This window comes from Frankia gtarii, from assembly GCF_025403375.1.
Taxonomy (GTDB): Bacteria; Actinomycetota; Actinomycetes; order Frankiales; family Frankiaceae; genus Frankia; species Frankia gtarii.
Map to the genome: position 1 here is coordinate 1 of NZ_JAMPTM010000018.1, position 49,090 is coordinate 49,090.

Genomic DNA, 49,090 nt, shown 5'->3' on the forward strand with positions numbered 1-49,090 from the left:
GCCGGGGGGCCGGACAGCGCTCGGGCACCGCGGCGATGGGGCGGCCGAGCTGGCATGGACTGGGGTGTGAGTCGGCGGCGTCGGGCGTCTTCGCCGGTGGCGTGGAGGCGAAGACGCCCGACGCCGCGACGACGGGGTGCACCATGATCGACTGTGATCTGGTGATGGCGGCGGCAGGCCGGGGGCGGGCGTCACTGGGCCGGCGACCGGAGCCGGGCTGCGGCCCGGCCGGTCCGCAGCAGGCGCGGACGCGGGTGGTGCGGCTGGTAGCCGCCCGTCAGGTAGCCGGACAGGCAGCCGAGGCGACGCGGAGCAGATCGATATGGCTCCGGGTGACCAGCACCAGCCGCTTCAACACAAGAGCAACGGAAGCACACTGTTCCGGCTGCCGCCAAGAGAATGAAACTGTGACTTGCTTCACAAAGTGATATGAGGGTGTCGAATGAGTGGCGACGGAGGTGCGGGACCCCAGGTCCGCGCGGGTCGGGCTGCGGGCGAGCGCAGGGTTTCCGGGCCGGCGGGTTCCATGTCCGCATTCATCAGATTCAATACGTTTCGTCGGCTTCTTCGAAGCCTCGCAGGTCATCGCGCGATCTCGATTTTTCCGGTGGGGAAGTCGGAATATACTGACGGACCGTTCGGTACCCGCTGGCCGGGGACGCCGAAGAGGCCGGAACAGGAGATCTCATGGCCCTGCCTGATTTCTTCGTGATCGGTGCGCCGGATGCGGGTATGGAGATCCTTCTCGCCGGCCTGCGTCGCTGCCCGGCCGTCTTTCTCCCCGCCACCGTTCTCACGCCGCCTACCGTTCTCCCCCCGCCTACCGTTCTCGGCTCGCCTGTCGTTCTCGGCCCGCCCGGCGGTTGCGGCTCCGGCGTGGCGCCGGACGGCGGTGAACCGGCGGAAGGCTCCGCGGGGCCGTGGGGCCTCGATGCGCCGCGTCGCCGGGCGTGGTTCGAGGCCCTCGTGGACCCGGCGCCCGCGGGCGTCCTGCGCGGCGTGAGCGCCCCCTACCACCTGGCGGACTTCACGGCGCTGAGACAGCTGCACGAGTTACTGCCCTACGCGCGGCTCATCGCCCTGCTGCGGGACCCGGCGGCGCGGGCCCACACGCACTGGCTGCGGATGCGTGCGTCCGGCCTGGAGCCCATCGCCGACTTCGAAGGCGCCCTGGCCGTGGAGGGAGAGCGGGCCCGCACCGCCTCGTCCTGGCCATGGCGGTACGCGGCCCTGGGCCGGTACGGGGCCCAGGTGCAGCGTCTGTACACCCTCTTCGCGGGGCATCAGGTGCTCCTGATGCCCTACTCCGAACTGGACGCGGATCCGGCGGCGGCGCTGGGTCGGGTACATCGTTTCCTCGGCCTCGGCCGCGGCCGCGGCCGTCACCGCGGCGCCGCCGGTACCGGCCGCGCGGACCTCGCCGGTGAGGTCCCGGTTCGGCGTTGCGGCGACCCCGCCGGCCTGCGATGTGTCGATCCGGGGGCAGCGGTTGCGGCACGGCGGCTCGATCCGGCCACGGCCGCCCGACTGCACGCCGACTTCCACGCCGATCTCGCCCTGCTCGATCGGGTGACGAGGCGGCGCTGGGCGCTCGGTCCCGTCCCGGAGTGATCCTCGGCGGGGTGCCGACACCCAGCGCCGCCAGATCAGCGGGAACCCTGGGTGAGAGCGACCGAGTCGGGCACCCGGACGGGCTCGGGCACGGTGCGTGGGATGACGCCCTGGATCTGCCCGATCACGTAGTGGGCCGACATCATCGCCCCCTCCTGCCAGCCGGGCAGCGGTGAGCTCTGATCGCCCAGGACGTAGAAGCGCCCGTCCCCCTCAGGCTGGAGGAGCTGCTTGTAGGCCCGCATGTGGTCGGGGTTCGCCGGGTTCCAGTCAGCCCAGCCGCCGAGCTGGTACGGCACCTTCTGCCAGGCGACCGTGATGCCCTTGGCGGTGGGGACGACGCCTTCGTCGGCGAACCGCGGGTGGAGTTCGGCCGCCCCGGCCCGAGCCTGCGCCAGCCGCTCCAACGGTGCCAGGTCGCCGAACTTCGCGGCCACGTCGTCGAAGTTGTAGGCGCCGGTCACGGTGCCCGTCTCCGAGAAGTAGTCGTTGCTCGGATACCAGATCTGAGTAATCGGATGGTTCGTCCAACTGATACCGCCGTAGATCTGGTCGGCGTCGCTCTCCCAGAAACGCTCACCGGCCTGCCAGCCGACCTTGCAGGTGTTCGCGAACCCGACGGTACTGATGGCCGCATCGAACTCGGGGGAGAAGTTCGTCGGTATTCCTCGCAGTACCGGCAGCGGGATACTGCTCACGCAGTAGTCCGCGGTCAGCGTTCGCGGCCGGCCGTCGCGCCGGTATTCGACGGCCACTCCCCCCTCGTCGAGCAATCTGATCGCGGTGACCGCGGAGTTCAGCTCGACGACGTCGCCGAACCTGCCGACGATCTCCCGTTCGAAGGCGGCCACGATGCGATCCATGCCGCCGACCGGCTGGAACATCGTCGCCTGCCACAGATAGTCCACCGGCTGGTAGAAGCTGTGTCGCCAGAATCCCGACTCCAGTAGATCCGAGAGGGGGATCGGCGGCGCCGGGCGGGGAAAGTCGTGTACATCGGGATCCTCGGCGTACCCGGAGCGGGTGGAGCCGTCGTAGCTGTGGTCGTCCGCCAGCGAACCGAAAACCCGCAGCAGGTCCAGCAGCTTCCCGGTCGGGGCGTCCCGCCGCAGGAGGGTCTCGGCGAGCATCGCCGCGAGATGCCCGCGGATGTCGTTGGCGACCTGCCGGTTGCGCCACCGGACCACCGCGCCGTCGGCGAGGTGGATGACGTTCGCCGTGGTCTCCATGATGTACGGCTCGAGGTCGACGCCGAACGACCGGCAGTAGTCGAGCATCCGGCGGTGATGGTGGGGGATGCGGCCGGGGCCCAGGTTGAGGTAGAGCCCCTCGTCGAAGGAGCACCGGTGGGTGACGACCGGATCCCCGCCCGGGCCGAGTTCGCGTAGCACGTCGCCGCCGCGGGCCGTGCGGTTGCGGCCGCCCGCGCGATCCGACGCCTCCAGCACGGTGCACCGGTAGCCCAACCGGCCGAGTTCGTAGGCCGCGGTGAGCCCGGCGATCCCGGCTCCGAGGACGGCCACCGTGGCGCCCGCACGAGGTGGCGGGGAAAGCTCGAACGAGCCCGTCCAGCCCGTCGCCTCCGGTCCACCCCGGCCGATCATCGCCTCGCGCAGTGCGTCGGCGGCACTTTGCGCGGTCAAGACAGTCGTCCGCGGTCGGCGTTGTGCATGATTACCCACCTGCCTTCGTCCGGTGTCCGGTGTCTGGTGCTGGATCTGGTCCGCGGTCGTGACCGGGAACGCCCCGTCCGCCGGCCGGATCCGGCCGGCGGACGGGGCGCCGGCGTCAGCCGGTGAAATCGAGGTCGATGATCTGGTAGAAGCCCTTGGCGGTGTCGGCGACCTCCCAGACACTGAGCAGGACGTGATATCCCTGCCGCTGCGGCAACACGATCGTGTGCCGGGTCGGGTTGCCCGGCACGAGGTCGTCGGCCGACCAGTAGGGCTGCCCGTTGTTCTGAACCTGATGGATGGGCTGCGGCTCGAACTGGGCCCGGCTCAGCGGGGAGTTCGGGTCCCAGCCCTGCCGGGTCAGGAAGTAGTTCCACCGCCGCGTCTTGTGCGGGGCATGGAAACTCCAGGTGACGGTGAGCCGCTGGCCGGCGGCGACGGAGTGCTTCTGCCAGTCCGATCCCGGCTTGTCCAGTTCGGCGGCATAATCCTGGCCCGCGCTGGCAATCTTTCCGTCAGTGGGCGGAGCGTCGTTCCGGACGTCGTCCGGCGCGAATGGATCGGCCAGCCCCGCCTGCGTCTCCGGGAAGAACTTCCCCGATTCGAGGCCGGCTGACTGCCATTCTGCAAGATATATGTGCGCGCGGGAGGCCGGTTCGGAGACCGTACCATGCCGCGGCTCGACTTTGCTCTGGGTCATAGCGAAAGAGTAGCGCCAGCATTCTTGGTTTGCATGCCCGGAAGATGGGAATCCGGCGGCTTCCAGAATGATTTTTTTAAATCGCCGGCGTCATTTCTGGAGTTTGCTACGGAAAGCCCCGGACCGGGACCGTGCGGCGTGTTTCGGGCAAGCGTGGGCGTCCCGGCGGCCCCGGCCATCGAGCGGCGGGTACCGTCGGGCGGGATGAGTACGTCAGCGAACAGCGACCCCGCCGCGGGCGTCGCCGACGGGCCGGCTCCGACCGGTCCGCCGCCGCCCGAGCCACTTCCCTACGACGGCGTCGTCTCCGTCGCCGTCGGCACGGTGCTGTGGGCCGTCGCCGCGCTGGTCGGGTTGGTGTTCCTGGATGACCTGCGCGACGACGGTCACCTGTGGTGGCTGGCCACCGCGATCTGCGGCTTCGGGCTCGGGCTCGCCGGGCTGTGGGTCGTGATCCGCCGCCGCAACCGGCTGCGGGCCGGGCAAGGGTAGCCGGCTTCCGTCGGCTCAGGTCTCGTCGAGGTCGTCCTCCGCCGCGCGGAAGGCCGCCCCCGTCGGGTCGCGCAGCTCCGCGGCGAGCGCGTGCCGCCGGTCCCACTGCCCGCCCCGCCAGGCCAGCGCCCGGGCCAGCGCGTCGGGGCCGGCGTCGGCATCGACGTGCACCTCGCCGCCGATCCCGCCGAGTACCCGCCATGGCACCCGCGTCGGCCGACCGGCCAGGTCCTCAACCAGCAGCGGGCGGTGCACGCGGTACGGCGTGCCGTCCGGTGCGCGCCGCGTCGCGCCATTCGTGCCGTTCGCGCCGGCAGGGCCCGACTCGGTGGCGGCCTCCCCGGCCGAGTACCCATCGGATGCGATCTCGCAGGACGCGATCTCGGCGGCCAGCGGAACCCCGAGCACGTGGGCGACCTCGGCCGCACGATCCAGCGGCAGCCGCAGCGCGCCACGCTCGGTGCCCAGCAGACCCAGCAGGTCGGGTGCGTCGACGACGACGGCCTGCCCGCTCGGCACAACCCCGTCGGGCGTCCGCACGGTCAGCGGCGGGTCGAACCGCTCGTCGCGCGCGGACCGGTCCGGTGCCGCGAGCACCCGGGCCACGGCGTCGACCGCGGCGATGTAGAGCGTGCGCGCCGCCGGCCAGGGGACGTCCCGATCTGCGTCGCCCAGCCGGTCAAGCAGGTCCATGACCGCGCCGAGGTCGCCGAGGACGTCGCCGAGGGTGAGCCGTGCGCCGAGGTGGCGCAGGAACTCGTCATCGACGCCGGCCAGCGGGGCGCCGCGGGCGAACAGGCCGGCGAGCAGCGGATCGGCCGCGGGTAGGAGCAGCTCGCGCGGCGGCAGCATCCGATCGGTGCCCGCCACCGGCAGCACCGCGTGCCGTGCCAGCCACCACCGGGTGTACGACGGCTCCGGGGCGAACACGGCCTCGCGCAGCGGCGGGTGGGCCAGCTCCGCGAGCGCCTCGGGCCACGCCGCCGAGTCGACGAGTTCGAGGTCGCGAACCGCGGCGAACACGCCGATCATGGCTGGCGCGGGCGGGCCTCCCGCCGGCGGGCGGCGCAGATTCGCCGAGCCCCCCGGCGCGCCGCCGTGATCATCGGCCGCGACGTCGTCGACCCAGGTGTCGCTGTCGTCGAGATCGAGCAGGATCTGCTCGTCGGCATCAAGCGGCAGGTCGTAGGCGCGCAGCACGCTGAACGAGTGCAGCACGCCGACCCGTTCCAGCACCTGCGCGGGCCACGCCCGGGCGACCTCGGGCGCCAGCGTCGAAAACGGTGCGTCCTCGGCCAGTACCCGGTCCAGCGGACCCCCCTCGACGAGCAGCTCCCCGGCGGGGGTGAACTCGCCGTCGGCGGACGGCAGCAGCAGGTCCTCAAGCCAGCCGAGCTCCGCCGGGCGCTCCTCGCCCGCGTCCCGGAGCAGGGCGAGCACGGCGGCGGCCAGCGCCAGCAGGTCGTCGGGGTGGTCGTCCGGCTCGGCGTCGAGCACCGCCTCGCGTACGGCCGGGTCGCGCAGCACCCCGGCCGGCGTGCCCTCCAGGGCCCCCAGGGTCCGCAGCGCGTCGCGGGCGCCGCCCGTACTGCAGGCATCGGGATGGACCACCCGCAGCGGCAGCCCCGAGCGCACCAGGGCGACGATGTCCAGCTCGGCGGTCGGTAGCAGGGTGCCGCGCGGCCCGGTGACCATGCGGGTCCGCAGGCTGCCGCCGCCGGTCGAGCCCGCGGGCGTGGGGGCGGCGAGGGGGTCGGCCGCGTCGGGCCCGTCCGCGCCGATCTCGGCGAGCGGCACCGGTAGTGCTCCCAGCGCGTCCCGGTCCGGCGCGCTGACCAGCAGCGGGTAGAGCCGTCCCCACCAGTCCGGCGGCCGGGAGACCCCGGCCAGCAGCTCGACCAGCGCGGCGCTGTCCACTCGCCGGACGCCGAGCAGGTCCAACGCCGTGCGCCACCGTCGGGCGGCGTAGGCCGCCGGGAGCAGGCCCGCGACCAGCTTCGCCCCATCCGCCTCCGTCGCCGGATCGACACCATCCGCAACGATTGGATCGGCCAGATTGGCGGTGTCGGCCGGCGGGCCGGGGATGTGCAGCAGCTCGGTCACCGCGTCGGTGGCCGGACCGAGGTCGGCCACCGAACAGTCCCGGCCGCGCAGGGCACCGGGAAACAGCACCGACTCCGGGAGCAGCCGCAGCAGGGACTCTCGCAGCCGGCCGTCGACCTCGCCGAGGGCGAGTCCCGTCGGGATCAGGGTCAGGGCGGCCAGCGGATCGGGGGGCGGCCCACCCGGTCCGGCCTGGTCGCCGGGCAGGACACCGGCCTGCGCTAGGCCGCCGGGCTCCAGCCCCGTGCCGAGGTACTCGGCCAGGGCGACGGCGGCCGTCGCGAGCTCGTCGGTCAGCCGATCGCGTAGCGGGCCGCCGACGGTGTGCCGCCGAGACGGGTCCAGCGGCAGCTCGACGCTGGCCAGGATCGGCAGCGACAGCGGCTCGTCGGTGGGCTGCGGCGCCCGCAGCACTCGGGCCACGCCGTCCGGCCAGCCGCCGTCGGGGACCATCACCCGGGCTGTGAAGCCGGTTCGTCCGCGTTCCTCCACCGGGCGGTCGGCGAGCAGAGCGGCGGGGATCGTGCCGCTGCGGGAGATCCCGCGCCACCACTCGCCGTTCAGGTCGGCTATCTCGACGCGTTCGGAGAGCTGGCTACCGGCCGGCCCCGTGCCGCTCGCCCGCGCCGCACCTCGGCCGCTGTCCGGGCCGCCCCGCAGCCAGCGGCAGGTGATGGCCCGCACAGCACCGTCCACGTCGACGACAATCTCGCCGGGGCCGCCGAGCACCAGCGGCAGGGTGGGATCGAGCCCGGCCAGCAACTCGCGCGCGAGCGCCGTCGCGGCGCCGTCGCGCAGCGGGAGTCGGACCACGGTGTCGTAGCCCTCGGGGGGCGGCCCGGCGGTGATCGTGAACGGTAGCCGGAGGATCGGCACCGCGCCCTCGCGCCGAGCGAGCTCCTCGCCCAGGCGCGCCGCTTGGCCGACGCCGACGCCGACGCCGACGACGCCGAGGCCGCCGAGGCCGTCGAGGCCGTCGGCGGTTCCGAGGGCGGCGAGGGACGACCCGGGATTCGTTGCGTCGCGATTCGTTACGTCGTCACTGGTTACGTCACCGCCGTCCAGTGGGGCCGCGGGCATGGTGAGGGCCGTCACTGCGTCTATCACGCGGCTCCTCGACCAGGCCACGCCGGTCAGTATCGGGTCGGAGCCGACGCGGGAGACGATCGACGGCTCGTCCGTCACCGCGAGGACGGCGGCGAAACCGGCGCCGAAGCGGCCGACGGAGGCGCTGTCGCGTTTGGTGGAGGCACGCAGGGTCGACAGCGCCTCGACGCCGGCCGGCGAGAGCGCCGCCCCGGTGTTGGCGATCTCCAGCAGGCCGGCGGGCCCGGCACCCGGGGTGGTGGCGTCGGTGCTCAGCCGTAGGAGCACCCGGGCCGGCACGCCGGCCTCGCCCGCGGCGTCGACGGCGTTCTGCAACAGTTCCACGACGAGGCGGTCGTGGTAGGCGCCGAGGGCGGCGTCCTCCTCCGCGTTGGCGTCCTCCCGGAAGCGGGCCGGCGAGGCGACCCAGGCGTCCAGCACCCGCCGCCGGATCGCCGCGGTCCCGTACACGTCTGCCGCAGCATGTGCGGCGGTCACTGACACCCGTCCATACTCGTCTTCCCGTCCCGCCCTCGGCGGGAGCGGGTTGGCGTGGATCGTGGGTGGCGCCGTGACCGGGTCGGGCCCCCAACCAAATCAACCCCGATCGGGCCGGTGCCGACCGGGCAGGATGGGGCGATGCCCTCCCGCATCCGCCGCCGGGACGCCGCGGCAGCGCTTCCGGAGCTTGTCGCCGCGGTTGTGCCCCAGTGGAGGCGGGTCGCCGACTCCGTGGGCGAGCTGCCGGCCGACAGGCTCGCCGCGCCGAGCCCCCTGCCCGGCTGGACGGTTGGCGATCTCGCCATGCACGTCGGGTGGTCCGCGACCGCGCTGACGCGGGCGCTGGCTCCCGCCGAATCGCTTCCCGCCACCGACCCGCCCCGACCCGCTGTGCCGCGGCCGGTCTCGGCGGTCGACTACCTCACGGGCACCGGGGCCCGGGCGGAGTCGATCGCGGACACCGCCCGGGTCCTGGCGGCGGCCACCGGGCCGGCGGGCCTGCGCGAACGGCTGGCCGCCGAGGTGTCGGCGGCGGCGGCCGCGCTGGCGCGGGTGACCGACGACGGCGACCCGGTGGTCGCGACCCCGAATGGTCCGATGCTGCTGACCGAGTTCCTGCGCACCCGGGCGGTGGAGGCGGTGGTGCACGGCCTCGACCTCGGCGTCGAGCCGCTGCGTCCGGCGTTGAAGGTGGCGACGAAGCTGTTCGCCGAGCTGTTCGCCCACCGTGTGCCCGGGCACACGGTGGAACTGCGGGTGCCGCCCTTCGTCGCCGTCCAGGTCGTCGAGGGGCCCCGGCATACGCGCGGCACCCCGCCGAACGTGGTCGAGGCTGGACCGGTCGCGTTCGTCCTGCTCTGCGCGGGACGGCTGGCCTGGGGCGACGCCGTGGCCGACGGGCGGATCTCCGCCAGCGGTGAGCGAGCCGATCTCAGCGGTTACCTGCCGCTGTTGTGACGGTGGGACCGGCGACGGGGCATTGGGTCGGCACACGAGGCAAGGGCCGATGTGGCCCGTCGCTGCTAGCGTGGAGCGAGGTAGCTGCCGGGCGAGGCGGTGGCCGAAGCCGGTCCGGTACGTCACGTGACGAGTGCGGACGGGCCGGCGCGGACGCGGTCCCGCGCGTAACTCTCCGCATTTCTCCGGTGTCCCTGACCAGCCAAGGAGTCCTGGTGCCAGACGTCGCCCGCTTTGGCGCCAACCCCGCAGCGGGGTCCGAGCTGTTCGACGAACCCGGTCCCCGGGATGCCTGCGGCGTCTTCGGCGTCTGGGCGCCCGGTGAGGACGTGGCGAATCTCGCGTATTACGGGTTGTACGCCCTGCAGCACCGCGGTCAGGAGGCGGCCGGGATCGCGGTCGGCGACGGCCGGACGGTCGTGGTGTTCAAGGAGCTTGGGCTCGTCGCCCAGGTCTTCGACGAGATCACCCTGTCCAGCCTGAGCGGCCACGTGGCGGTGGGGCACACCCGGTACTCGACGACCGGCTCCTCCACCTGGGAGAACGCCCAGCCGTCCTACCGCACGGCCCGTTTCGGCGGCCCGATCGCGCTCGGCCACAACGGCAACCTCACCAACATCGTCGAGCTTGCGCAGGGGCTCGATGCCGGGCGTGACCGGCTGCGCGCGACCACCGACTCCGACCTCATCACCGCGATGCTCGCCGACCACTCCGGGCCCACTCTCGCCGACGCGGCGATGGCCGTGCTGCCCCGGCTCGCCGGCGCCTTCTCGCTGGTCTTCGCGGACGCCTCGACCCTCTACGCGGCCCGCGATCCGCACGGCATCCATCCCCTCGTCCTCGGCCGCCTGGACGAACATCCGGACGGGGCGTGGATCGTCGCCAGCGAGACGGCCGCTCTCGACATCGTCGGCGCGACCTTCGTCCGCGAGGTCCAGCCCGGCGAGATGATCGTCATCGATGCCGCCGGGGTGCGGTCGCACACCTTCGCCGAGGCCAGTCCGCACGGCTGTCTGTTCGAATACGTCTACCTCGCCCGTCCGGACACGGCGATCGCCGGCCGTTCGGTGCACGCCACCCGGGTCGACGTGGGCCGCCAGCTCGCCCGCGAGGCGCCCGTGGAGGCGGACCTCGTCATCCCGGTGCCGCAGTCCGGGGTGCCCGCCGCGGTCGGCTACGCGGAGCAGGCCGGCATCCCGTTCGGGGAGGGCCTGGTCAAGAACTCCTACGTGGGACGCACCTTCATCCAGCCGTCGCAGACGATCCGCCAGCGCGGGATCCGGCTCAAGCTGAACCCGCTGCGTGACGTCATCGAGGGCCGTCGCCTGGTCGTCGTGGACGATTCGATCGTGCGTGGGAACACCCAGCGGGCGCTGGTCCGGATGCTGCGCGAGGCCGGCGCCGCCGAGGTCCACATCCGGATCTCCTCGCCTCCGGTGCGCTGGCCCTGCTTCTACGGCATCGACTTCGCCACCCGCGACGAGCTCATCGCCAGCGACGCCGGCGTCGAGGAGATCCGTGCCTCGCTCGGCGCGGACTCGCTGGCCTACGTCTCGTTGGAGGGCCTGGTCGCCGCATCCCATCAGCCGGCGCAGGCGCTGTGTCGAGCCTGCTTCGACGGCGTCTACCCGGTGCCGCTGACCGAGTCCGCCAAGCTCGGCAAGCACCGGCTGGAGCCGGTGGCCGGTGCCCAGACGACCGCGGACATGATCGCCGAGGCGATGCGCCGGAAGGTGACACTCGGCATGAACGGCGCCGACCCGTCCCCGGACAACCACGACGACGTCGACCTGGCCGACGATGCCGACCCCGCGCCGCGTGCGGGCGGCAACCCGGTGACCCGGGGAGAGAACGGGCTGGCGCCCGGGCCTGGCCTGGACCCGCCGCCGGCAGCGGACCGCCATGACGCGCAGCGCCCTGAGCCGGCCGGGGCGAGGCAGGCATGAGCGGCGTCGAACGGATCACGGCCGGGGCCGGCACCCCGACGCCGGCGGGCGCCTCGTACCATGCCGCGGGAGTGGACGTGGCCGCGGGGGACCGGGCCGTCGAGCTGATGCGCGGGCACGTCGCGCGGGCCACGCGGCCCGAGGTGGTCGGCTCGCTGGGCGGGTTTGCCGGCCTGTTCGCCCTGGACACGGCGCGCTACCGGCGGCCGCTGCTCGCCTCGTCCACGGACGGCGTGGGCACCAAGATCGCACTTGCCCGCGCCCTCGACACGCATGACACGGTCGGCATCGACCTGGTCGCCATGGTGGTCGATGACCTCGTCGTGTGCGGCGCCGAGCCGCTGTTCCTGCTCGACTACATCGCCTGCGGGGCCCTGGTGCCCGCGCGAATCGCGGAGATCGTCTCCGGGATCGCGGCCGGGTGTGAGCAGGCCGGCGCGGCGCTGGTCGGCGGCGAGACCGCCGAGCATCCCGGACTCATGGGCAGCGACGACTACGACCTGGCCGCGACGGGGGTCGGGGTCGTGGAGGCCGACGACGTGCTCGGGCCGGAGCGGATCCAGCCCGGGGACGTGGTGGTAGCGATGGCATCATCCGGCATCCACTCCAACGGCTTCTCGCTCGTACGGCACATCCTGTTCGGTCCCGTTGATTCCGGCCAGCCAGGTGGGGTCTCCGAAACCGCCGCGGCCGGTCTGAGGGCATACGTCCCCTCGCTGGGGGACACACTCGGCCGGTCCCTGCTGACCCCGACCCGCATCTACGCCAGGGACTGTCTGGCCCTGGCGGCGGCGGTCGAGGTGCATGCCTTCGCCCACATCACCGGGGGCGGCCTCGCCGCGAACATCGCCCGCGTCATCCCCGCCGGTCTGGTCGCCACCCTCGACCGGGCATCCTGGGCGGTGCCTGCGATCTTCGGGCTGCTCGCCGAGCGCGGCGCGGTGGCTCAGGTGGACATGGAGAGCACCTTCAACCAGGGCATCGGCATGGTGGCGGTGCTGCCGGCCGGCGTCGTCCCCGAGGCGCTCGCGCTGCTCGCGGAGCGTGAGGTTCCTTCGTGGGTCGTCGGCAAGATCGCTGCTGCGCCCGGCGGGACCTCGGCAGGCCGTGAGCCCGGCGTGGGCGAGCCGGCGGCGGACGCGGCGCCCCGGGCCCGGCTGGTCGGGCAGCACCCAGGCTGAGCTGATCGCGGGCGGGCGGGCGGCATCCGGCAACTCGGCTGGAGCCGCTCGAGCGCCATCTGTCGATGCCAGCTGCGTACGCCCGCGCGAAGCTGGGCCGCGTGACGACGAGTGCGTGTCACGAGGTCGTAGTGGTACGTGCGAAAGCGACACCGTACCCGCGACGCCTCGCGGCCGCACACCAACCAAGGAGCGGCACGGTCACCAACGTGATCGCGCATGCACCTAGGCAGCACGGCATGGCGGTGGATGCCCGGACCGAAGCCCGGGCCGCCACCATCGGCGACGACCGCCGGGGTGAGCCTGCCGCGGCGGGACGGCTACCGACGTGACGCTGTATCAGCGGGAGGAACGGCGGTCGTCCTCGTCGTCTGCGTAAGCGTCGTATCCGTAATCGTCATCTACGTGCGCATCGTCGCTGTTGTTCTCGCGCGTCGAGCCCGCGCCCAGATCCGCCTTCAATCGGTCGAGATCCATATTGGGCGAGTTGTACTTGAGCTCGCGGGCGACTTTCGTCTGCTTGGCCTTAGCTCGGCCGCGCCCCATGGCTCGACCCCCTCGAACATGACGACGGGGACCCGCCCCGGTGCTCTCACTGTCTCGTGCTTCCCGAGACTACAGGGATCGGAGGCTTCTCGGCACGCCAACCCGACAGTTGCCTGTCCTCGGACAAGATGACCACGATCGGAAGCGCTCCGTGAAGCCTGCTGTCCGACGGGTTCGAGCGGGGGATCTGGGCCGCTCACCGGCTCGCCGACGGCCCGACCCGCCGTGTCGCGATGTGTCCACCGTCACGTCCCTTCGATCGTCCGGACCCGCGCGGACGTGCCGTGCACCGGCGTGGGGCCGGCCGCCACTCACCGCAGCAGGATCCCGCGCAGCCGGCCCACCTCGACGATCCGCCGTTCGGCGAGCCGTTCGGCGGCGGTCGCCGGAGTCACGTCCTCGTCGTGGGCGAGGCGGAGGACCTCCGCGGTGGTGTCGAAGATGCGTGCCGCCCGGGCTCGGGCCCGCTGCGGCGAGTACCCCTCGATCTCGTCGGCGACCTGGATGAGCCCGCCGGCGTTGACGACGAAGTCGGGCGCGTAGAGAACCCCGGCGTCGGCGAGCCGGCGGCCGATGTCGGGCGTGGCGAGCTGGTTGTTGGCTCCGCCGCAGACGATCTCCGCGCGAAGCCGGGTGACCGTCTCGGCGTTGAGCCCGCCGCCGAGTGCGCACGGTGAGTAGACGTCGAGGTCGAGGTCGAACAGCTGGTCGGGGTCGGCGACGGTCTGCACGCTCGGGAACTCGGCGCGCACCCGGGCCAGGGCCGCCGGGTCGACGTCCGCGACGATCACCGAGGCCCCGTCCGCCACCAGGTGCCCGACGAGGCGGCGGCCGACCTTGCCGACGCCGCTGACCCCCACCCGGCGTCCGGCGAGGTCCGACGCCCCCCACCGGTGTCGCGCGGCCGCGCGCAGGCCCTCGAAGACCCCGTAGGCGGTCAGCACGCCGGAGTCACCCGATCCGCCGTGTGCCGGCGAGCGTCCGCTCACCCAGCGCGTCTCGCGGGCGATGACGTCCATGTCGTCGACGTAGGTACCGACGTCGCAGGCGGTTATGTAGCGTCCGCCCAGTGAGGCGATGTGGCGGCCGAAGGCGCGTAGCAGCGGCTCGGACTTGTCACGGGCGGGGTCGCCGATGATGACGGCCTTGCCGCCGCCGAAGTCCAGGCCCGCGCAGGCGGCCTTGTAGGCCATCGCCCGGGACAGCGCCAGGGCGTCGGCGAGCGCGACGTCGTCGTCGGCATAGGGGTGGAAGCGGGTGCCCCCGAGCGAGGGGCCCAAGGCGGTCGAGTAGACCGCGATGATCGCGCGTAGCCCGGTGCGCTGGTCCGAGCACAGCAGCACCTGTTCGTGGTCGCGAACGGGACCGAACAGCGATGTCATGGTGCACCTCCTGGGGGACGGACCCGGCTCGGACCCGGCACGGCGTGGCGCCATCCGCCCGGCGGACCTGCAGGTCGGCGGCCAGCTGGGCACAGGTGGTGGCGCTGGCCGGGTCCTGGCGAACCCTATGGCCCCGGTAGGGCGCACGGCTTGCGGGTGGACGTGCCAGGATCAAGGCATGCCAGGTTCCAGGGCATCCGCGTGGGTGTCGTCCGCGGCGCTCCGGCGCGTGACCGGACTCGCCCCGCGGGGTGAGCGCCGCGCCGCCCGCGCACGGTCGGCGCTCGGGTTGGACGCGGTCAGTGGGAGCTGAGATGGCTGCCGTCTCGCCTGCGGCGTATCTGCGGGTGTACGAGCCGCTCGCGGCCTTTCCGGCCGCCGAGCGGGGGCGCTGGCAGCGTTACGCCGCCGCGGGACCGCCGTCGCGCCGCGCCGGTTCGCGCCAGGAGCGGGTCGTCGCGCTGGTCGCGAGCGTCCGGCCGACCCTCGATGTGGCCGACGAGTCGGCGTTCGTGCAGTGGATCGACGGGTTGATGTTCGTCTGCCCGTGGTCGACCCAGCTGCGGGTGTGGCAGGCGGCGCTGGAGTTCCGTGGCCTGCTGCCCGAGCGGGTCGCCGAGGCGTTCCTGCCACGGCGGATCACCGAGCCGGCCGAGATCGAGCTGGACCGGTGGAAGGCCCGCCGGCCGAGCCTGAAGGTCCACGTCCAGACCTGCACCTGGATGGTCCCGCCGCCGTGGTTCCTGCTGTTCGACCCGGCCGAGCGGTCGCTGGTGACCGGCGACACCGCCGAGCGGTCGATGATCTACCGGACGACGATGAGCCTGGCCCGGCGCCGGGCGAGCCGGGCGGTGGAGGCGGTCGAGACGCTGCGGGGGGGCACGGGTGAGGCCCCTGCGGTCGAGGGCATCGGCGATCTGGCCCGTTGGCTGGGGTCCTTCCATCCGCAGAGCAGGGTCGAACTGGACTACGACGGGCTAGTTGACCTACTCGACGACGACATGCTTCGGCGCGACAGCTCGGTAGAGGACATCGTCGAGGCTGTCAGTGCGTTACGCCGTGGGCGAACAGACCTAGCGGTCGAAGCTTACGAACGGGTCCTGATGAGGTGGAGACCCCTGCAGGCGCGGGAATCCGCAAGCTGATCGACGCATTCCGTTAACCGAGAGTCGCCGTCTGCTTCGGACGAGCTGTGACTAGTCAGCAGATGGTCCTGACGTGCCATGTCCGAAATGCCCCCGAAGGATGCACGATCTGTATGGGACGGAGCGACGCTCTGTGACGGGAGGCCAACACAATGACGACACGAACGCCGGACGCCGAGCCGCTGCTGACGCCCGCCGAGGTAGCCACGATGTTTCGGGTTGACCCGAAGACCGTGACCCGGTGGGCGAAGGCCGGCAAGCTGACGTCGATTCGGACCCTTGGTGGGCACCGCCGGTACCGAGAGGCCGAGGTGCGTGCCCTGCTGAAGGGGGTCCCGAGCATCGGAGGCGACATTTAGATCGCGCCGACCTGGCGCGTAGCCGGAGACACCTCCTTTCCCTCGTCCGGGCGGCATCCACCGCCAGTGCGAGGGTGTCGGTGGTCGGACTTGGTGAAACAGGGTCGAAGGTCCGAAAGGCTGTCCGTTCGCTGAGAACCGGACAAGCCGGCCGGTCCGGGGCCCCACCCAGGGGCCACCCGATGTAAAGGAAGTGTGAAGATCCGAACGCCGGGCTGCCCGGCCGGCTGGGAGGCCGCCGGGCGAGGTCCGGTTCGCGTCGACGTCTGCGTCAAGGACCACCTGAGCACCGGGAGGGCGCAGGGTGGACCTGTTGGGGAACCGGCGGACGGCCCTGGTGGGCCGTCCGCCGGCCTCGCCGTACGCGGCGAAGGCGACGGGCGGGGCCGCCGCAGTTCGGCGGCCGTTCACCGACCGAAACGATGACCGGCGCCCGCCGTCTGGCCAGCCCAGGCGGTGTGGAGCGGGGCGGAGGGGCCGCACCATGGACTGTGACCGCCCTCCGGGCTGGGTGGTGCGCTCCGCCGTGTCCGGGTTCCTGCCCGGCAGCAGCGCCTTCCGGTTCACGAACAGCTTCGACGCCCAGCCGCTGCTGGCTCTGCGACTGCCCGGCATGCCCATGGGCATCGGGATCGGGATCGGGGACGCCAGCCGCGGCCTGTGCGGCGGCATGATCTTCGCGGTGCGCGACCTGTTCGAGGCGGGCATCGCCGTGCCGCCCGACACCGAGCCGCCCCGGCGGGGCACCTCGCTGTACGGCTACCTCGTGCGCCGCCTGCTGGCGAGCTTCGACCTGCCCCGCGGCGTCGCCCGGTACTACGGGCTCATGCGGGGCGCCGACACCTACCCGCGACCGCGCCCTGCCGGCGCGTCGCGGCCCGGGTCGAGCCGGCCGGTCCGTCCTGGCAGCGCCCTGGGCCGCCTCGGCGTGGGATGGCGCAGCCTCGCCGACGAATGGCCGCGGATCCGGCTCGATCTTGACTCCGGACGGCTCGCCCCGATCGGCGTCATCACCGTCCACTCGGCGGATCCCCTGCAACTCGGCCTGAACCACCAGGTCCTCGCCTACGCCTACACCCAGGTCGACACGGCGGTGACCCTGCGCGTCTACGACCCGAACACCCCGCTGGAGCGGGCCGACGACGTCACGATGTCCTTCGACCTCGCCGCCGCAGGCGGTGACTCCGGCAGGGTGCGCATCACCCACTCGATCGCGATCGGCGGCCGGCCGGTGCGCGCGTTCTTCCACTCCCGCTACCGCTGGGCCGACCCGCGCCCGGCCCTGCGCGTCCCCTCCGCCGGCATCGGCTGACCGGACCCAGCGCTGACGGGTTTGTCGGCTGCCCTGGCCATCCCCTATGCTTGCAGTGCTTCAGGCGATCGACGATGTGGCTGAGCGACTGCTCCGCCTCGGCTGTGGTCGTCACCGCGCCCCCATCGTCTAGCGGCCCAGGACGTCGCCCTTTCAAGGCGGTAGCACGGGTTCGAATCCCGTTGGGGGCACACCTCGATCACCAGCCAAAATCCCTGCCCCACCAGGGCTTTTGGCCTCACGAAACCTCCTTGGACTGTCCGGCCGTGTCCGGCTGGTACCGGCGAACTCCGGCAGGCTGTGCCGAAGTGGTGCCGAAGTTCGCCGGTGGCCTACGCGCGGTCGGATTCGCCATCCCGGTCCGGCTTGTCGGGCGTCCAGCCGAGAGCGTCCTCGATCCGGCTCCGCATGCGGACCTCCTCGCCGTCGAGGCACTTCGCGTAGATCTTGAGGAGGACCTCGACGCTGTGCCCGGCCCAGCCAGCGACCAGCGTCGCCGGGACCACCGTCGTTGAGCCAGGTCGACACCGCGGCGTGACGGAGGTCGTAAGGCGTCTTCGCGAGCATGGACGCGGCGACTTCGTCGGTGAAGGTCGCCGCTCGCGCCCGACTCCAGATGTAAGCGATCGTGAGGCTGGAGATCGGATCGTCGGTCTCCGCGTCGAACAGCCGGCCGCCGGGCCCGGTCCCGAACATCTGGATATGGCGGCGCAGCATCGCGGTGAGCTCAGGCGGGCATGGCACGAGTCGGATCTCGCCGGCTCACGCTGCTTGAGCTGCCGGTCGTCACGGCCGTCACCCGAGCAGGAGAAGCAGCTCACCGTCGGCCAAGTCGAGGTCGATGCAGAAGCAACCAGATTACCGTGTTCCGCCGGTTCCGAGCCTGTCTCAACCTGGCCGGGATCGTCATCATCGTGGATGCGATGCACACCATCGGGCGCACCTGGACTGGCTCGTGACAGGGAAGGAAGCCGACTGTCCTGCGGTGATCAAGACTCATCAGTCGGCTGTCCACGCCCGGATGAAGGCTAGGCCTTGGGCCGACACCACCCGCGCCACCGACCATGGCCGTGACGCCACCCGCGTACTCAAGGTCGCCACCGTCGGTCACCTCGGTTCCCCACATCGCCCAGGCACTGCGGATCACCCGCTGGCGCCGGAGAAGGACAGACGGCCCAGCCGCGAAACCATCTAAGCGATCACTGCCCCGACCGGCTGCCAGGCCAGCCCCACTCAGCTCATCGACCTCGCCCGGGCGCACTGGCACATTGAGAACAAGGTTCAGTACGTCCGCGACGTGTCGTTCGGCGAGGACAGCAGCACGGTCCGGACCGGCAACGCACCGGCGAACCTCGCCACGATCCGCTCGGCCGTCACCGACGCCCTACGCCGCGCCGTCCACACGCTCATCTCAGCCGGCCGGCGCGCCCACGCCACCCCAGCCCGACGCGCTCACCCCCACGGCCTCCTATGACGCCAAACCCGGTCAGATCGCGAACATGCCGAAGCCCCGCGCCCTGTGGCACATCGGTCCCCACCCAGGGCCCCGGCATTTTTACTGAGGAGCGGTTCGCGGGCCGTGTCGGGGTTTCTGGTGGGGCCGGGTCGTGAGGGCTTCCGGGGGGCTCTGCTACAGAACGGGTATGGCACCCGCACCACTCTGGACACCCAGGTACGGGCGTTGTTCGCCGCCTCGCGCCAGACCTACGGCGCGCGGCGGATCGCCGCCGCCCTGACCGCGTCGGGCCAGCCCACCTCCGGTCCGCCTCGCCCGGCGGATCGTGCGCCGAGCAGGGCTGAAGGCCTGCCAGCCCAGGGCCTACCGCCGCGTCACGATCCCCGGCCAGACCCCCGCCCCCGCCGACCACGTCCGCCGCGACTTCACCGCCAACCGGCCCGGGGCTAAGCTCGTCGGTGACATCACCTACATCCGTATCGGCGAAGGATGGCCGTACCTCGCCACCGTCATCGACTGCTCCTCACGGAAAGTTCTCGGCTGGTCGATGGCCTGCGCCACATGGGCACCGACCTCATCGTCGACGCGTTCACCATGGCCGCTTCCCGCACCGCCCTCGCACCGGACGAGGTGATGCACTCGGATCGCGGCACCCAGTACATCTCCGATGCCTAAACCAACGGCGATCGCGGATGTGTGCCGATTTGGATAATCCCGCTCGCGATGCCAACGTCATCAATGGATGATCGAGTCCGGTGAACGGGCCGTATCAAAATCAACTTCTCTAGCCTCGGGCCTTCATCAGTGATCGTTTGAGGGTATGTCGGAAATGAGAAAGGTGCTCCTGATCTGGGAAGATTGAGGTCATCGAGGCCTTGTCCGTTCCGGATCGAGGAGCACCCTCAGGGTGATGATTACCGGTGTCTACCCGTCTGTCCGTGTCGACGCGGCCGGCCTCGGGGTCGTGTCGCACGCGGGCGGACTGTTGTTGACGGAGACGGTCCGGGTGTCCGGGCTGGGCCGGGCGTTGTCGGTGGCGTTGGTGCCGTGGCGGCCGGCGCGGGCGGTGCATGATCCGGGCAAGCTGATGTGCGACCTGGCGGTCTCATTGGCGCTCGGCGGGGACTGGCTGGCTGACGTCGGGCTGCTGCGCGCCGCGCCGGCTGTGTTCGGACTCGTGGCCTCGGACCCGACGGTGCCGCGCACGGTCGACCGGCTGGCTGGTGACGTCGAGAAGGCGCTGAAGGCCGTGGGCGCGGCGCGGGCGGGTGCGTGTCTGCGGGTGTGGGAGCTGGCCGGCGCGGCCGCACCGCACGCCTGGGTGTAAAGAACCCGACCATTCAAGATTTTGTAGCCTCGCCCTCATGGACGAAGCGGATCTTCTGCCGGACCTCGTCGGGACAGAGCACGGTCTCGTCGTGATGATGTGCGGCCTGCCTGGCTCGGGCAAGAGTACGTACGCGCGGGCCCTTGAGCGTCGCGGCTACAGCCGACTCTCGATCGACGAGATTGTGTGGATATGGGCCGGCCGCGACGGGGCTGAACTCGACCCGGCGGAGTACGAGCATCTCAAGTCGACGGCCGAACAACAACTGTGGGACGACCTGATCCGCCTGCTGGAGGCGAAGGTGCCCACGGTCATCGACTACAGCTTTTGGAACCGGGCCACCCGAGACCGATACAAGGCCGTGATCGAGAGCCACGGATGCCGATGGGAACTGGTCCGCCTGAAGGCGGACCTCGAAACACTCCGGCGTCGACTGGCGATCCGCAATCAGCGCAACGACGCGAACAGCGTCACCGTTTCCGATGAGCTGCTGGAACGCTACTTCGCCAACTTCCAGGAGCCCGCGGGCGAGGGGGAGCGCGTCATCCTCCAGGAGTGAACCGGAAGGGCAAGTGACCTGGCGCGTCCGGTCGGTGGCCTTCGAGGCAATGATCGGCGGGGTGGCCGCCTCGGCAAGTAGGGATGTGAAGCGCCGCACTCACCGGAACACGGTCACGTGATCGATCTCGAGGCCCCGTTCGGCGAGCAGCTCCTCGACGTCGCGGTACGACAGCGCGAACCGCAGGTACCAGCGCACCGCCAGCACGATCACCTTCGGTGGGAACCGGAACCCCGCGAACTCCGACGTTGGAGCCGGTGGACGGACATGACGTCGCCGCACGATTCGATCATGGCTGATCGGTAGCCGCGACGGTGGACTTCGCCGACGCAACAGTGCCGGTTAATCGGCCAGCTCAGCGTCGACGACGCTCGGCAGCTTACTAATAAGTTCGTCCTTCCGAAGCTGACACTTCATCCGTAGCTTGAGGAAATGCCCGCGACACCTCCGCCTGTCATGCGTCGATACATAGATCCGGGTCGGATACGGTTCTCCGCCTGTTGTCGATCGAGTCCTCTTCAGTCGCGAAACCCCGACCTCCACGACCAAAAAGGCGACCAATCACGATGACTGTGGCGTACCAGACCGCAGATGACGAGCCAGCGCCGGACCAGGCGGAGTTCCATGCGTGCTGGCGCGCGTGGCGCGACGCCCGCGAGGCCGAACTGCGCCAGCCTTACGGAACGCTGTCCGCGACCGGCCTGCACTGGCTCAGCGACGAGTGGCAGAGCTTTGACCGAGTCCCGGGACGGTGGCGTGTCGCCGATTCGGACGTGCAGGTCGACGCCCGGGCGGAGGAAGGGTTGCGGCTGGAGGCCGTGCTCGTCGACGGGCCCGTCGGGTTGGGCCTCGGCCGATCCGCGTCCATCCCTGTCCTCACCGCAGGTGCTCTGCACCTCTCGGTCAGTGCCTTTCCGGCCAGCAACGGCCGGGGCGCCCAGTACGCCGTACGTCCGCACGATCCGCACTCCGAGACACTGACGGGCTTCACCGGGGTGCCGACCTACGATCCTGATTTCCGGTGGGTGGTCCGGGCCCGCTACGAGCCGTACAGCTCTCCCCGCCCGATCACCCTGGACACCGTGGTGGATTCGCTGCACAAGGACCTGGCCCTGATCGGGGCCGTTCGCTTCCACCTGTTCGATGCCGAGCACACACTCGAGGTGTACTCGGCTCCATTCGGCGAGCTGCACATCCCCTTCCGCGACCGGACGAACGGGATAACGACGTACCCGGTACGGGTCGTACGTGCCCAGTTGCCGCAGGACCAGGCCCGGGAGTTCGTCCTTGATTTCAACCGTGCCGCGAATGGCCCGTGCGGGCTGACTCCGTTCGCGACGTGTGCCCTTCCGCCTGCCGGAAACACTCTTCCGTTTGCCGTCGAAGCGGGCGAGAAGCTACCACCCTGGCGTGACGACCTCCCATACAGGGCGTAGTGTTCGCGGCTTTCCGCGCGCTTGTTCAAAACTCCTTCTCTGCTGTAGCTCCCCCCTGCGCGAAGCGATACCGCTGGCGCGCTCATCGATCGGAGAGTCGTGTTCCAACGACGTGCCCAATTCCGCCGGCGACGACTCGTAGCACTCGCAGCGCCCCTCCTCAGCTGCGTCCTCGCCGCGGCGTGCACGTCGAATTCGGACCCAGTCGCACCAGGAGGCACCGCACAAGGAAGCACCGCCGCGGGCCGGCCGACGGCCGGCGGGACACTGCGATACGGCCTGGACTACGCACCATCCTGCCTGGACCCGCAACAAGCAGGCGTGGGGCCGAATCTCGGGGTCCTGGAGACGTTGACCGCTCAGGATCCCGCTACCGGCAAAGTCGGGCCCGGGTTGGCCTCGTCATGGACGATCAGTCCGGACGCGACGAGCTTCACGTTCCATCTGTACGATGGAGTGACGTTCAGCGACGGCTCTCCATTCACGGCGGACATCGTGAAGGCGAACTTCGAGAATATCCAGAAGCTCGGTCCGACCGCGAGCAACTCTGGCGCCTATCTTGCCGGCTTGACCTCGATAACGGCTCCGGATCAGCGCACGGTCACCGTCGCCTTCGCCAAGCCCAATATCCAGTTCCTGCAGGCCACCTCGGCGCCAGCTCTGTCCATCCTGTCCACGGGATCGCTCGCGGGCACCGCCGCCGACCGCTGCACGGGCAAGATCGTGGGCACCGGGCCGTTCATACTCAGCTCCTACATCCCCCACCAGAACATCGTGCTCAGCAAGCGCCCCGATTACAAACTGGCGCCGTCGACCGCCCAGCACACCGGGGCCGCCTATCTCGACAAGATTGACATCAGGATCGTCTCCGACGTCACTACCCGGACGGGCAGCCTGCTGTCCGGCCAACTCGACGCGACCAATGCCGTCGCACCCCAGGACGAGGCGCGCTTCGACGGCAACGGCTTCTCCGTGATCAGCCGCACCCTGCCCGGCGTCGTGCTCAGCCTCTACGTGAACGAGAAGAAGACGATCCTGCAGGATCAGAACGTGCGCCTGGCGATACAGAAGGCCATCAACCGCGCCGACATCGTCTCGACTCTTTACAGCCCGCACTACAAGCCGGCGACCAGCGTGCTCTCCTCAACCACGCCGGGATACACGGATTTCAGCTCCCAGCTCACCTACGACCCGATCACGGCCAAGAGGCTGCTCGATTCCGCCGGATGGACGGTCGGACCGGACGGCATCCGCGTCAGGGGTGGCCAGAAACTCGCCCTGGACGTCATCTTTGGACAACCGCAGAGCCTGGAGCTGGTCCAGCAACAGCTCAAGCAGGTCGGCATCCAGCTCAACCTGCGCCAGTTGCAGATCTCCCAGATCCAGCCTCAACTGGTCGCCGGGAACTACGACCTCTTTCTCGGCAACTCCAGCCGCGCCGACCCTGACGTGCTGCGCACCCTGTTCAAGCAGTTCGCGATCGTCGGCTCGGACTCCCCGGCCCTGACCGCCGCCCTCAGCAAGCAGGCCGAGTCCCTCGATCCGGCCGCGCGCCAGCAGGCTGTGACCGACGCGCAGAAAATCGTGGTCAGCAACGCGCACGTCGTCCCGATCACCGAGTTTGCCCAGGTTGTCGGGCAATCGAGCAAGGTCAACGGTCTGTCCTTCGCGGCGAACTCCAGCGTCCGCTTCTACGACGCCTGGTTGTCCTGATGCTCGGGGATCGGTGATGACCGTCCTCGACGCCGGGCCGCTGGCCCGGCGACTGGCCCAGGCTCTGTTCGTGCTCTGGGGCGCCTTCACCGGAGCGTTCATCGCCCTGTATCTACTGCCGAGCGATCCGGTGACGTTGATGCTCGCGCAGCGGGCGGACGGGCCGAGTGCGGTCATCGACCCGCGGCAGGCCGCGGCCATACGAGTGGAGTACGGCTTCGACCAACCGGTGTGGCGCCAGTACCTCACACTGCTCGGCCGGGCTGTGCACGGTGACTTCGGAACGTCCGTCCAGACCAGGGAATCGGTCAGTCATCTCGTCACCGGCGCTCTGCCGCAGACCGTCGGTCTGGCCGGCGCGGCATTGTTGATCGCGGTTCCGCTCGGGGTCGCGCTACCGGTGCTGTCTGCCTGCAGCAGACACCGCGCGGTAAGCCGACTCGTGGACTCACTACCCGCGGTCGGGGTGTCGATCCCGTCCTTCTGGCTGGGAATACTGCTCCTACAACTACTTTCGTTCCACTGGGTAGTGTTCCCCGCGACCGGCAACACCGGTATCCGCAGCATCGTGCTGCCCGCCCTGACATTGTCGCTTCCCACGGCGGCGGTGATCGCGCAGGTCCTCGGCCGCAGCCTTCGCTCAAGTCTCGGCTCTGCCTACGTCGAGCTGGCGAAGGCGAAGGGGGCCAGCCGATCGTGGATCGTGTTCCGGCACGCGCTGCGCAACGCGAGCCTTCCCGCCGTCACCGTCGCTGGACTGGTCGGGGGAAACCTGCTGGGCGGCGCGGTCGTGATCGAAACCGTCTTCGCCCGCAACGGACTCGGGCAGATCACCGTCAACGCGGTCACCAACGAGGACCTGCCCGTACTACTCGGACTGGTGGTACTCGCCGCGGCAATCTTCGTGGTGACGAGCCTCGTCATCGAGTCGGTCTATCCACTGCTAGATCCAAGGATTCGCCGCTCATGAACGAGTACGCGTCGGCTGCTGTGCCCGTCCGACGCCGGGCCCTTCGCGTCGGGGGCGGCCTGGTCCGCGCCCCGGGTCTGACCCTGTCGGGCCTGCTGCTGGCCCTCGTGCTGGCCTGGGCCCTTGTGCCCGGCCGGTTCACCAGCCAGGACCCGCTCCTCGGCGTCACCGCCGACCGGCTGCGGCCACCCAGCGGGCGGCATCCGTTCGGCACCGACTACCTGGGACGCGACCTGTACTCCCGCGTCGTGCACGGCGCCGCACCCTCGCTGAAGGCGACGGCGGTCGCGGTGGCGGTCGCGCTGGTCGCCGGGGCCGTGATCGGGACGATCGCCGGGTATCTCGGCGGCTGGATCGACACCGCGCTGATGCGCGTCATGGACGTCCTGCTGGCCATCCCCGGATTGCTGTTGGCCCTCGCCCTGGTATCCGCCATCGGCTTCGGCGTGATCCACGTGGCGATCGCGGTCGCAATCGTGAGCGTCGCCGGCTTCGCCCGAGTCATGCGGGCCGAGGTCCTCGTTGTACGCAACGCGATGTTCATCGACGCCGCCCGTGGTGGCGGCGCCCGGCGGGGCCGAATACTGCTCACGCACGTCGTCCCCAACGCCGTCGGACCGCTGTTGGCTCTCGCCGCGCTGGACATCGGATCGGTCCTGCTCACCGTCTCCGCCCTGAGCTTTCTCGGCTTCGGAGCCGCCCCCCCGGCGGCGGAATGGGGCCAACTCATCGCCTCCGGCCAGACCTACCTCTACGCCGCGTGGTGGCTGACCACCTTTCCCGGCCTGACCATCGCACTCGTGGTGCTGGCCACGAACCGCGTCGCGCGGGCACTGGAAGCTACGGCCGGACCGTCGTGGTGAATCAGATGTTGCTGCGGGTCGCTGGACTCGACGTGACCTATACCGATCGACGGGCCACCGTAGCGGCTGTACGGGGCGCCGAGCTGAGCATCACCCGCGGCGAGGTCGTGGCGTTGGTCGGAGAATCCGGGTCGGGAAAGAGCAGCCTGGCCCACGCGATCCTGCGACTCCTGCCCGCCAGCGGCCGGGTGACCGCCGGCGCCATCCACTTCGACGGGGAAGACCTGCTGGCCGCGTCGCCCAAGCGACTGCGGCAACTACGCGGAGCACGGATCGCGCTCATCCCCCAGGACGCGGCCGCGTTCCTCAACCCCACCAAGCGCGTCGGAGCGCAGGTCGCAGAGGTCCGGCGCATCCACCGCCGGAGCGACCGGCGCGCCAGCGCTCGCGAGGCGATCACGCTGTTGGCGACCGCCGGGCTGCCCGAACCACAGGTGCGGGCACGGCAGTACCCGCACGAGCTGTCCGGCGGGATGCGTCAACGCGTCCTGATCGCCATCGCGCTCGCGGGTGAACCGGACCTGATCGTGGCTGACGAACCCACCAGCGCCCTCGATGTCACGGTGCAGCGCGAAGTCCTCGACCACCTCGGCCAGCTGGTCGCCACGCTCGGTGTCTCCATGCTCCTGATCACTCATGACCTCGCCGTCGCTGCCGACCGCGCCGATCGGGTACTGGTGATGCGCGATGGCGCCGTCGTCGAGTCCGGGTCGACGACGTCAGTGCTGCTCCAGCCACAACACCTCTATACCCGCAGCCTGGTTGCCGCCGCCCCCCGCCTGAGCGGACCGCGGGTGCTTGTCGATCACCGAGTCCGGGCGGCAACCCGACTCGACGACCGTGGAGATCTCGGGCCGCCGGTGCTCACGCTGCGGAACGTGACCCGGATCTATACCCGGCCACTGGGCGGCCGGCGAAGGCAGGAGTTCCGGGCGGTTGACGACGTGACAATCACGGTCAATCGCGCGGAATCAGTCGGGCTCGTCGGCGAGTCGGGGAGCGGAAAATCCACCCTCGCCAGAATCGCCGCCGCTCTGGACGCGCCGACCACGGGCACGGCGGCCATCGACGGAATCGACGCGACCCGGCGGCCGGAACGGGAACTGCGGCAAATGCGCCGGCGCGTCCAGCTCATACACCAGAGCCCGTTCGCCTCCCTCGACCCGCGATTCACCGTCGCCCGCAGCATCACCGAGCCGCTGCGCGCCTTCGGGATCGGCGACCGCGACAGTCGCCGCGCCACCGCGCGACAACTGCTCGACCACGTGGGCCTACCCGCCGCCGCGCTGCGCCACCGACCAACCGAGCTCTCCGGGGGACAACGCCAACGCGTCGCCATCGCCCGAGCACTCGCGCTCGAACCCGCGCTCCTGATCTGCGACGAACCGGTCTCCGCCCTCGACGTGTCCACCCAGAGTCAGATCCTCGAGCTGCTGGCGCGGCTGCAAGCCGACCTCGGGATCAGCTATCTGTTCATCTCCCATGACCTCGCCGTCGTTCGACAGATCTGCGACCGGATCGCGGTGATGCGCGACGGACACATCATCGAGGACACCGACATCGACACACTGTTCACCGCCCCGAACCACCCCTATACCCGACAACTGCTGAACGCGATCCCAGGAGCCAGGCTGCGATGACCGGGGTCAAAGGGCACTGCGACGAGAAGTTCTCGCTGCTGCGCGACGCGTTCGCCAACCAGCTCGAGAGAGGAGCGGAGTTGGGCGCCTCGGTATCGGCTACGGACTCGCCCCGACCCCCGCCCTGCCGTACCTGCCTGATCGGCGGATCTGCTTCTGGTACGGCGCCGGTGGCTCCATGGCCGTCATGGACGTCGACCGCGGTGCCGTCTTCTCGTACGTGATGAACAAGATGGCACCGGATCTCATCGCCTCAGACCGGGGCGCCCGATACTGCACCGCCTTCCTCACCTCCCTGGGATGAGGTTCTTCATATAGTCGGTGGGTGAAGTTGAGTATGGCTCCCCGATCCGGCAAGGGCACTCTGGGTGCGGCTGCGGAGATCTTTCAGCGGATCTGCCCCGGCCGATTGGTCCTCGATCATGTTTCGGGGCGTTGGGGGGTGCCCGTGATGGTGCTGTTGCGGCAGGGGCCAGCGCGGTACTTCGAGTTGCGCGAGGCCATCGACGGGGTGAGCGAGAAAATGTTGAGCCAGACGTTGCGGGCGCTGGTGCGCGATGGGATCGTCGCCCGTCGGGCCACCTCGTCGATCCCGCCGCGGGTGACCTACGAGTTGACCGAGCTCGGCCGCGGGGTGGCTGGTCCGCTCGGCGATCTGCTGGCCTGGCTGTCAGAGCACCAGGACGAGTTGGTGGCGGCGCAGCGTGCCCACGACGAGCTCGAGTCCAGCGCATCGTCGGTGGCGTAGCGGTCGTATCAGCCGGGCGCCGGTGGCGAGGCCCGCTGGGGCCGCACCGGGGTGTAGTCGCGCCCGGCCAACTCCGGGATGTCCCGCAGCGCCGAGTTGCAGACGTCGGTCATCCGCCGGCTCACCAACCGGAACGGGAACCTTCTTCGCGGCCCTCAAGAACGAACGCGTCAGGTGCAGGCGGCGAGGTCATCCAGGGGCGGATCGGGGAGCCCGCCGTCCGGTGCACGACGTCCTGCGCCTGTCGGTGATGCGCGCGCCGCCGCCCGAGTCAATGCCGAGCTGGGTTGACCTGCGTCACCGGTGGGCCCAGGTGAGCGAGCCGGTCCCGGACGGGCTGCTCGGCGTGGCCGAGATCTACCAGGCTCGGCTGGCCGACAGGCTCGGCTGGCCGATCCGGCACCGGCGCGCGTCGAGCCGACGCCGCTTCTCGGGGCGACCTGCCGACGCCTCGGCATGGATCCGGGCGCCGCTGGGTTCAGGAGCGGCGGCGGGGGGTGTACCAGGCGCCGACGGCGATGCGGGCGGCCAGCCCGAACAGCCAGAACAGCGCTAGGCCGAACAGAGAGGACACCATGATCGCGGCAAACAGCGGTGCGGACTGGAGGCGCTGGGTGTAGTCGTCGATGAGGCTGCCGATGCCCGGCTGCCCCTGCCGGAAGAAGAAGTCGCCGACGATCGCGCCGATGACCGACAGCCCGGCGGAGATACGCAGCCCCGTGAACACCGCGGGCAGGGCGCTGGGGAACTCGAGGTGGACGAGCCTTGCCCACCGGCCGGCCTGGCGCAGCGTGAACAGGTCATGCTGCTCGGCGTCGGTCGACCGGAGCCCGAACAGGGTGTTGGTGATGATGGGGAACAAGGCGACCAGGACGCACACGACGGTACGGGACCAGAATCCGTATCCCAGCCAGAACCCGATCAGCGGCACGATCGCGAGGATCGGGATCGTCTGGAGCGCCACCGCCCAAGGGTAGAACGACCGCTCGACCCAGCCTGCCTGGCTCATCAGCACGGCAAAGACCATCCCGAGGGCGGCGGCGATGGCGAGCCCCACGAGTGCGACCTTCGCCGTCGCGCCCAGTCCCCTCAGGGTCTCGTGGAAGGTGGTCCAGTCCCCGAAGCCGTCGGTGACGACCTCGTGCGGCGGCGGCAGCAGGAAGCGGCGGCGGGGGGCCAGGGCGAGGTAGGTCACGGCGTACCAGACGCCGACGACGGCGCCCAGCACGACCAGCGGCGGCCCGGCCCCGCGGGCCGTGCGGTGCAGGCGGCCAGGGCGGCGAGGGCTCTCGGCCGCCGGGGCCGCGAGCGGTGCCCGGGCAGTCGCCGTCATGTGAACGACTCCTGTAGCGCCGCCGAGACGGTCCGGGCGACGTCGCCGAAGGCGGCGTCGAAGCGCAGGTCGGCGGGCCGCGGGTAGGCGAACGGGACGTCGACCTGCGCGAGGACCCGCCCCGGTCGGGCTGACAGGACGACGACCCGGTTGGCGAGCCAGACCGCCTCCACGACCGAGTGCGTGACGAACAGGCCCGCGAACCGCTCGCGGGCGTGGAGCCGCTGCACCTCCTCGCCGAGCCGCTGCCGCGTGATCTCGTCGAGCGCGCCGAACGGCTCGTCGAAAAGGAACAGCGACGGCCGCACCGTGAGCGCCCGGGCGAGCGAGACCCGCATCCGCATGCCGCCGGACAGCGCCGTGGGCCGGTGCCGCTCGAACCCCTCGAGCTCGGTGAGGGAGATGGCCGCGGCCACGAGTTCGCGCCGCCGTTTCTTCGGCACGCGGTCGAGTTGGGCGAACAGGCCGACATTGCCTTCAACGGTGCGCCACGGCAGTAGCGTGGGATCTTGAAAAACGTAGCCGGGGGCGTTGGGCCCAACGGCAACCGTCCCGCTGGAGGGCTCGGTCAACCCCGACGCGATCCGCAAGAGCGTGGACTTCCCCGAACCCGAAGGCCCGACCACCGTCACGAACTCGCCGTCGCCGACTTTAAGTGACACTCCCCGTAACGCGTCGGTGCCATCGGGGAAGGTCTTTCCCACGTCGTCGAATGCCAATGCGATCCCCGGCGTAATGGGCATCGGCTCTCCCTTCCTGGCCCGGAGCCGGGCCGTCGGCGACCTGCCGGCGTCCTTTCTGACCGAATCGTAGCCCCCTGGCACGGGGCGTTACCGGGCGCACCCTGATGTCGTCCCGGTGTCAGGGCCGGGAAACAGTCCCGGAGCGAGGGCCGCCGGCTCGGTTGTCTCGGCGCTGTGTGGCGAACCCGGCTACATGACTTCCATCATCATCCGGTACGCTGAAGAGAACGTGGCCGGATGAAGGCGGGGGAATGACGCTGCAACGGGCAAGCGGGCCGATAGTGCGCCGCATTGTACTGGGCACGCAGCTGCGGAGACTCCGAGAAGCGAAAGGCATTAGCCGGGTGGATGCTGGCTACAGCATCCGGGCATCCGAGTCGAAGATCAGCCGGTTGGAGTTGGGTCGGGTCAGTTTCAAGGAACGCGATGTGGCCGACTTGCTGACACTGTATGGAGTCATGGACGAGAGGGACCGCTCGCCGCTGCTCGAACTCACCCGTCAGGCTAACGAGCCCGGTTGGTGGCAGGGTTTCACCGACGTGGTGCCGGGGTGGTTTCAGCCATACCTGGGCCTGGAGGAAGCGGCGGTCCTGATCCGGACCTACGAGCTTCAATTCATCCCGGGCCTTCTCCAGACCAAGGAGTACGCCCGCGCCGTCGTGGCCGGAGCTCGCCAGGTGGACGGCGCCGACGCCGTCGAACGTCGGGTCCAGGCGCGGATAAGTCGGCAGGCCATTCTCGACCGGCCAGATCCGCCCCGGGTATGGGCGATCATTGACGAGGCGGCACTGTGGCGCTCGGTCGCCGGGCCGGCCGTCATGCAAGGCCAGCTCGAACACCTGATCGCCCTGAACGCGAACCCGAACATCACCATCCAGGTGATTCCATTCAACGTCGGCCCCCACCCCGCCGAGGGGGGCGCGTTCAGCATTCTGCGGTTCGGTGAGCCGGACATCGCCGATGTCGTCTATCTGGAGCACCTCACGGGCGCCGTATATCTCGACAGGCCGGACGACGTCACCCGTTACACGCTCGCCATGGATAATCTGGCGCTCAAGAGCACGGCGCCCGACGACACGGCAAAGGTCATCGGAAAAATCGCCTCGCTTTACGCCGCGTGACGCCCGCCTCCGGCCGGAAGGCGGAGGTCAGGGCTTCCGGCCGACGCCACACAGGTCGTCGATTGCCAGGGGCGGTTCGGCCGAGGGGCCTGGCCGCCACAACGGCGTCGAGACCAGACCCGGCTCGACGAGTTCGAAACCGTCGAGAAAACGGGCCACCTGCTCGGGGGTGCGCAGGTGGTACGGAAAGCTCTCGTGCTCGTGGAGATCGTGGATGGCGTCGGCACGGTCCTCGCCCATCACGGCGTAGGTGCCGTCCTTGAACACAAGATAGCTGCCGGAGGGCAGGGATTCGCACAGTTCGCGCACGATCGCGTATGCCTCGTCGAGGTCGGCCACGTTTCCCATGATCCCGAGCATGATCAATCCGATCGGCTGGGTGAAGTCCAGGGTCTCGCGGGCGGCCTGGAGGATCTTCTTCGGCTCGCGGACGTCGGCGTCGACGTAGTTGGTAGCCCCCTCGGGCGTGCCGACCAGCAGGGCCCGCGCGTGCGCCAGGACCAGCGGATCGTGGTCGACGTAGACGATCCGCGAGTCGGGGACGATCCGCTGCGCCACCTCATGGGTGTTGTCGGCCGTCGGCAGGCCGGTACCGATGTCGAGGAACTGCCGAATACCCACCTCACCGGCCAGGTAGGTGACCGCGCGGCCGAGAAAGGCCCGAGCTTGCCGGGCGAGCTGCACAATCTCGGGGAGCAACTCGTAGAGCCGGTCGCCGAACTCGCGGTCCACCGGATAGTGGTCCTTCCCGCCCAGCCAGTAGTTCCACACCCGTGCCGAGTGCGGCACGGTGATGTCGACAACGGGTGCCGAAGCGTCGCTCATGAGTAACGTTCCCTTCGCCGCGTGGTCAGAACCCGATGCTCATCATAGGGACCGTCCGGGGCGGCTCCGCCCCGGACGGCGCCCTTCTTCCATCGCCGCTGGCGTCACTTACTTCAACGCCACCGTCTTGTCGAGGAACTCGTTGGTCACCAGGTCCGAAGGAACCAGCCCCGCCTTCGGCGTACTGCCCTTCGCAGTGAAGACCGGGACCAGCCGGCCGATCAGCGTCCCTACCCGGGCCGTGTCGAAGCTGCCCAGCACTCCGTCACTACCGTTAGCGATCAACCCGAATTGCTTCTGGGTGGCGTTGCCGTACGCGAGCAGCCCCGACGAGAGGGTGAATCCGCCCGTGTGCAGCGTACTGACGACCTTCAGCAGGAGCTGGTTCACCGGCGCCGGATTAGCGACGTAGTCCCGCTGCGCCCGCTGCAACAGCGGCACCAGCTTGGCCAGGCAGGCGCGCTGGGCCGACACCTTGTCCGGCCGAACGGCCAACGCGGAGATGTACGCAGGGTATTCGTCCTGCAGAAGTAGGTGCTTCACCGGCTTGCCCCACGCCTTGACGTCGTGCTGGAGCAGGTAGGGCTCGTTGGTGACGAAAGCCTGCTGCACGATCTTGCCATCGGCGGCGACGAACCGGTCCGGGGACCCCTGGTAGGAGGTGTCGACCTGGGACTTGGTCAGCGACCCCTCCCGGACGAAGACATCGGGAAAGGACGTCCCGCTCGCGCTGGCCAGCACCGTCGCGCCCGACTGGCGGATCTCGGCGACGTTGGTGAAGTTCCACGCCGGGTTGCCCCAGATCAGCGCCAGCGGAGACTTCTCGTAGGGCGCGAAGACGGCGACCGGCGACTGCTTCCCGGAGGCTTGCACAGCCTCGTCCGTTCCCACATAGCCGGCCAGGATGCTATCGTCCTGAGCCAGTAGCGAGGTCACCGGCTGGAAACCCGTCGCCGGCCCGCCGGCGCGCACTTGGAGCCTCACGCCGGTAGCACCCAGCGGTCCCTCAACTCGGTTCTTGCTCACGTCGATCGTCGGGTTAGGGCCTAGAAGCTGGTACAGGTATCCGTCGGGAAGGCCAGGCCACCAGTTCGCCTGAATGACGACCGTGGACGGGCAGATTCCCTTCAGCGGCGTCGCGTAACTCGACTCGGCGGCGGACCGCGTGGCCGATGGGCTCACCCCATCGGACCCATCGGACCCACCGGACGAGCCGGAACACGCGGTCAGGCTGAACGCCAGCACCGCGGCGCACCCCGCCGCCCAACGGCGGCAAAATATTGAAACTCGCACCAGTCCAGATCTCCTCAACACTGCGGAAGATGCGGGCACCCACGGTGAGAACGCCGGGCTTGCGATGCTCCTGACATCACGGCGGGCCGTCTCCGCCCATCGTCAGGATTCCACACCGCTGAGGGTGGGATGGCACGAGGTGCCAATTCCCCGTACAGCTTCAACCCCCGGCAGAATCGAGAGTTCGACGCGCAGTAACCGTAGCCGTAGCCGGCCAGCTCCACGTGCCGCACTGTCGGCCGCGACATTCCGCACGGCACGGTGGTCGCATCGCTGATCCAGTGGTTGTCGAACCAGAATTTACTGTCCGCCGCCACCAGCCCAATCATGCCCTTGACCAGCGGTAACGCTGGCCGTAGTAGCTTGTTGTAGCCAGCCTGGCCCGGCAGGTGGGAGAAGGCCCCGAAGACGCTGGGTGCCCGATGTCTGCCGGTGTGCGCGATCAGGCGACGGCTTCGGCGGACTACAGCCGGTCACAGCCCGCGACCTAGGCGCTGCCATAGGCTGGTCTTGGTCCTGGTCCGACTCCGACGAGGAGCTCGACGAGTTCCTCGCGTTCACCCACGCCGAGCGTCGTCGCGACGTCGCCTGAGCCGCCGCCGTGCAAGATCCCGGCGCGCCCGGTCGTGCTCCTCGCCCCACTCTCGGACCCGTCGGAACCCGTCCAGGATGTCGACGAGGCTGCGTTTCTGGGCCGATGCGGAGGCCTGCAACAGGTGCGCAAGCTTACGTGGCCTGATGTAAGCCCGTTCCGGGCGGTTTTTAGTCGCCAGCTTTGAGTATCTCGTAGAGAACAGTCCAGTTCTCGGTGTCGCGGCCTGCGGCGATGGCCTGGTCGTAGTGTGCTTTGACGGCTTTGGGTAGCCGTGGGTCGATGCCGGCCTTCTCGCTCGTCCACACGATGTGGTTCGCTGTGGCGCCCATCATCCGTGCTGTACCGAGATCGCCGGGGTGTTCGCCGGCCTCCAGGCGCCGGGCCAGGTCCCGCCCGTCTCCGATCATTGTTGGGATGTCGGTGAGGGTGTTCAGCACACCGGGTAGGAAATCGGCGGCCGGGACACCGGCCGCGGTGACGAGCGCGGTGGCGTGGAGCAGGCTCGACAGGGCGGTGAGGAAGACGTCGAGGTGCGCCTGGTAGAAGAGCTGGGGCAGGCCTGGGTCCTGCCCGAGGTACCTCGGCTCACCGATCGACCTGAGCGTCGGTTCGTGGAGGTCGAACACCGCGCGGGGGTCGCTGTAGAACACGTATGCCCCGGGGCCGCCCACGGTGGGAGCGGGCACCATCACGCCTCCTGTCACGAAGCTCGCTCCGTGCCTGGCTGCCCAGTCCGATGCCTCCCGGAAGGCATCGGGTGTGTCCGAACTGAGATTGACCAGGACCTTGCTGGCAAGCACACCGGAGGGGGCGAACTCCCAGTGGCCGGGTCGAAGATGTCGTACATCGCCTGGTAGTCAGTGAGGCTGAGGATGGTCAGCTCGCTGGCGGCAACGGCGGCTGTCGGCGTGGGCGTCAGCGTGGCGCCCCCGGCGACCAGGTCGTCGGGGGCGCCCGGGGGTGCGGTTCCATACCGTCACCGGATGGCCGGACCGCATCAGGGTCGCGGCCATCGTCCGACCCATCGGGCCAAGGCCAATGACCGTCACGGGAGACAGACCGTCCTCGCCGCTCATCGGACCCTCCTGAGCTCTTCGACGATGCGGGCGGTGCCCTGTCGGCCGTACCCGGCGGCGATCTGCCGGCGGACGATGTCAAGGACAGGCCGCAGCACCTCGACGTTGACGCCCTGGTCGAGGCTGGCTGTCACGAGGGAGGCCAGCGCGGCTTCGGTGAACATCCAGGCTCCGCTGGCCCGCCCCTGTGCTGACGGGTAGGGCTCGCCGCCGAGGACGCGCTCGAATCCGCGTCATCAGTCGCGCTTCACTGAGGCCGCATCGGTCCCCCGACAGCAAGACCTCGGCTAAGGACCTGCGCCTCCTCATCGAACGGTTCGACGTCGGCACCTGCACGGCCTGACTGTGCCCGTACTCGCGGTCGGTGTGGGCGGAGTCCCCATCAACCCCGGGCGGCGCGCATGACGCACCGGTGCTCCCGGCAGGGAGCCGACCGGGTCTCCTGGCTGCGGTGTGCGACCAGTGGTACATGATGGGCGATATGGGTGCTGACGAGCCGGCGCAGAGCGCCTGGTCGCGGGTGGACACGAGCGTGCCGCACTCCGCTCGGGTCTGGAACTACTGGCTGGGGGGCAAGGACAACTTTCCCGCCGACCGGGAGCTGGGAGACAAGGTCTTCGAGGTCTACCCGGACATCGTGCACGTCGCCCGTGCGCAGCGGGAGTTCCTCGTCCGAGCGATCACCTACCTCGCCGGCGAGGTGGGCATCCGCCAGTTCCTGGACATCGGCACCGGTCTGCCGAGCGCCGACAACACCCATGAGGTCGCGCAGCGGATCGCGCCGGACTCCCGCATCGTGTACGTCGACAACGACCCGCTGGTGCTGGTGCACGCCCGCGCGCTGCTGACCAGCGCACCCGGCGGTGCGACCGCCTACGTCGACGCCGATGTGCGCGACCCCGACACGATTCTCGCGGAGGCCGCCGAGCTGCTGGACTTCACCCAGCCGATCGCTCTCGTGATGTTCGGGATCGTCGGGAACGTCGCCGACAACGACGAGGCGAGTGCGATCGTGAAGCGGTTGCTCGACAGGGTGCGGCCGGGAAGCTACCTCGCTCTCAACGACGGCACCCACGGCGAGGACGTGGACAAGGCCATCGAGATCACCCAGGCTGACGGGCACCCCTACAACCTGCGCACCCCCGAGCAGGTCGCGTCCTTCTTCGACGGTCTCGAACTCGCCGAGCCCGGTGTGGTCTCGACCCCCCTCTGGCGGCCGGCGGCCGGGCCGGCGCCGCAGCCGCTGCACATCTTCGGCGGAGTCGGCCGAAAGTCGTAGCCGTCCCGTCGCGCTGACATTCCGCCGCAGCCAGGCGAGGTTGATCTTCACGGGGAAGGGGGCCGCGGCCTCGATCACTCCGGTGTGAACATCGCCGACCTGGTAGATCTGCGCGACCAGCGCATCGCGTCGTCGGCTCACACTTGGGCCGGGTGCGGCGTTCTTCTGGCATGGGGCGAGAACCGTTCGAGGTCGTCGTCGAACGCTACGGGCCGATGGTGCTGCGGGTCTGCTGGGCCGTTGTCGGGCCGACGCTGGCCGAGGACGCCTGGTCAGAGACGTTTCTCGCCGCGCTGCGGGCCTACCCTCAGCTGGCGCCGGACAGCAACGTCGAGGCGTGGCTGGTGACGATCGCCCGGAACAAGGCGATCGACCAGCTTCGCGCCCAGTCACGGCGTCCGGCGCCGACGGAGCGTCTGCCGGAGTCGATCAGGTGGGAGGAACCCGACGCCGGCCTGGACCTGTGGGACGCCCTGAGGCGACTGCCCCGGAAACAACGGGAGACCGTCGCTTACCACTACCTGGCCGGACTTCCCTACCCCGAGGTCGCCCGGCTCCTCGGCGGCAACCCGGCGTCCGCGCGGCGAGCCGGTGCCGACGGCATCGCGTCGCTCCGGAACATGCTCGCGCCTTCGGCGCGGGAGAAAGGGCCGAGATGACTGGTCAGGACTTTCCGGAACCGGGCCCTTTCGCCACCCTGTCCGGCGCTGAGGTGGACCTGGGCCGGCTGCGCCTGCGGCTGGTGGCCGAGGCGGAGCGGGAGAGCCTGCTCGACGTGGTGTACCGCACCGTGGACGCGCCGGTCGGGCGGCTCCTGCTCGCCGCGACCCGCCGGGGGCTGGTGCGGGTGGCGTACGAGGTGGAGGGCCACGACACCGTCCTCGCGACCCTGGCCGAGCGGATCAGCCCCCGCATCCTGAAGGCAGGTGGGCGGCTCGACACCGTTGCCGGGCAGCTCGACGACTATTTCTCCCGGGCCCGGTCCGGCTTCGAGGTGGATCTCGACCTGCGACTCGCGTCCAGATTCCGGCTCACGGTGTTGGAGCACCTACGGGAGATCCCCTACGGCAGCACGGCGAGCTACGCGGCGGTGGCCGCGCTGGCCGGAAGCCCGCGCGCGGTCCGGGCCGTCGGCACGGCCTGCGCGACGAATCCGCTGCCCATCGTCGTGCCATGCCATCGCGTGGTGCGCAGTGACGGCGGGATCGGCCGGTACGTCGGGGGCGACGACGCCAAGCGGGCCCTCCTTCGGCTCGAAGGAGCGATCTGAGGTCAGCGGGCCATCCCCGGAGCGTCGGATCGCAACCGGCACCTCACGTTCTGGGCGGTCCCGGCGTCTTCCGGATGAGAGACGCACCGGCGCTCTCGCCGCCGACGCCATGGCGGCGTGCTGACACTCGGATTGGACACGCATGGCTGTCGCACTCGTCACGGGAAGCAGCCGCGGCCTGGGCTTCGCTACCGCGCAGGCCCTCGGCCGCCTCGGCTGTCGGGTCATCGTCACCGCACGCGACCAGGCCTCGGCGGACAGGGCCGCAGCCGATCTGAGGGCGAACGGGTACGACACCGCGGGGCTGGCGCTCGACGTCACGTCGCCTGACAGCGTCGAGGCAGCCGCGAACCGGGTGCTGGCACTGGACGGCAGGCTGGACATCCTGGTCAACAACGCTGGAATCCTGCCCGAGGCCACCGACGGTGAGCAGCACGAGTTCGCCTCCCTCGCGTTGTTCAAGGACACGTACGCCACCAACGTCTTCGGCCCGGTCGCGGTCACCGAGGCGTTCCTGCCCCTGCTGCGCGAGAGCCCGGCCGGACGGATCGTCAACGTCTCCACGACGATGGGTTCGCTCAACGACCAGGCCAGTCCCGCATCGCCGTACTACTCCACGGTCGTGCCGGCATACCAGAGCTCGAAGGCGGCGCTCAACAGCGTCACGATCGCCCTGGCCAAGAAGCTCGCCGGCACCTCCATCAAGGTCGTCTCTGTCTGCCCCGGTTTCGTGCGGACCGACCTGACGCCCATCAACAGAGAGCAGGCGCCGCTGACCGCGGAGCAGGCGTCGGAGGTCGTCGTCCGGGCCGCGACCTTGCCGGCGGACGCGGCCTCGGGAACGTTCTTCGACCAGAACGGCGCGGTGGCCTGGTAGACGGGCGAATCACCACGCTGTGGCTGGGCACAGTAGCAGTGAGTTGTTATCCGTGTGGTCGATCCGTGGCCGCCAGGGAGATGCGATGAGCGCCTCGATCGGATCAGTGGCCAGAGCGGCCAGAGCGGCCAGTGACCCTGCCTCGGGCCGTCCTGCCGCGGCCGACGAGGCGCGTGCCGGCCTGGCCACGCAGGGCGCGCCAGGGCTGGCGGTACGGCGGGTCGACGACAGCTGCCCGCTTTCACTGTGGCTGGCCTGGCCCGGCGCCGGCCCGCCGCTGGCCGACGTCGTCCCGATGCTCGCCAATCTCGGCCTGCGGGCAGAGAACCAACATCCTCTTGAGCCAGCCGGCCCGGGCGACGGGTGCGTAACCGGCGAAACCGTCAGCGTCGACGAGTATCGGATTCTCGGTCCCCCCGAGCTGGCCACCCAGGCGTTGGCGCAGGTCGGCGAGCTGGGCGAGACGCTGAGGGCAATCTGGGTGGGGCGGGCGGACAGCGACCCACTCGACCGGCTGGTGCTGACCGCGGGGCTGGCCGCCGGCGAGGTTGCGCTGCTGCGCGCCCTGCTGCGGTACCTGCTGCACGCCGGGCTGCCGCTGAGCGAGGCGTACGGGCATCGGATGCTGACCGCGCGCGCGTCCTTCGCGCGGGACCTCGTCGCGCTGTTCCACGCTCGGATGCGTCCCGGTGCCGAAGACCCGGACGGCGCCGCGGACTTGGCGGCCAGCCTTGACCGCGACCTGGACACGGTCGCCGGCGTCGATGAGGACCTGCTGCTCACCCGCCTGCGCGACGTCGTCCTCGCCGTCGTGCGCACCACCTACTACCTGCCGGGCGAGGCGCTCGCGGTGAAGCTCGACCCAGGCCGGCTGCGATGGTTGCCGCGTCCCCTTCCCGCGGCCGAGGTCTTCGTGAGTACGGCGCGCTTCGACGCCCTGCACCTGCGCGCCGGGCTGGTCGCCCGCGGCGGGATCCGCTGGTCCGACCGTACTGAGGACCTGCGTGCCGAGATCGCCGGGCTGATGAAGGCACAGCGGGTCAAGAACGCGCTGATCGTGCCCGACGGCGCCAAGGGCGGCTATGTCCTGCGGCACCCCCCGGACGACCCGCGGCGGCGGGAGGCTGAGGGCCGCGCCTGCTACGCGGCCTTCATCCGCGCGTTGCTGGCACTGACCGACAACCGGGTCGACGGGGCCACCGTCCGCCGGCCCGGACTGGTGTGTCACGACGGCGAGGACAGCTATCTCGTCGTCGCGGCGGACAAGGGCACGGCCCGGTTCTCCGACCTGGCGAACGCGATCGCCGTCGAGTCCGGCTACTGGCTCGGCGACGCCTTCGCCTCCGGCGGCCGGACCGGCTACGACCACAAGGCGCTGGGGATCACCGCCCGGGGCGTCTGGGAGTCGGTGCGGCGCCACTTTGCCGAGCTGGGGGTGGACGCCGACGCTGAACCGATCACCGTCGTCGGGATCGGGGACATGTCGGGGGACGTGTTCGGCAACGGGCTGCTGCAGTCGGACCAGCTGCGCCTCGTCGCCGCGTTCGACCACCGGCACCTCTTCCTCGACCCCGACCCCGACCCGGACCGCTCGTATACGGAGCGGCGGCGGCTTGCGGCGCTGCCCACCAGCAGCTGGGACGACTACGAGCGGTCGGCGCTGTCCGCCGGTGGCGGCGTGTTTCCGCTGTCGGCCCGACGGGTCCCGCTGTCCCCGCAGATCCGTGCCCGGCTGCGGGTGGACGCCGAAAGCCTGACCGTGGACGAGCTGATCCGGTCGATCCTGCGGGCGCCGGTCGACCTGCTGTGGAACGGCGGGATCGGCACCTGGGTCAAGGCATCGCGCGAGGACCACCACGCGGTCGGCGACAAGGCACGCGACCGCTGCCGGGTCGACGCGTCCGAACTGCGTGCGAGAGTCGTGGCCGAGGGGGGCAACCTCGGCCTGACGGAGGCGGCCAGGGTCGAGTACTGCCTGGCGGGCGGCCGATGCAACACCGACTTCATCGACAACTCGGCCGGCGTCGACTGCTCGGACCGCGAGGTGAACCTCAAGATCGGTCTTGCTGCCGCCGGCCGCGTGCCTGGTCCGATCGGTGGGAGCTCGCCGGGCACTGCTCCGGTGGACCCGTCCGGGCGCGACGATCTGCTGGCGGCGGCCACGGGCGAGGTCGTGCAGCTGGTCCTCGCCGACTCTGCCCGGCAGGTGCTGTCGCTGAGCGTCTCCGAACGGCAGGCCGCCGTGTCGGTCGAGGGCATGGCTCGGCTCACCGGTCACCTCGTCTCCGCGGGCATCCTCGACCCGTCCGTCGACCCCGTCCCGGACCAGGAGGTGATGCGCGCGCGGATGGGCAGGGGCCCGGTGCTGACCCGTCCCGAGATCGCGATCCTGCACGCCTACGGCAAACGCGAGGTCTTCGGCGAGCTCGTCGGGTCGGACCTGCTGGCCGAGCCGGCGACCGCCGAGACGCTGGACGCCTACCTGCCGGCCACGCTCCGTCCCCTGATCGGCCCACGGTTCGACCGGCATCCGCTGTGGCGGGCGATCGCCGCATCCCAGCTCGCCAACGACCTCGTCGACCGGGTCGGCGCCGGCTTCCTGTTCCGGCTGGAGGAACTGACCGGTGCGCCGCCGGTTGACGGTGTCCGTGCCTTCCTCATCACCCGGGACCTGTTCGGGCTGGCCTGGGTCTGGGAGGCGGTCGACGGCCATCACCAGCCGGCCGCGGGAACGCCATGCCGGGCCCGCCGCCGTGGCGACGTGCCCGGCGGCGACCGGGTCGACGCCGCCGTCGAGGCACTGCTGCGGTGTCGCACGCTGCAGGAGTACGCGGCCCAGTGGCTGTTGCGGCGGCGGCCGAGGCCGCTGGACCTGACCGCCGAGACCATGCGGTACTACGACGGCGTCAGCGAGGTGGCGATGGCGCTGCCGGAGACGCTGCGCAGCCTGGGCGCCCGGGAGGAACTCGACGCCATCGAGACCGTGCGGCGTCGGCTGCTCGGCGCCGGCCTGCCGCTGCGCGCGGCGGAGCAGGTCGCGAGGCTGAAGGCGATGGTCAACGCCCTCGACATCGTCGACGTGGCGCTGCAGCACGACATCGCGGTGACCGAGGTGCTGACCGAGTACTTCGACCTCGGCGTTCGGCTCGGGCTGGGCCGGCTGACCACCCGTATCGTCGACCGACCCGGGGACTCCTACTGGGAGACGATGGCGAAGGCGTCGCTGCGGTCGAAGCTTGCCAGCAGCCATGCCCGGCTGGTCGAGGCGCTGCTGGCGAGGGCGGGTGGCGATCTGGACACGGCGGTCAGGCGGGCCGCCCGCAGCGGTGGCGTCAGCCGGGTCCGCGCGGTGGTGGACGAGGTGGTGGAGGCGCCGGAGGTCACCAGTGCCATGGTGGCCGCGGTCGTGCTCCGGCTCGACGACCTGGCGGACCTCGTCCCCTGACAGGAGCGCGCCCTAGGCTGAGTGGGTGCTCGTGGCGTATCTGTCGGCTTTCGCATGCGCCGTCTGCTATGGCGTCGGTTCGATCCTGCAGAGCATCGGCGCCCGCCGGACCGCGACGACCGCCGGCGCCCTGGATCCCCGCCTGCTGGTGCGGCTTGCGGTGCAGGTTCCCTACCTCGTCGGGATGGGGCTGGACCTGGTCGGCTGGGTGCTCTCGCTGGTCGCGGTGCGTTCCCTGCCGTTGTTCGCCGTCCAGGCGATCCTGGTGGCCAGCGTCGGCGTGACGGCGGTGCTGGCGAGGATCTTCCTGCGGGTTCGGTTGGACCGGGCCCAGGCGGCTGCCCTGGTCGTACTCGGGCTCGGAGTGGTGCTGCTCGCGGCCACCGCCGCGCCGGGAAAACCGCGACCGGTGGGGTCGACGGCCGCCGTCCTGATCGCGCTCGGCATCCTGCCGACGGCCCTGGGCTGTTTCTGGGCCGGCCGGGCGCTGTCCGAGGGGCGCGCCGTCCTTGCCCTCGGCGGCCTGTCCGGCCTGGCGTTCGGCGGGACGGCGCTGTGCGCTCGTGCGTTGGAGGCCGACCACACCCTCGTCGAGGTCGTCGCCGATCCCCTCTCCTGGGCGCTGCTGATCTACGGGGTGGTCGGCATGGTCGCGTTCGCGGCGGCCCTGCAGCGGGGCTCGGTCACGATCGCCATGGCGGGGCAGGCGACGGCGGAGACCGTCGTTCCCGCGATCATCGGGCTGACCCTGCTGGGCGACCACGCCAGGTCCGGCAGCGGTGGGATCGCGACGACGGGTTTCGTGCTCACGGTCCTCGCGGCGGCCTGGCTCGCCGCCCACAGCCGGGTCGAGCCCGACGCGGTGACCACACCGCCCCCGTCGGACGCGGTGGGTTCGGCCGTCCAAACGGACCCGACCCCGGACCCGACCCCGGCCGAGCGATGTTGAGGGTGGCCGCCTCAGCGTTCGGGCGTGGCCAGGATCTTGAACAGCATGGTGTTGGCGCTGGTCAGCGCCTGGGTGTCGACTGAGCGCAGACAGGTGACGAGGCTGGCTTTCGCCACGAACGTGACCAGGCCCATCACGGCCCACAGGCCGCCGCCGAGATCGACGCAGAACCCTTCGCTGGTCGCGTGCTCCACGACCAGGGCAACCAGCACGGTCGGCTCGTCGACGATCTCGTTGTAGACGGTGGAACTGAGCACGAGCACGGCCTGGGGCGTCGGTCCGGTGTTCGCAGTCCAGAGCTCCCCGCGCCGCGGTGGTCTCACGGGGTGGTGTCGGTCAGGGTGGGATGTCCGGTGGCTGCGAGGGCCTGCTGGTTGGCCTCCCCGAAGGCCAGGGCCGCCTGCGCCACGGCCGGGTTGGCCCGGATCCAGGCCCCGTGCGCGGCGCAACGTCGGCGCATGTCCTCGCCGTCGAGCACGCCCTCGATCCAGGCGTTCATCGAGATGTGGTCGGCCTCGGCGTGGCGCCGGACCGACTCGTAGGCCTCGGCCGAGAGCCGTAGCGTGATCGTCCGAGTGGTCATGCGGCTCATGCTAGCAAGATCTGCTGTCAGTTCGTGGCATACGAGCGATGGGGAACACGTGACAGTTCGCCGACCAGCCGTGGCATGCCTCCGTACGCTGAAAGTCCGTTTCATGACGACCCTGAAGGTCCATTGCACGACGACAAGGAGCACGAGCCAGTGTCGACCGCGTCTGCTTCCTCCCCGCTCGAATCCGCCGCCGGCGGTGTGCGCATGCCCGCGATCTACGCCACCCAGGGCGCCCCGCCGCTGATCGACCATCCGCACTGGACCGCCGAGCTCGCCGCGTGGGGCCGGGCGTTGCCGCGTCCCCGGGCGATCCTGGTGATCTCCGCGCACTGGGAGCAGAACCCGATCGCGTACGGGGCGACGACCACGCCCGTCCCGCTGTACTACGACTTCTACGGCTTCCCCGAGCGCTTCTACCGGCTGAGCTTCCCGGCTCCCGGAGCCCCCGGCCTCGTCGCCGACGTCGCCCGCCTGCTCGGGCCCGGCCAGCCCCTCGTCGCGCAGCCCGACCGCGGGCTCGACCACGGGGCCTTCATCCCGCTGATCTACATGTACCCGGACGCGGACGTTCCCGTGCTGCAGATCTCCCTGCCCACGCAGGATCCGGTGGGTCTGCTGGAGCTCGGCCGGCGGCTGGCGCCGCTGCGCGACGACGGTGTGCTGATCTTCGCCACCGGCCTGCTCACCCACTCCACCGGCCACGCCGACCTGTCGAACCCGGACAGCAGCCCCCACCCGGACGTGGCCGCCTTCGACGCCTGGGTGGCCGACGCGCTCGGCCGCGGCGACCTCGACGCCCTGGTCCACTACCGCGACCGCGCGCCCGGGGTGCGCCGGGCCCTGCCGAGCCAGGAACACTTCGTCCCGCTGTTCGTGGCCCTGGGCGCCGCCCTCGACACCCCCGGGCCGGTGATCTTCCCGCACCACGGCTTCTGGTACGGCAACTCGATGCGCTCGGTCCAGTTCGGTGCGGCGGCGACGGCCGACGTTCCGGCCTGATCAGCGGCGGGCGCCGGGAGTGGCACCGCCCAGAAGATGCGCCCAGCAGGGGTGATGGTCAGCAGACCGGTCGCGGGGGCGGGTCGAGGCGGCGGGTGGGGCGCACCACCATCTCGGTCACGGTGGTGCGGGGCGGCAGGGTGACCGCGGTGGTCACCGCGACCGCGATGTCGTCCGGGTCGACGAGGTCGTCGGCGCTCCACCGGCGGCCCTCCGCGGCGAAGATCTGCTGCTGCATCGGAGTGGCCGTGCGGCCGGGGAACACGCTGCACACCCGCACGCCGTCGGCGGCCACCTCGGCGCGCAGGCTGTCGGCGACGGCCCGCAGCGCCTGCTTCGCGGCCGCGTACGCGCCGACCTCGGGGCCGGCGGTGAGGCCCTGGGTGGAGTTGATGAACACCACGTCACCGGTCGCCGCGATCAGGTCGGGCAGCAGCGTCCGGGTCAGCGCGTAGGAGGCGCGGACGGTCACGTCGAGCAGGCGGTCCAGCTCGGCCAGGGAGGTCTCGGCGATGGGGCCGCGGTGGTAGAGCCCGGCCGAGTGCACCACGATTGCGAGGTTCGGCAGCTTTCCGCGGGCCGCATGGACGAGGAACGCCCGGTCGGCCGACCGGGTGATGTCCGCGGCCTGGTGGTGGACGTTGAGGTCAAGCTCGTCGGCCTCCTTCGCCAGCCGCGCGAGCGAGTCGTGGTTGCGCCCGGTGGCCAGGACGGACGCGCCTGCCTCGGCGAGCCGCAGGGCGACGGCCCGCCCGATGCCGCTGGAGGCACCGGTGACGAGCGCGCCGCGGCCGGCCAACGCCGCCGCCGCCGAGCGGGACTCCCTGGCCCGCAGAGCGGTCCGCCCGTCTGCTCCCATCGCCAGGTCAACCCCTTCGTTCTCACCGTTCCGCGACGTGGCCACCTTACAGTTACGTAAAGGGCGATTACTCCCGGGTGTCGGCCTTGACGGCTACTCCATGTCTGCCCGACGGAGTCATCCATAGTCATGGAGTGACGAGAGGTTCGGTTGGCGCCTCGGGGCGGCAGGTCGTGGGCCGCGGCACCGCCCCCGGTGGCGTCAGCGCGGCGCGGCGGTGCGGACCTGGCGGTGCAGGTGGTACAGCCAGGGCGGGATCGTCGCCCAGAACACGATGATGTTGCCGACGACGACTCCCTTGGCGCCACCGACGAAAAGGCCCGTGACGGGGCAGGCGAGCAGGAACGGCACGAAGAACAGGTTGATCCAGAAGGTGAGCCGGGTCTTGCCGAAGGCGTAGAGCACCGCGGCCGGGCCGACCGCGAGCCCCGGGCCCACCTGCGCGATCACGGCGAGCAGCAGCAGATCGTGGGTCTGGCCCCAGGTGTCGCCGAGCAGGGCCGCGCCGAAGTCCGCGGGCAGCAGCATGAACGCCAGTCCCCACAGCGTGCTGGAGACGACCACGAGCCCGGAGACCAGGTAGGCGCCGCGGATGACCCGGCTGGGCGGCATGTGCTTACGCCGCGCGAACTCGGGGATGGCGAAGCTCATCAACGCGACGGCCAGGTTCGTCGTGGGGGCCAGCAGGGTCTGCAACCCACGCAGGGCGCCGACGAGCGAGGTGGAGCCGACTGCCCCGATGATCAGAGTGGACGTCTGCTGGGCGCCCTGCAGCGAGATGAACTCCGCGGTCATGAAGCCGGTCGTCTCGCGGTGCCCGGTGAACCACGCCAGCGCCCGCTTCGGGTCGGGCCAGGCCTGGTGCTGCGCCACGCCGACGAACGCGGCGAGAGCCGCCGCCGCACCCCAGACCAGGACCAGTGACGCGGCGCCGTCGCCGGTGGCCGAACCGGCGGCGAGCAGGCCGACGCCGACCGCGAGCCCCGCCGCCCAGACGAGGTCGTTGCCGACGGCGAGTAGCGGACGGCCCTGGGCGAACGAGGCGTAGCGCCAGGCGTCCTGCACCAGCAGCGCCGGCATGACGACGCCCATCGCGACCAGGTTCAGCCCCACCGTGCCGCGCAGTGCGGCGCCGATGAGGACCAGGACCACGCCGACGGCGGCGCCGAGCGCCAGCGCCGTGCCGGCCGCGGCCCGTACCGCCGAGCGGAACGTCGACGCCGGGACATCGGCGTAGCTGATCCCCAGCGGCGCAGTCCCGGCCGCCCGGGACAACCCGACGACCATCGCGAAGATCGTGTAGGCGATCGCGAACGCGCCGAATTCGCTCGAGTCCACCCGGCGGGCGATGATGAAGTTGATCGCCGCGTTGGTGCCACTCGACACCACCTGGTCGCCGACCGTCCACAGCGCGTTGATCCGGCTGCGTGACCGCGACGGCGCGGCCGCGGGCTGCGGCGAGGGGTCCTCGTGAGCCAGATCCCGGTAGGCGACGTCGTCGCCGAGCCGGATCGGGCGGTCATCGGGGTGCCGTGGTTGTGGCACCGCCTCGCCCGCGCCGGTCGCGTGGTCCGCGCCGAGCCTCAGGTCCTCATCCACGTCGAGTCGGGCCCCCGGCCTCGTCCGATCCGTCAGCGCGGCTGCGCCCATGCCGGTGCCGACTCTACCGTGACGTAACTGTCATCTTTGGGTAAGCGGGCGTGCACGTCGGCGCCTCAGCGCAGCGCGGCCACGATCGTGTGGGTGTTGTGCTCCTCCATCTGCAGATAGGTGGCGCCGTCGGAACCCGCGGGGCCGAGGGTGTCGCCGTACAACGAGTCCTCGCCGGCTTCGACCCGCACGCCGGCCTCGTCCGCGATGGTCCGCGCGGTCCGCGGCGGCAGCGAGGACTCGGAGAAGACGGCCTTGGTGCCCGTCTTCCGAATCCTGTCGACGATGTTCCTGATATTCCTGCCGGACAGCTCCGCGGCGGTGTCGAAGCTCGGGATGATCGAGCCGACGAAGGTGAGACCGTAGTGGTCGATGTAGTAGCCGAAGGCGTCGTGGTTGGTGACCAGCTTGCGGTCGGCGGGCGCGATGGTGGCGATCTGACGGCGGATGTCGCCGTCGAGGGCGTCGAGCCTGGTGTCGTAGGCGATCCGGTTGGCGTGGAAGTAGCCGGCGTTCGCCGGGTCGGCTTGGGCCAGCCCGCGCTCGATGTCCGCGACCATGATCTTGGCGTTGAGCGGGTTGTGCCAGATGTGCGGGTCGCCGGACTTCTCCTCTTCGTCCCCGTTGCCGGAGCGGATGGTCACGCCGCGGCTGGCGTCGACCCGGACCCCGTCGAAGCCGGCGGCGCCGACGGCGTCGTCAAGCCAGCTCTCCAGCCCGACGCCGTTCTCGACCAGCACCCGGGCGTCACCGACCGCCTCGAGGTCGGCCGGGGTGGGCTCGTAGTCGTGCGGGTCGACGTTCGGCTTCAGCAGCTGGGCGACGCGGACCCGGTCGCCGCCGAGGACCCGGGTGAAGTCGGCGGTCTGGCTCGTCGTCGCGACGACCGGCAGCCGCTTGTCGGCGGCCGCGGCCGCGGCATCGGCGTCGGAGGACGAGCCGCAGCCGGCGAGGACCGCGGCGAGCAGCGCCAGGCCGGCGCCGCCGGCCGCGATCCGGGTGGGCAGGGAGAGGGTGGCGTGGGGCAAGGGATCCTCACTTCGCAGAGCGGACGCCCCTGATGAAAACGATTCTGAAAACGGATGTCAATAAGTCGCTCGACGACGGTCAGTGGATGAGCGCGGGCTGCTGCTGGGTGATGCAGTGCACGCCACCGCCGTGACCGAAGATCACTCGGGCGTCCACCGGTTCGATCCGGCGGGTGGGATACAGCCGGGCGAGCAGGTCAAGGGCGTCGGCGTCGCGGGGGTCGTCGAAGACGCCGGCGACGACCAGACCGTTGGCGACGTAGTAGTTGAGGTAGGAGTAGCCGGCCGGCCCCCCGTCGACCTCCAGCACGGTCGGCGCCGCGATCTGGACGACCTCCAGCGGGCGGCCGGCGGCGTCACGGCTCGCCCGCAGCAGCGCGGCCAGCTCCCGGGTCGTCGCGTGGTCGGGGTGAGCCGGGTCGGGCTGGCTGTGCACGGCGACGAGGCCGGGGCGGACGAACGCGGCGACGACGTCAACGTGCCCACGGGTGCCGAATCGGTCGTAGTCGCGGGCCACCCCCCGCGGCAGCCAGATCGCCCTGGTCGTGCCGAGCTGGGCATGCAGCTCCGCCTCCACCCGGGCGCGGTCCCAGCCGGGGTTGCGGTGCGGGTCGAGCTGGACCGTCTCGGTCAGCAGCACGGTGCCGGCGCCGTCGACGGCGATCCCGCCGCCCTCGTTCGTCAGCGCCGAGTGGCGCACCGCCGCGCCGGCCTGTTCGGCGACGGCCGTGGCCAGCAGTCGGTCCGCGGCCCAGCTCGCCCACTGCTGGGCGCCCCAGCCGTTGAAGATCCAGTCGACGGCGCCGAGGCGCCGGTCGTCGTCGATCGTGAACGTCGGGCCGCTGTCGCGTACCCAGGCGTCGTCCAGGTCGATCTCGATCACCGTCACGGCGGGCGGGACCAGCCGGGCCGCGGTCGTGCCCTGGCCCGGGCCGGCGAGCAGGGTGACCGGCTCGTGGCGGCTGATCGTCGCCGCCACCCGGGCCCAGGCGGAGCGGGCCGCGGCGAGGCCGGGGGAGCCTTGCGCGCCGAAGGTGTCGTTCGGGGGTGGGAACGCCATCCAGGTCCGGGTATGCGGCTCCCATTCGGCCGGCATCCGGCGAGCGGCGGGAACGGCGGGCACGCGGGTCATCATCGCAGGCCCGATGCTCGCCACCGGTCGATGCGGCCGTGAGAGCATCGGGGCATGCTGACGATCACCAGCATCGGGACGCCCGCCTCGCCGGCCCGGGTGGCGCCGCCGACGCGCGCGCCGTTGCGGATCGGGGCGGTGCAGCACCGCTGGCATCCCGACCCGGCGGAGCACGCCGCCGCGCTGCGGGCCGGCGCGCTCGCCGCGGCCGAGCTCGGCGCCCAGCTCGTCTGCTTTCAGGAACTGACGCTGTCGCGCTACTTCGCCGACGTGCCGCCGGTCGGCCAGCCGGCGGGGGGCGACCCGGCGGGGAGTGAC

The 49,090-nt window shown here is 70.7% G+C and carries 43 protein-coding genes, 1 tRNA gene and 5 pseudogenes; 29 read left to right on the forward strand and 20 right to left on the reverse strand.

Annotated elements, in window-relative coordinates:
* Positions 1-687 precede the first annotated feature (687 nt).
* Positions 688-1,611: a sulfotransferase gene (locus NBZ83_RS05165; RefSeq protein ID WP_261569029.1), complete on the forward strand. Its 924-nt coding sequence runs from the start codon at positions 688-690 to the stop codon at positions 1,609-1,611.
* A 35-nt stretch (positions 1,612-1,646) separates the two neighbouring features.
* Here the strand turns inward: NBZ83_RS05165 and NBZ83_RS05170 are convergent, their stop codons facing one another.
* Together NBZ83_RS05170 and NBZ83_RS05175 are read right to left on the reverse strand one after the other, a co-directional pair.
* The gene (locus NBZ83_RS05170) at positions 1,647-3,254 is read right to left on the reverse strand and encodes a flavin monoamine oxidase family protein (protein ID WP_261574438.1); all 1,608 of its coding nucleotides are present in this window, start codon (positions 3,252-3,254) and stop codon (positions 1,647-1,649) included.
* Positions 3,255-3,399: 145 nt separating this feature from the next.
* A complete protein-coding gene (locus tag NBZ83_RS05175; protein WP_261569031.1) occupies positions 3,400-3,984 on the reverse strand; it encodes a lytic polysaccharide monooxygenase auxiliary activity family 9 protein in 585 nt (194 codons plus the stop codon).
* Positions 3,985-4,188: 204 nt separating this feature from the next.
* Here NBZ83_RS05175 and NBZ83_RS05180 point away from each other — a divergent pair, with 204 nt between their 5' ends.
* Positions 4,189-4,476, forward strand: coding sequence for a DUF2530 domain-containing protein (locus NBZ83_RS05180; protein WP_261569032.1), 288 nt, complete (start codon positions 4,189-4,191; stop codon positions 4,474-4,476).
* Between the two features lie 15 nt (positions 4,477-4,491).
* Here the strand turns inward: NBZ83_RS05180 and NBZ83_RS05185 are convergent, their stop codons facing one another.
* Positions 4,492-8,169 carry a sacsin N-terminal ATP-binding-like domain-containing protein gene (locus NBZ83_RS05185; RefSeq protein ID WP_261574439.1) on the reverse strand — a complete coding sequence of 1,226 codons (3,678 nt, stop codon included), beginning with the start codon at positions 8,167-8,169 and terminating at the stop codon, positions 4,492-4,494.
* Positions 8,170-8,304: 135 nt separating this feature from the next.
* On the opposite strand from NBZ83_RS05185, the gene NBZ83_RS05190 reads away from it, so the two are divergent.
* The 3 genes from NBZ83_RS05190 (at position 8,305) to purM (ending at position 12,250) form a co-directional block, all read left to right on the forward strand.
* A complete protein-coding gene (locus tag NBZ83_RS05190; protein ID WP_261574440.1) occupies positions 8,305-9,123 on the forward strand; it encodes a sterol carrier family protein in 819 nt (272 codons plus the stop codon).
* Positions 9,124-9,338: 215 nt separating this feature from the next.
* Positions 9,339-11,069: an amidophosphoribosyltransferase gene (purF, locus tag NBZ83_RS05195; RefSeq protein WP_261574441.1), complete on the forward strand. Its 1,731-nt coding sequence runs from the start codon at positions 9,339-9,341 to the stop codon at positions 11,067-11,069.
* Complete coding sequence (gene purM / locus NBZ83_RS05200; RefSeq protein ID WP_261569036.1) at positions 11,066-12,250, forward strand: phosphoribosylformylglycinamidine cyclo-ligase; 1,185 nt, start codon at positions 11,066-11,068, stop codon at positions 12,248-12,250. The genes purF and purM overlap by 4 nt, the downstream gene beginning before the upstream one ends.
* Before the next feature lie 339 nt (positions 12,251-12,589).
* On the opposite strand, the gene NBZ83_RS05205 is transcribed toward purM, so the two are convergent.
* Together NBZ83_RS05205 and NBZ83_RS05210 are read right to left on the reverse strand one after the other, a co-directional pair.
* A complete protein-coding gene (locus NBZ83_RS05205) occupies positions 12,590-12,796 on the reverse strand; it encodes a DUF3073 domain-containing protein (RefSeq protein ID WP_136447346.1) in 207 nt (68 codons plus the stop codon).
* Between the two features lie 311 nt (positions 12,797-13,107).
* Positions 13,108-14,178, reverse strand: coding sequence for a Leu/Phe/Val dehydrogenase (locus NBZ83_RS05210; RefSeq protein WP_261565152.1), 1,071 nt, complete (start codon positions 14,176-14,178; stop codon positions 13,108-13,110).
* Between the two features lie 314 nt (positions 14,179-14,492).
* Here NBZ83_RS05210 and NBZ83_RS05215 point away from each other — a divergent pair, with 314 nt between their 5' ends.
* The 4 genes from NBZ83_RS05215 (at position 14,493) to NBZ83_RS05230 (ending at position 17,185) form a co-directional block, all read left to right on the forward strand.
* Positions 14,493-15,323: a DUF8083 family protein gene (locus NBZ83_RS05215; protein ID WP_261565153.1), complete on the forward strand. Its 831-nt coding sequence runs from the start codon at positions 14,493-14,495 to the stop codon at positions 15,321-15,323.
* Positions 15,324-15,475: 152 nt separating this feature from the next.
* Complete coding sequence (gene bldC / locus NBZ83_RS05220) at positions 15,476-15,682, forward strand: developmental transcriptional regulator BldC (RefSeq protein ID WP_009741343.1); 207 nt, start codon at positions 15,476-15,478, stop codon at positions 15,680-15,682.
* Positions 15,683-16,166: 484 nt separating this feature from the next.
* Positions 16,167-16,994, forward strand: coding sequence for a hypothetical protein (locus NBZ83_RS05225; RefSeq protein ID WP_261574442.1), 828 nt, complete (start codon positions 16,167-16,169; stop codon positions 16,992-16,994).
* 118 nt (positions 16,995-17,112) lie between these two features.
* Positions 17,113-17,185 (forward strand) — tRNA-Glu (locus tag NBZ83_RS05230).
* A gap of 141 nt (positions 17,186-17,326) precedes the next feature.
* Here the strand turns inward: NBZ83_RS05230 and NBZ83_RS05235 are convergent.
* Positions 17,327-17,500: an integrase gene (locus tag NBZ83_RS05235; RefSeq protein WP_261565155.1), complete on the reverse strand. Its 174-nt coding sequence runs from the start codon at positions 17,498-17,500 to the stop codon at positions 17,327-17,329.
* Positions 17,501-18,291: 791 nt separating this feature from the next.
* Between NBZ83_RS05235 and NBZ83_RS05240 the strand changes: the two genes are divergently transcribed.
* The 4 genes and pseudogenes from NBZ83_RS05240 to NBZ83_RS05255 all read left to right on the forward strand — a co-directional run bounded on the left by NBZ83_RS05240 (position 18,292) and on the right by NBZ83_RS05255 (position 20,336).
* Entirely contained in the window at positions 18,292-18,468 is a 177-nt protein-coding gene (locus NBZ83_RS05240; RefSeq protein WP_261574443.1) for a hypothetical protein, read from the forward strand.
* Positions 18,469-18,648: 180 nt separating this feature from the next.
* Positions 18,649-19,122: pseudogene (locus NBZ83_RS05245) on the forward strand (DDE-type integrase/transposase/recombinase); the annotation flags it as partial.
* A 238-nt stretch (positions 19,123-19,360) separates the two neighbouring features.
* A pseudogene (locus tag NBZ83_RS05250) lies at positions 19,361-19,762 on the forward strand (transposase); the annotation flags it as partial.
* 52 nt (positions 19,763-19,814) lie between these two features.
* Positions 19,815-20,336: a P-loop nucleotide/nucleoside kinase family protein gene (locus NBZ83_RS05255; protein ID WP_261565157.1), complete on the forward strand. Its 522-nt coding sequence runs from the start codon at positions 19,815-19,817 to the stop codon at positions 20,334-20,336.
* Positions 20,337-20,438: 102 nt separating this feature from the next.
* Here NBZ83_RS05255 and NBZ83_RS05260 read toward each other — a convergent pair.
* Positions 20,439-20,618: pseudogene (locus NBZ83_RS05260) on the reverse strand (IS6 family transposase); the annotation flags it as partial.
* A 284-nt stretch (positions 20,619-20,902) separates the two neighbouring features.
* On the opposite strand from NBZ83_RS05260, the gene NBZ83_RS05265 reads away from it, so the two are divergent.
* The 7 genes and pseudogenes from NBZ83_RS05265 to NBZ83_RS33655 form a co-directional block, all read left to right on the forward strand.
* A complete protein-coding gene (locus NBZ83_RS05265; protein ID WP_261574445.1) occupies positions 20,903-21,772 on the forward strand; it encodes a DUF1684 domain-containing protein in 870 nt (289 codons plus the stop codon).
* Positions 21,773-22,093: 321 nt separating this feature from the next.
* Positions 22,094-23,485, forward strand: coding sequence for an ABC transporter substrate-binding protein (locus tag NBZ83_RS05270; protein ID WP_261574446.1), 1,392 nt, complete (start codon positions 22,094-22,096; stop codon positions 23,483-23,485).
* A 16-nt stretch (positions 23,486-23,501) separates the two neighbouring features.
* Positions 23,502-24,455: an ABC transporter permease gene (locus tag NBZ83_RS05275; RefSeq protein WP_261574447.1), complete on the forward strand. Its 954-nt coding sequence runs from the start codon at positions 23,502-23,504 to the stop codon at positions 24,453-24,455.
* Positions 24,452-25,318, forward strand: a complete 867-nt coding sequence (locus NBZ83_RS05280) for an ABC transporter permease (protein WP_261574448.1) — start codon at positions 24,452-24,454, stop codon at positions 25,316-25,318. The genes NBZ83_RS05275 and NBZ83_RS05280 overlap by 4 nt, the downstream gene beginning before the upstream one ends.
* A gap of 5 nt (positions 25,319-25,323) precedes the next feature.
* Entirely contained in the window at positions 25,324-26,958 is a 1,635-nt protein-coding gene (locus tag NBZ83_RS05285) for a dipeptide ABC transporter ATP-binding protein (RefSeq protein ID WP_261574455.1), read from the forward strand.
* A 337-nt stretch (positions 26,959-27,295) separates the two neighbouring features.
* Entirely contained in the window at positions 27,296-27,706 is a 411-nt protein-coding gene (locus NBZ83_RS05290) for a winged helix-turn-helix transcriptional regulator (protein WP_261565163.1), read from the forward strand.
* 190 nt (positions 27,707-27,896) lie between these two features.
* Positions 27,897-28,262: pseudogene (locus NBZ83_RS33655) on the forward strand (CATRA conflict system CASPASE/TPR repeat-associated protein); the annotation flags it as partial.
* On the opposite strand, the gene NBZ83_RS05295 reads toward NBZ83_RS33655, so the two are convergent.
* Together NBZ83_RS05295 and NBZ83_RS05300 are read right to left on the reverse strand one after the other, a co-directional pair.
* Positions 28,185-29,039, reverse strand: a complete 855-nt coding sequence (locus tag NBZ83_RS05295; protein WP_261574449.1) for an ABC transporter permease — start codon at positions 29,037-29,039, stop codon at positions 28,185-28,187. The pseudogene NBZ83_RS33655 and the gene NBZ83_RS05295 overlap by 78 nt on opposite strands.
* The gene (locus NBZ83_RS05300; protein WP_261565165.1) at positions 29,036-29,782 is read right to left on the reverse strand and encodes an ABC transporter ATP-binding protein; all 747 of its coding nucleotides are present in this window, start codon (positions 29,780-29,782) and stop codon (positions 29,036-29,038) included. The genes NBZ83_RS05295 and NBZ83_RS05300 overlap by 4 nt, the downstream gene beginning before the upstream one ends.
* A 251-nt stretch (positions 29,783-30,033) precedes the next feature.
* On the opposite strand from NBZ83_RS05300, the gene NBZ83_RS05305 reads away from it, so the two are divergent.
* The gene (locus NBZ83_RS05305; protein WP_261565166.1) at positions 30,034-30,903 is read left to right on the forward strand and encodes a Sco1979 family transcriptional regulator; all 870 of its coding nucleotides are present in this window, start codon (positions 30,034-30,036) and stop codon (positions 30,901-30,903) included.
* Between the two features lie 27 nt (positions 30,904-30,930).
* Here NBZ83_RS05305 and NBZ83_RS05310 read toward each other — a convergent pair whose 3' ends face one another.
* The 5 genes from NBZ83_RS05310 to NBZ83_RS05330 form a co-directional block, all read right to left on the reverse strand.
* A complete protein-coding gene (locus NBZ83_RS05310) occupies positions 30,931-31,728 on the reverse strand; it encodes an SAM-dependent methyltransferase (RefSeq protein ID WP_261565167.1) in 798 nt (265 codons plus the stop codon).
* Positions 31,729-31,836: 108 nt separating this feature from the next.
* Positions 31,837-32,970 carry a substrate-binding domain-containing protein gene (locus NBZ83_RS05315; RefSeq protein ID WP_261574456.1) on the reverse strand — a complete coding sequence of 378 codons (1,134 nt, stop codon included), beginning with the start codon at positions 32,968-32,970 and terminating at the stop codon, positions 31,837-31,839.
* Between the two features lie 813 nt (positions 32,971-33,783).
* Positions 33,784-34,302, reverse strand: coding sequence for an imine reductase family protein (locus NBZ83_RS05320; protein WP_261574450.1), 519 nt, complete (start codon positions 34,300-34,302; stop codon positions 33,784-33,786).
* Between the two features lie 171 nt (positions 34,303-34,473).
* Complete coding sequence (locus NBZ83_RS05325) at positions 34,474-34,692, reverse strand: NAD(P)-binding domain-containing protein (RefSeq protein ID WP_261574451.1); 219 nt, start codon at positions 34,690-34,692, stop codon at positions 34,474-34,476.
* Positions 34,689-34,856, reverse strand: a complete 168-nt coding sequence (locus NBZ83_RS05330; RefSeq protein WP_261565171.1) for an imine reductase family protein — start codon at positions 34,854-34,856, stop codon at positions 34,689-34,691. Before NBZ83_RS05330 ends, NBZ83_RS05325 begins: the two co-directional genes overlap by 4 nt.
* A 308-nt stretch (positions 34,857-35,164) precedes the next feature.
* On the opposite strand from NBZ83_RS05330, the gene NBZ83_RS05335 reads away from it, so the two are divergent.
* The 6 genes from NBZ83_RS05335 (at position 35,165) to NBZ83_RS05360 (ending at position 42,512) form a co-directional block, all read left to right on the forward strand.
* Positions 35,165-35,971: an SAM-dependent methyltransferase gene (locus tag NBZ83_RS05335; RefSeq protein WP_261565239.1), complete on the forward strand. Its 807-nt coding sequence runs from the start codon at positions 35,165-35,167 to the stop codon at positions 35,969-35,971.
* 170 nt (positions 35,972-36,141) lie between these two features.
* A complete protein-coding gene (locus NBZ83_RS05340) occupies positions 36,142-36,630 on the forward strand; it encodes an RNA polymerase sigma factor (protein WP_261565172.1) in 489 nt (162 codons plus the stop codon).
* Positions 36,627-37,241 (forward strand): methylated-DNA--[protein]-cysteine S-methyltransferase, encoded by a 615-nt coding sequence (locus NBZ83_RS05345; RefSeq protein ID WP_261565173.1) that lies wholly within the window; start codon positions 36,627-36,629, stop codon positions 37,239-37,241. Before NBZ83_RS05340 ends, NBZ83_RS05345 begins: the two co-directional genes overlap by 4 nt.
* Before the next feature lie 142 nt (positions 37,242-37,383).
* A complete protein-coding gene (locus tag NBZ83_RS05350; RefSeq protein ID WP_261565174.1) occupies positions 37,384-38,118 on the forward strand; it encodes an SDR family NAD(P)-dependent oxidoreductase in 735 nt (244 codons plus the stop codon).
* Between the two features lie 85 nt (positions 38,119-38,203).
* A complete protein-coding gene (locus NBZ83_RS05355) occupies positions 38,204-41,563 on the forward strand; it encodes an NAD-glutamate dehydrogenase domain-containing protein (protein ID WP_261565175.1) in 3,360 nt (1,119 codons plus the stop codon).
* A 25-nt stretch (positions 41,564-41,588) separates the two neighbouring features.
* Positions 41,589-42,512 (forward strand): hypothetical protein, encoded by a 924-nt coding sequence (locus NBZ83_RS05360; RefSeq protein WP_261574452.1) that lies wholly within the window; start codon positions 41,589-41,591, stop codon positions 42,510-42,512.
* A gap of 11 nt (positions 42,513-42,523) precedes the next feature.
* Here the strand turns inward: NBZ83_RS05360 and NBZ83_RS05365 are convergent, their stop codons facing one another.
* Complete coding sequence (locus tag NBZ83_RS05365; protein WP_261565177.1) at positions 42,524-42,769, reverse strand: MazF family transcriptional regulator; 246 nt, start codon at positions 42,767-42,769, stop codon at positions 42,524-42,526.
* A gap of 62 nt (positions 42,770-42,831) precedes the next feature.
* A complete protein-coding gene (locus tag NBZ83_RS05370; protein ID WP_261565178.1) occupies positions 42,832-43,104 on the reverse strand; it encodes a type II toxin-antitoxin system HicB family antitoxin in 273 nt (90 codons plus the stop codon).
* A gap of 150 nt (positions 43,105-43,254) precedes the next feature.
* Here NBZ83_RS05370 and NBZ83_RS05375 point away from each other — a divergent pair, with 150 nt between their 5' ends.
* Entirely contained in the window at positions 43,255-44,103 is an 849-nt protein-coding gene (locus NBZ83_RS05375; protein WP_261565179.1) for a dioxygenase family protein, read from the forward strand.
* 58 nt (positions 44,104-44,161) lie between these two features.
* Here the strand turns inward: NBZ83_RS05375 and NBZ83_RS05380 are convergent, their stop codons facing one another.
* The 4 genes from NBZ83_RS05380 to NBZ83_RS05395 all read right to left on the reverse strand — a co-directional run bounded on the left by NBZ83_RS05380 (position 44,162) and on the right by NBZ83_RS05395 (position 48,772).
* The gene (locus NBZ83_RS05380) at positions 44,162-44,962 is read right to left on the reverse strand and encodes an SDR family oxidoreductase (RefSeq protein WP_261565180.1); all 801 of its coding nucleotides are present in this window, start codon (positions 44,960-44,962) and stop codon (positions 44,162-44,164) included.
* Between the two features lie 201 nt (positions 44,963-45,163).
* Positions 45,164-46,612 carry an MATE family efflux transporter gene (locus NBZ83_RS05385; RefSeq protein ID WP_261574453.1) on the reverse strand — a complete coding sequence of 483 codons (1,449 nt, stop codon included), beginning with the start codon at positions 46,610-46,612 and terminating at the stop codon, positions 45,164-45,166.
* Between the two features lie 65 nt (positions 46,613-46,677).
* Positions 46,678-47,640, reverse strand: coding sequence for a metal ABC transporter substrate-binding protein (locus NBZ83_RS05390; RefSeq protein WP_261574454.1), 963 nt, complete (start codon positions 47,638-47,640; stop codon positions 46,678-46,680).
* A gap of 79 nt (positions 47,641-47,719) precedes the next feature.
* Entirely contained in the window at positions 47,720-48,772 is a 1,053-nt protein-coding gene (locus NBZ83_RS05395) for an agmatine deiminase family protein (RefSeq protein ID WP_261565240.1), read from the reverse strand.
* Between the two features lie 54 nt (positions 48,773-48,826).
* On the opposite strand from NBZ83_RS05395, the pseudogene NBZ83_RS05400 reads away from it, so the two are divergent.
* Positions 48,827-49,090, forward strand: a pseudogene (locus NBZ83_RS05400) (hydrolase); the annotation flags it as partial.

What these genes read in the sequence shown, in the direction of transcription:
- NBZ83_RS05165 (WP_261569029.1), top strand. Translation starts at nt 688, where the DNA reads ATGGCCCTGCCTGATTTCTTCGTGATCGGTGCGCCGGATGCGGGTATG.
- NBZ83_RS05175 (WP_261569031.1), bottom strand. Translation starts at nt 3,984, where the DNA reads ATGACCCAGAGCAAAGTCGAGCCGCGGCATGGTACGGTCTCCGAACCG.
- NBZ83_RS05180 (WP_261569032.1), top strand. Translation starts at nt 4,189, where the DNA reads ATGAGTACGTCAGCGAACAGCGACCCCGCCGCGGGCGTCGCCGACGGG.
- NBZ83_RS05190 (WP_261574440.1), top strand. Translation starts at nt 8,305, where the DNA reads ATGCCCTCCCGCATCCGCCGCCGGGACGCCGCGGCAGCGCTTCCGGAG.
- purM (WP_261569036.1), top strand. Translation starts at nt 11,066, where the DNA reads ATGAGCGGCGTCGAACGGATCACGGCCGGGGCCGGCACCCCGACGCCG.
- NBZ83_RS05205 (WP_136447346.1), bottom strand. Translation starts at nt 12,796, where the DNA reads ATGGGGCGCGGCCGAGCTAAGGCCAAGCAGACGAAAGTCGCCCGCGAG.
- NBZ83_RS05210 (WP_261565152.1), bottom strand. Translation starts at nt 14,178, where the DNA reads ATGACATCGCTGTTCGGTCCCGTTCGCGACCACGAACAGGTGCTGCTG.
- NBZ83_RS05215 (WP_261565153.1), top strand. Translation starts at nt 14,493, where the DNA reads ATGGCTGCCGTCTCGCCTGCGGCGTATCTGCGGGTGTACGAGCCGCTC.
- bldC (WP_009741343.1), top strand. Translation starts at nt 15,476, where the DNA reads ATGACGACACGAACGCCGGACGCCGAGCCGCTGCTGACGCCCGCCGAG.
- NBZ83_RS05225 (WP_261574442.1), top strand. Translation starts at nt 16,167, where the DNA reads ATGGACTGTGACCGCCCTCCGGGCTGGGTGGTGCGCTCCGCCGTGTCC.
- NBZ83_RS05255 (WP_261565157.1), top strand. Translation starts at nt 19,815, where the DNA reads ATGGACGAAGCGGATCTTCTGCCGGACCTCGTCGGGACAGAGCACGGT.
- NBZ83_RS05265 (WP_261574445.1), top strand. Translation starts at nt 20,903, where the DNA reads ATGACTGTGGCGTACCAGACCGCAGATGACGAGCCAGCGCCGGACCAG.
- NBZ83_RS05275 (WP_261574447.1), top strand. Translation starts at nt 23,502, where the DNA reads ATGACCGTCCTCGACGCCGGGCCGCTGGCCCGGCGACTGGCCCAGGCT.
- NBZ83_RS05280 (WP_261574448.1), top strand. Translation starts at nt 24,452, where the DNA reads ATGAACGAGTACGCGTCGGCTGCTGTGCCCGTCCGACGCCGGGCCCTT.
- NBZ83_RS05285 (WP_261574455.1), top strand. Translation starts at nt 25,324, where the DNA reads ATGTTGCTGCGGGTCGCTGGACTCGACGTGACCTATACCGATCGACGG.
- NBZ83_RS05290 (WP_261565163.1), top strand. Translation starts at nt 27,296, where the DNA reads ATGGCTCCCCGATCCGGCAAGGGCACTCTGGGTGCGGCTGCGGAGATC.
- NBZ83_RS05295 (WP_261574449.1), bottom strand. Translation starts at nt 29,039, where the DNA reads ATGACGGCGACTGCCCGGGCACCGCTCGCGGCCCCGGCGGCCGAGAGC.
- NBZ83_RS05300 (WP_261565165.1), bottom strand. Translation starts at nt 29,782, where the DNA reads ATGCCCATTACGCCGGGGATCGCATTGGCATTCGACGACGTGGGAAAG.
- NBZ83_RS05305 (WP_261565166.1), top strand. Translation starts at nt 30,034, where the DNA reads ATGACGCTGCAACGGGCAAGCGGGCCGATAGTGCGCCGCATTGTACTG.
- NBZ83_RS05310 (WP_261565167.1), bottom strand. Translation starts at nt 31,728, where the DNA reads ATGAGCGACGCTTCGGCACCCGTTGTCGACATCACCGTGCCGCACTCG.
- NBZ83_RS05325 (WP_261574451.1), bottom strand. Translation starts at nt 34,692, where the DNA reads ATGAGCGGCGAGGACGGTCTGTCTCCCGTGACGGTCATTGGCCTTGGC.
- NBZ83_RS05330 (WP_261565171.1), bottom strand. Translation starts at nt 34,856, where the DNA reads ATGTTCACCGAAGCCGCGCTGGCCTCCCTCGTGACAGCCAGCCTCGAC.
- NBZ83_RS05335 (WP_261565239.1), top strand. Translation starts at nt 35,165, where the DNA reads ATGGGCGATATGGGTGCTGACGAGCCGGCGCAGAGCGCCTGGTCGCGG.
- NBZ83_RS05340 (WP_261565172.1), top strand. Translation starts at nt 36,142, where the DNA reads ATGGGGCGAGAACCGTTCGAGGTCGTCGTCGAACGCTACGGGCCGATG.
- NBZ83_RS05345 (WP_261565173.1), top strand. Translation starts at nt 36,627, where the DNA reads ATGACTGGTCAGGACTTTCCGGAACCGGGCCCTTTCGCCACCCTGTCC.
- NBZ83_RS05350 (WP_261565174.1), top strand. Translation starts at nt 37,384, where the DNA reads ATGGCTGTCGCACTCGTCACGGGAAGCAGCCGCGGCCTGGGCTTCGCT.
- NBZ83_RS05355 (WP_261565175.1), top strand. Translation starts at nt 38,204, where the DNA reads ATGAGCGCCTCGATCGGATCAGTGGCCAGAGCGGCCAGAGCGGCCAGT.
- NBZ83_RS05370 (WP_261565178.1), bottom strand. Translation starts at nt 43,104, where the DNA reads ATGAGCCGCATGACCACTCGGACGATCACGCTACGGCTCTCGGCCGAG.
- NBZ83_RS05380 (WP_261565180.1), bottom strand. Translation starts at nt 44,962, where the DNA reads ATGGGAGCAGACGGGCGGACCGCTCTGCGGGCCAGGGAGTCCCGCTCG.
- NBZ83_RS05385 (WP_261574453.1), bottom strand. Translation starts at nt 46,612, where the DNA reads ATGGGCGCAGCCGCGCTGACGGATCGGACGAGGCCGGGGGCCCGACTC.
- NBZ83_RS05395 (WP_261565240.1), bottom strand. Translation starts at nt 48,772, where the DNA reads ATGACCCGCGTGCCCGCCGTTCCCGCCGCTCGCCGGATGCCGGCCGAA.